Genomic DNA, 57,671 nt, shown 5'->3' with positions numbered 1-57,671 from the left:
CTGTTCGGCGTGGAAGTCACACTCACGGAGCGCGACGGTTATTGGCACTCCTGGTAGCGCCACTTGATTTCCTGCGCGCTGAAGCATAACTTCTCAAGTACACGGGAAAGGAGGTTGATCCAGCCAATGAAAAGTTCTGATGGTAGTAGTTGCACGATCCTACGTGAGGTGACTGAGGCTTAGAGCACCCTTTGCTCTAGACCTGGCGAACAGCAAACACACTCGCCGAGGCCCACTCACAGATCGAAGGGTGCCTCAGGTCAATCTCAACAGTCTACCGGTATCGAAGGCCCGCTCCGCCGAATCTGGCAGCGGGCCTTCGTGCGTTTGCCGATAATCTTCTGTACGAGGACCCGATGGAAGATCGCACAGACGACATTTTTGGCTGGTTTCGTGGAAAGGCAAAAATCATTGGCGATATCGTATCGCCCATTGTCCCTGAAGAAGAGTGGGAGTGCTTGAGAACCCATCCTCACGACCCGCTTTACAATAAACCCATGGAACCCCTCGTCATCGCAGGCAAAGCATTCCAATCGCGCCTCATCGTCGGCACAGGCAAGTACAAGGATGGCGCGGAAACGCAGGCCGCCATCGAAGCCTCCGGCTCCGAGATGGTCACCGTCGCCGTCCGGCGCGTCAATCTCGATCGCTCCAAGGAATCGCTGCTCGACTTCATCGATCCGCAGCGCTACTTCCTGCTGCCCAACACCGCTGGCTGCTATACCGCTGACGAAGCGATCCGCGCCGCGCGACTGGGACGCGAAGTCGGCCTGTCGGATTGGGTCAAAATCGAAGTCATTGGCGACCAGGCCACCCTCTATCCAGACGTTCAAGCGACGCTTGAAGCCACCCGAACGCTGGTAAAGGAAGGCTTTACAGTTCTCCCGTATACCTCTGATGACATTGTGTTTGCCAGGCGCCTGATTGATGTGGGGGCAGCCGCGGTGATGCCGCTCGCCGCACCCATCGGCAGCGGACTGGGAATTCAGAATCGCGCCACCCTCAAGATTCTCCGCGAGATGATCACGGAGGTTCCGCTCATCGTTGACGCTGGCGTCGGCACAGCCTCGGACGCAGCCCTGGCAATGGAGATGGGCGCTGACGGCGTGCTCATGAACACGGCCATCGCCGCCGCTGCGAACCCGATCCTCATGGCCGAAGCCATGCAGCATGCAGTCCTCGCCGGACGGCAGGCGTATTTGGCAGGTCGCATGCCGCGCAAGCTGTATGCCACCGCCAGTTCTCCACTGGAAGGCATTTCGCGATAAATTCATGCAATTCCCGATTGACAAAGCTCGGCCGCGGGTTCTCTAATGCCGCGTATCAAAGGGATGTCAAATTCCAGGGCCGAACTCAGGGTCTTGCGTCAATTCAGCTGGTACATCTCCCAGCGTTGCTTTCAAAACTAAGACAACCACCGCAGTTGAAGGTTTCCCACTCTGCTGTTTCACGGGTTTCCACGGTGGAAATAAAACTCTGGAGATTCCTATGGCCTTTGAACTCGAAGAGTTTCTGAAAATTCGTCCGGGGTACAACGGCGATCCTGGACCAGACATGTACAGTCTGATTGCTTCGCTGACGGAAGCGCAGCAACGCGAAGCCGCTGCGGTCATTAATAAGACTCTTGGCGAGATACACGTTCTCCGCGGCGCGGCGATTACTCAGATCGGAAACATTGCGGCCAAAACCGGCCCTCAATCACGCTGAACCGGACTGGCTACTCATGCCCGACCTTCTAAACGTGTGTTCTGACTTCGGGACCACGCTTGCGCGGCCTCGTGACGCTTCACGCGCGGTGGTGCTGATCGGCTTCAAGCGGCAGGGAAATCTCGGCCTCGGATACCTCGCCTCTACTCTTCGGGCACGGGGCTATCGCGTAGACATACTCGATTTCGAGGATCCCTACGAGGAAATCGAGGCAGCCGTTCTGAGCGCGCAGCCTGTGCTTGTCGGATTCTCTCTCATTTTTCAGTTCTACATTGTCCGCTTTGAGCGTCTGATGTGTCGTCTCCGCGCAGACGGCGTGAATGCACACTTCACCATGGGCGGGCATTTCCCCAGCCTCAGTTATGAGCACGCCCTCGAACTCGCTCCGCAACTGGATAGCGTTGTGCGCTTTGAAGGGGAACTGACTCTGCTCGAACTCGTCGATTGCCTCACTGTCGGTCGGGAGTGGCGCTCGATTCAGGGAATTGCTTATCGCCAGGACGAACGCGCGGTAGCGACGCAGCTTCGTCCACTCATTCACGATCTGGACGAGATTCCCTATCCCGACCGGGCGATTCAGCCCCGCGTCATCTTGGGGAGGCCTGTTATGCAGATGCTGGCCAGCCGCGGCTGCGCTCGCACCTGCTCCTTCTGTTCGATTCATATGTTCTATCGCAGCGCGCCGGGTAAGGTAGTGCGGACGCGAAAGCCCGCTGAGATCGCGCGCGAGATGCGGATGTTGCACGAAGAGCGTGGCATCAGCCTCTTTCTCTTTCAGGACGATGATTTTCCGGTCTTTGGTCCGGCATGGCATCGCTGGACGCGCGAATTCTTAGCCGAACTCTATCGTCAGGATCTGCCCAGCCATATTCTCTGGAAGATCAATGCGCGCGCCGACGCGGTCGATCCCGACCTCTTCGCGGAGATGCGCGATGCGGGCATGTATCTGGTCTATATGGGCCTTGAATCAGGGAGCGAAGAAGGCCTGGTTACGTTGAACAAATCAATTACCGTGCAGCAAAACATCCGCGCGGTCGACTGCCTGAAAGAACTCAACATCCTGTTTGACTTCGGTTTTATGCTGCTCGATCCCTCCAGCACCTTCCAATCCATCCTGGAGAATGTGGCTTTTCTGCGGCGCATTGTCGGTGACGGCTACATGGCCGCGGAGTTCTGCCGCATGATCCCCTACGACGGGACGCCCATCAAAGAGCAGCTGGCCCAGCAGGGACGCTTACGGGGAGACGTCTGCAACCCTGATTACGACTTCCTTGACCCGCGTTTGCACGACTTCTATGCGGCCGTGAGCGAATTGCTGAACATCACGGGCTGGATTCACGGCTTGCAGGCTCTGTCACCGCAACTGAAGAACCTCTGGTCGGAGTTTGCGGTGATCGAGCGCCTATTTCCATCGGTGCCGGACATTCAGGCGTATAAGAGCGAATTGCGGCAGATCACCAAAGCGAGCAACGAGGTGCTGTTCCAGGTTGTCGAAGACCTGGCCTATGCCTTTATCGAAGATCGGAGGCCGAATCATTCTCAATATGCACTCCGAGAAAAATGCAGCCGCTTCGTCGATGGCATGCTTATCGCCCGTAATGAGTTCGTCATGCGCAACCGGCTATACTTCCTGAAGGAATTGGGAATTGAGGAGCCACAGGCCGTTGCCTGAATGGCGGCGGGCACCTCGTCCAATACTGTTTTCCCCCGCCTTCATCAGCTAAACTCATCCTCGATGCGAGTTTTCGGCATTGACTGCGGAACCGAGTGCACCGGCTACGGCATCGTCGAGTGGAACGATGCCCAACGCGAGCCCCGTCTCGTCTCTCTCGGGTGCGGCGGCATCCGCCTTCCTAAGAAAGAGCCGCTGCCTTATCGCTTATCGCTGCTCTATGCGGAGTTGAGCGCACTGCTCGCCGCTCATCAGCCAGACGCTGTCGCCATCGAAGAAGTTTTTTACTCCGTCAACGCGAAATCCGCGCTCAAACTTGGCCAGGTGCGCGGAGTAGCCCTGTTGGCCGCGGCCAATGCAAATCTTTCTGTAGCCGAATACGCCCCTCTGACGATCAAATCAACCGTTGTTGGTTACGGCTTGGCGCAAAAGGAACAGGTGCAGTTCATGGTCACCCGTCTGTTGCAGTTGGACGAAACACCCGAACCGGCCGACGCAGCCGACGCGCTGGCAATCGCTATATGCCATGTGCACACGGCGCAAACACTCAATCTGCAAAGGGCTGGTCGCTAGGCGATGACGAGAGTTCTGTCGGGGTTGGTTTTTTTATGTTTTGCAGGATCGTTAGTGGCCGTGGCGCAGCAGCAGGCCACGACTGCGCACATTCGTTTCGTCTTTGAGAATCCCAAGCTGCAGCCGGGCAGCTACGTGCTCGACATCAACGAAGACGGCACCGGCCACTTCAAATCGGAGCCAGGGAGCGAAGCTTCACCCGATGCCGAGGGCATTGCGCCCCAGGGTGTGAATACTGACATCAAAATCGAAGAGCCTCTGCGCAACTCTCTCTTCAAAACCGCCCGCTCGCACAACCATTTTGATGTAGCTTGCGAGAGCACCAAATCGAAAGTGGCCTTCACGGGCAAAAAGGTTCTGCAATACAACGGCCCCGACGGTCAAGGCTCCTGTACCTTTAACTGGTCTCACGACCAGCAATTGATGAAAGTGGTCGACGACCTGATTGCTGTCGCCTTCACTCTGGAGGAAGGTCGCCGCCTCGCCGTCGAGCACGAGCATAATCGGCTTGGCCTCGATGCCGAACTGGCCGAGCTACAGGACGCCATGAAGGCAGGGCGCGCGCAGCAGATTCAGAACATCTCCCCGCAGTTGGAAGCCATTGCCGCCGACGAGAGCGTGATGCAGCGCGCCCGCCTCCGTGCTCGTCAATTACTTGCCGGCGACGTCAAGCCCAGCTGAAGAATTCCTGGAACTTTCTGATTTTCAGCCACGTCGAAGTTGAGTTACGGCAAGGTAAAGAATTGTAGAGACCTTACCGTCGCCGGAGTGTTTTAATAAGGCGGGGAAATGAAGGGCCCGGAAGGAGGTGTCGCATGCGGCACCCGGAGAATTCTCATCGCAGAGGATGGTTTTCAAGTCACCTTGTTTCTCAGTTGCTCCTCACCGCAGCATTAGCTTCCGTCGCTTATGCGCAGGAAACGAACAATGTGCGGTCTGTTCGCATCAGCCATGTGGAAGGCACGGTACAGATTCTCGATGACAATGGAGTCGTCTTCGATCAGGCACACGCGAATATGCCTGTCACCGAGCAGATGCACCTGAAAACCGGCGACGATGGACGCGCCGAGGTGCAGTTCGAGGACGGTAGCGTAGCCCGGATCACCCCCAACAGCGCCGTCAACTTCAATAAACTCGAGCGAACCAGTGAAGGCAGTACCATCACGCAGGTTGAGGCTACCGGTGGTCTCACCTACTACGAGTTCAACAATCGCGGTGGCACATATTCGGTCCGGGTCGGCCCCTATACGGTCTCAGCCACCAAGAGCAGCATCTTCCGGGTGGCGATGGATCAAAATCCCGCCCAGGTGGCCGTGATGCACGGATCGGTTCACATCGATACCGGAAATGATGGCGGTCTGGATGTGCAAACCAGCCAGACGGCCACACTCGACCGGAAGGATACCTCCAGCTACGATGTGGCCCAGAACATCACCGCGGACTCATGGGATCAGTGGAACTCGGATCGCGACCAGCAGTTAGCCCAAATGGGCGCTCGGGCAACGATGGCCCGCGCCATGGGTGGCAACCCGGATGAGCCTGCCTGGAGCGATCTCGATTACTACGGCAACTGGTACGACATGCCCGGATACGGCATGGGATGGATGCCGGCTGGCCTCGGCGGAGGTTTTGACCCGTTCGGCTCAGGCTATTGGGGATACTACCCCTCCTATGGCTATACCTGGATTTCGTCCTATCCGTGGGGCTGGCTGCCCTATCACTGCGGAGCCTGGAACTTCTTCAACAGTGCCGGCTGGATGTGGTTCCCCGGGAATTGCGGCTATGGAGCATTCGGAAACGGCTGGTACCCGGTAGCGACGGTGTGGAATTGCCCGCCAAATTATCTCCTTCCCAAACGTCCCATTACCCCCGTTCGTGGGCCGGTTCATATGCCGCCGCAACAAGCACTCGTAGCCGTCGGCCACAGTCCGGTTGAGGTTCATCCGCGCATCACGGAAGGCGGCAAGCCGATCGCGCCCCCGATTCGTTTTGAAGGCAAGACGCTTAGTCCGATGGAGGCCTCAGTCCAGCCGAAAGCGCCTGGGCCATTAGGTCAAAGCTTCAGCGTGGCATCGGGCTATGTTGCTCCTGTTCGCGGAGGTTCAGGCACGCTGCCCGGCGAAGGTGTCCGAGGCATGTATCCGAGCTCCGGAGCCATCCCATCTGGTGGCGCTCCGCGCAACACCGCGATGCCGATAGCCCCTCGAAGCACTGCTATGCCCGCATCTCCTCGAAGTGTAGCTGCGCCGCCCTCGTACCACACGGCTCCGAGCGCAGGAGGAGGCGGCTCGTCACACTACTCGGCTCCATCTTCATCTTCTTCATTTTCTTCGGGAGCTCACATGTCCGCTCCCGCGTCCTCCGGTGCTGCGTCGAGCGGCGCTTCTCACGCGCATTGAAATAGATCAAAATCAGGCTGCCACGTAACAAGTGGCAGCCTTTTCTATGCGTGACTCGAAGTCAAGCTCCGTGCAATGCCCGGTACAGCCTGGCCATCTCTTCCAGCGAAAGCGCTTCAGCGCGTGCCTGCAGTGAGATAGCTGCAACCTGTGCCGCCTGAGCAATGTTTGCAGACTCGAATCCAGCCACGCGCAGGTTATTCAGCAGGGTCTTGCGCTTCTGGGCAAAGCACTGTCGCAAGAAAGCAATAAATCCCTCTGCATCCACCGCCAGTTCAGCAAAGCGCGGAGCAAACGTAAGCCTCAGCACGCTCGAATGCACCTGAGGAGGCGGCGAGAACGCGCCCGGTGGCAGCGTCATCAGCTTTTCCACGTGCGCATAGAGTTGCGTAGTCGCCGAGAGCACCCCATAATCACGCGATCCTGGGGCCGCTGCCACGCGATCGGCAACCTCGCGTTGCATCATCACCACCGCTCGCAAAATCGCGTCGTGATAGCGGAACATGTGCAGCAGAATATCCGAGGTAATGTAGTAGGGAAGATTCCCCACCACGAACAGCTTTTCCTCGCCATCGCGAAATGAAGCCAGGTCGACAGTCAGAATGTCCTGCTCGACCACTTCGACATTGCTCTCCGCAAACCGATGCCTTAAACCGGCCGCCAATTCTCGATCCAGCTCGACGGCAATCAGCCTCTGCGCCTTCTGCGCTAGAAGCTCGGTAATCGCGGCCTTGCCCGGCCCGATCTCGACCACGGTCTTCTCGGAAATATCGCCCAGCGCCTCCACGATGCGCGTGCGGGCATTACGGTTGGCAAGAAAGTTTTGCCCTAATTTTGCTTTCTGCGGCATCTTATATAAGTTCTTAACTTGAGTAGGCTTACACTGTTCTGGGCAGCAATGAAAGCTCAACGATCTTCATCATCACACGAATAAGTCAATGGAGTGGTCGCTACATGCACATCGCCTTTGTCGCGCCAGAATGCGCGCCCTTTGTAAAAACCGGCGGACTCGCCGATGCCATCGAATCCCTTCCGAAAGAAATCGCCCGGCGCGGCCATCAGGTCACGGTCTATATCCCGTATTACCGCCAGGTGTCGAGTCATTTTCCTGAGAAGAAGGTCGTCATCTCCAGCATTACCATTCCATTCCAGTATTACAACCGCTTCGTCACAGTAATCGATGGCGGAAAGCACGACGGTGTCCAGTTCTACTTCATCGACAACCCCGAGCTCTTCGACCGCGAAACCCCTTACGGCACGCAAGCCGGCGAATACCTCGACAACTGGGAGCGCTTTGGACTCTTCTGCCGCGCCGTGCTCGAAGCCAGCAAGGATCTGGGCGTACCCGATATCTTCCACATGCACGACTGGCAGGCTTCGATGCTCTCCGTCTACCTGCGCACGGTCTACTATTTCGACCCCGCACTGCGCAACTCCGGCACCTTGCTCACCGTTCACAATGCCGGATATCAGGGTTGGTTCCCGCCGCAGACCACCGAACACCTGCTCCTGCCGTGGGATATCTTCACCATGGACCGCGTGGAGCAATACAACACCTTCAACTTCCTGAAGGGCGGCATCGTTTACTCCGACTCAATCACTACCGTCAGCCACAAATATGCGGAAGAGATTCAGACGCCGGAATTCGGCAACGGCCTCGACGGCGCATTCGCCAAGCGTGCCGCCGATCTGCACGGCATCCTGAACGGGGTTGACTACAACAAGTGGAACCCTGAGAACGATGGCAAAATCGCCGCCCACTATTCGCCCAAAGACCTCAGCGGCAAAGCCCAGTGCAGGCGCGACCTGCTTCACGCCTTCGGTGCATCCAATGTGAGAGACGACGCGGCAGTGCTTGGCATCGTCTCGCGCCTCGCGACTCAGAAGGGCTTCGACCTAACCGCACAGATCATCGAGCAGCTGAGCTTTGAAAATATCTTCCTCATTATCCTGGGCACGGGCGAGCCATATTACGAAAACCTCTTCCGCTCGCTCCATGAGCGCTTCCCGGATAAGCTCTCCGTGCGCATCACCTACGACGAAACGCTGGCTCACAAAATTCACGCCGGGTCCGACATCTACCTTATGCCGTCGCGTTATGAGCCCTGCGGCCTCAACCAGATCTACAGCCTCAAATACGGAAGCGTACCCGTCGTCCGCGCCACCGGCGGCCTCGACGACACCATAGAGGAATGGAACCCTGAAGCGAAGACCGGCACAGGGTTCAAATTCCATGGCTACTATGCCGACGATTATCTGCGAGCCGTGCAGCGTGCTCTCGCCGTCTTCGCCGACAAGGACGCATGGCAAACCCTGATGCGCAATGGCATGTTGCAGGATTACTCCTGGATCAAGCCAGGCGAAGCCTACGTCAAGGTGTACGAGGAAGTGGCGCGCAGAAGAAGTTAGCGCGCCTCGGCCGCATATCTGCGCCGGATTCCCAGAAACAGAGGAATGCCAGCCAGAATAATCGCCGTTCCCACCAGCGAGTTCTTCAGGTTCTCGGCGTAGGAGAAATAGAGCAGTACCGCTGAAGCGACAACGAACAGCGCCGGAAGCACTGGATATCCCCACACCCGGTAAGGCCTCGGCGCATCCGGCAATCGCTTCCGATACACAAAGATTGTCGTCGCCGTAATCATGTAGAAAAGCCATTCGGCAAAAATGGCCAGCTCAAAAAGCTGCTGGAAGCGCCCCACGACCAGCAGCAGCAGCGTACTGAGCAGAGCCTGCACAACCAGCGAAGTCGATGGGCTCTGAAATCGCGGATGAATATGCGCGATGCCATGAAAGAAAAGCCGGTCGCGTGCGGCGGCAAAAGGAACCCGCGCCCCCGACATAATTGTGCCGTTCAAAGTGACAAATATGCTCAGCCCCATCGCGGCCGAAACCAGAATCGCTCCCGCATGCCCCGACACGACCGCCATCGCCGCCACGGCGGGACGCGGTGACGAGGCAATCTGCGCCGCCGGCAGAATGTATTGGATCGCCGCATTCGTCGCCATGTAGAGTGCGCCGACAATGAACAGCCCGGCAATCAGCGCCAGCGGCAAACTGCGCTCCGGACGCTTCACCTCGCCTGCCACCATCGTCAGATCGTTCCAGCCATCGTAGGCCCAGAGCACGGCAATCATCGCCACCATAAAGCCGCCAAATCCGCCCTGCGCTCCCGTAAACGATGTCCTGAAGTTCGCCAGCGACCCGGTATGCGAGGTGAAACAGAAAACAGCGATCACAACAATGAGCACGCCCTTCAGCCACGTGAAGATGAGCTGAAAATCTCCTGCCTTTTTCATACCGAGATAGTTGAGCCCTGTAATCAGCCAAGTCGCAGCAATGGCAAAAAGCTGCGACCAGTAGAGGATCGTCGAGCCATGAAAGACCGGCTGCTCCAGCCATGCGAAGACGCCAAAGATCGCCAGCGTACGCGCCAGCCCGCTGGTCACGCTGGCGATCGAAGCAGGCTTGGCCACGGCAAACCACGTCCACATGTAGAGAAACGCCGGCATGTCGCCGTAGGCATTGCGAATGTAGACATACTCGCCGCCCGCATACGGCATCATCGCGCCCAGCTCCGCGTAGGTCATCGCGCCAAAGAGCGAGAGCAGGCCGCCTACAATCCACGCCAGATACACCAGGCCGGAATTCCCAACCGCGCCCATCATCTCATGCGGAACAAGAAAAATGCCGCTGCCGATGATCGTGCCTACAACGATGGCCGTCGCATGCGACGCGCCCAGAACGCGCGGTAGATCGTGAGTTTGTGTGGCTTGCTGCGTTGCTGGCAACGAACAGAACTCCTACAAAGGTGAGATAGCGTTCGGTAGGCGAGGGCTTTAGCCCTCGCCGAAAAAGTCATAGATGCGCCAGGGCTTTAGCCCCTGAGGTGTGCCAAACTCGCACGCCTCCTAGTGATAGAGCTTGAGTTCTTTCCAGTCTGCCTCATACGGCTTCTTTCTGCCACGGCATAAATAAATCGGCCTGCGCTCGTACGGCATGGAATACGGATTGTCCATTCGATCCGCAACCTCGCATGAAGCGTAGCGCTCCAGCATCTGCGGCATCGACGCATCGGAAATCACGATCATCTCCTGGCCCGTATAGCCGCGCGGCCCCCACATCCAATAGGTCTGGTGCGAGCTGATCGCCTCGGGCAATCCATACTGGCGCCCCAATACATCAATCGCGCCGGCCTCGCCATAGTTCTGCCCAAAGATGCCCGTCACAGCCCGCTCCTGCGGCGGAAGCGCGTTGTAGATGCGCCCGACCTTCTCCGCCAATTCCTGCCATCCAAAGCGGTCGGCATAGAACTGCGGCAGCAGCGGCTTGTCTTTCTCGACCTCCGAATCGTGCGATACATAGTGCAGCTTCTCCGCATAAGCGATCCACTGCTGGGGCGGAAGCACTGGGACAGAGAAGGGAAAAAAGAGAACCAGGCCGATCACCACAATGACCGCGTAAACGCTGATCAGCGCATTGCGCCATACGATATGCCGCGCCCACCGGAACCACGCCACCGCGCCCGCCGCAAAAAACACTGGATACGCCGGAGCAAGATAGTAGTCCTTCGCGTGCAGGGCCATCATCAGGGCGAGAAAAAGCATATAGAAGATGCCAAGAAAGCGAAGGTTCCGCTCCGCCTTTGTAAACAGCAGCCAGAGCACGCCCGTGCCCCACAACAGAACGCTGTGCGGCGTCAGCATGTTGATCTGCCCCCACAGAAACGGCAGCGGCGGCAGTTTCACATCTTTCCCCGTAGCCTGCACTCTTTGCAGCCACTCCAAAGTAGGGAAGTGGTAGTGCACCTGCCAGAGAAAATTCGGCAGTGCGACAACAACAATCAGCAGCACCGACACCGCAAACCAACGGTTCGCCAAGATGCGGCGCTGCGGCGTGAGGAGCAATGCCACCAGCATCGCAACCAGAAAGAAAACGACGGAATCCTTGTTTTCAAAAGCCAGCCCGGCGCTGACGCCGAGAACAATCCACCAGTTCCGAATCTCCGCGGATGACTCCGATTGCCCAATCCGGATGAGCGCCAACACGCAGAGCATCCACAAGACAGGATCGAACGAGTTCATCGATAAATAGCTGTCGATGCCGAGATACACGCCGCCGGCTATCACCGCAAGCATCGCCAGGGCTGCAGCCCTGCGTCCGCCGCCAATTGCCCAGACCAGAACGCCGGTAAGAAAGACTTTCGCCGCACCTGCAACTGCGGAAATCAGCCGCAGCGACCACATCGTCTGGTAGCCAAACAGCAATTCGCTCAAGCGTGCCTGCAGCGCGACCAGCGGCGGCTGGTCAACATAGCCGAACGCCGGATGCCGCCCGCAGACGAGGTAATACATCTCATCGCGAAAAATCCCATACCCCGCCCGCTGCGCCAGCACATTGCCAATGATCTGGATCAGCAGTTTGAGAGCAGCAAAGAGAAACGCAACCCAGAGAATGGAGCGCAGCCGCTCCTCGCGGCGCAGAGTCTGATGCGAAACACCGGAAGCGGCAGTTGTCATCGTGTCTGCCTTTTTACTACGGAACCCAAATGTGAAGTTCAAATATTCCCTGGCCTTCCGCTACAAATCTCCATGTTGTCATCCTGACCCTGAGCAAAGGCGGAAGAATCTCAACGATGCAGGACAAGCCCACGAAAACGTAGGGATTTTTGACGGTAGATAGACTGATATTGACAGACAGACTAAACAGACATATAAATACTTATCTATCCGTCTCTCTTAAGGAGGAGACATGGATTTACCGCTCGCAGACCAGGTCCGCGCGATGGCCTTGCTGAAATATGTGGGCCCCGCAAAAAAAGCCGGATCCGCCGAATTCTCGATCGCAGTCAAGGACCTGCTCAAAGACCTTCAAGCTCTCAACTTTCCGCTCAATTACACCCCGTTGGTGTGCAATTCCATCAAGACGAAGAGCTTTCAGCATGAGAACAATCTTGAGATAACACGCATCGAGGGGCCAAAATCGCAAACCGGAACGAGGGTGATCGTCCACTACCGAATCGTAGGAGCAGGCAATGCTGGCGGCAACGCCCCTCAGAATGAAAGCCCGAGCGACCGTGCCAGGAGACTGACGGAAGGGCTGCGTGGTCTGCTGAAGAAAGAATTAGCAGGCAAGGGCGGAGCCGAGGGCTTTATCCAGTGGGTGCGCTCAGAGGATGAGGATGCCGCGTGAGGCGCATTTGCTGGGATACTATGCTTTTCATTTACCTGCTTGAGGGAAATGCCGCGCATGTTTCGCGTGTGCGGCACATCCTGGAGCATTGTTATGAGCGAGGCGATGATCTCTGCTGCAGCTATCTGGCGCTTGCTGAAATCATCGCTGGAGCCGCTCTGTCTACCGATCCTAAGAAAGAGACCGTAATTCAGAATACGATTCGTGACATGGGTTTTCATTTTCTCGCTTTCGACCAAGGCGCCGTGCTTCCATTCAGCCGCCTGCGATCGAAGAACAAGTTGCGAGTAGCGGATTCCATTCACTTGGCGTGCGCGGCCTCTGCCAAGGTCGATCTCTTCCTGACCGGTGACAAACAACTGGTAAAGCTGCATGTTCCTGGTGTGCAGTTCATTGCCGATTTCAATACGCCGCTCATTTGACAAACAGTGCTGTCAAGCCCCCAAACTGCAAAATAATTCTCAAGCCAAAGAAAACAAGCCACATACAAACCGTCAAATTTGGCGTGTTATTTCGCGAAAACTGCTATTCTTGAAATAGGAAGAAAAAGCCCGCGATTGCGGGCTTTTCTATTTTGCATGACAAAGAGGACCCCCGCTAAGTTATTGAAAACACTAGAACCGCCCTAACCCCATTAGAATCATCGGCATAGAAGGGGATGATCCCCCGCTAAATCATTGAAAACAAATGAGCCTAATCCGATCGGAGAGGGGGAGGGGGATTCAGGCTGGCTGGTTCAGAATCGGAAAGTCCGCAGGGTGAAAGTGCGTGTAAATCTGCTCCGCCGTTTTGCGTGAAACAACCGCCGTCAACGACTGAAGATCTGCGCTCTGAACGCTGCGTAAACTGCCAAAATGTTCCAGCAAACGCGTCCTTGTTCGCGCTCCAACGCCAGGAATTTGCAGTAATTCGGAGTCGCGATCGCGCATTTCCCGCCGCTTCCGGTGATAGCTGACGGCAAAACGGTGCGACTCATCGCGAATCCGCTGCACCAGGTGCAGCACCGGCGAGCGCCGATCGAGCACAATCGGATCGTCTTCCTGCCCGTAGAGATAGATGATCTCCTCGCGCTTCGCAATCGAAGCCAGCGGCTGGCTGGTGAAGCCCAGATCTTCAAGAGCGGCGGCAGCAGCATGCAGTTGCCCCAGGCCGCCATCGATCAGGATCAGGCTGGGCATCGCCTTATTCTCTTCAGAGATGCGCTTGTATCGCCGGGTGACCACCTCGCGCATGGACGCGAAATCATCAACGCCTTCTACCGTCTTGATCTGGAACTTGCGATAGTCCGACTTTTTCATCGTGCCGTTTTCCCAGACGACGAGCGAAGCAACGGTCTCCGCACCCTGAATGTGCGAGATATCGAAGCACTCGATGCGCTTCGGCAACTCAGGCAGCACCATAATGTCCTGCAACGTTTCCTGAATTGCCTTTTGGCTTGGCTGCATCACACGGAAACGCTGGTCGAAGCTCTGCTTCGCATTCTGTCCGGCAAGATCGACGAGTGACCGCTTCTCCCCGCGCTGCGGAACGGCAAGTTCGATCCTGCGATCAGTCTGCTGGCTTAGAAGATCAGTCAGCGCGTCGCGGTCCGCGAAATCGACAGGCACATAAATGCTTCGCGGAACATACTGCTGATCGATGTAAAGCTGCTTCAGTAGAGCCGAGAAGAATGCGCCCGTTTCGAACGCAGCAGGCACATGTGATGGCGCGTCATCTTCCGCCTCCATCAACTCCGGCAATTCCTCCCAGAAGAATTCTCGCCGGTCCACGATCTTTCCGGCGCGCATGTGAAAGAGATTGACTGCGAGCATGCCACTCTCAAAGTGGTAACCGAATACATCAGCATCATCGTTCTCGGTTGACGCGATACGCTGCTTCTCCTGCAGATCGGAAACCGTGCGCAGCAGATCGCGATAGCGCGCAGCCAGTTCAAACTGCTCACTCGCAGCTGCTACCTGCATGCGCTCTTCGAGCGACTTCCCAAGCTCCGCGCTGCGGCTCTCGAGAAACATCTGGGTATCGCGCACCGCCTCGCGATACGCCTCTGGAGTCGTCAACCCTTCGACGCAAGGGCCCAAACAGCGCTTGATGTAGTACTGCAGACAAGGACGCGGATGATAGCGCGAGAGATCTACCTTGCAACTCGGAATCAGGAAGCTGCGATGGATCAGGTCGACGATGCGATGCGCCAGGTTCCCCGGAAAGTAAGGTCCGTAATAGACGCTGCCGTCCTTGCGCAGACGCCGCGTGACAAAGACTTTGGGATAGCGGTCTCCGAGCGTGAGTTTGACGTATGGATACGTCTTGTCATCGCGCAGCAGGATGTTGAAGCGCGGCTTGCGCTGCTTGATCAGGTTGTTCTCAAGCGCCAGCGCCTCGTGCTCGTTATCGACCAGGATGTAATCCAGATCGACAGCTTCGCGCATCAGCGTCCCGGTTTTGGCGTTGGCCTGCGAGGCCTCCATCAGGTACGAGCGCACGCGCGAGCGGAGGTTCTTGGCCTTGCCGACGTAGATCACTTCATCGTCGGCATTCTTGTACAGGTAGACGCCAGGCCTGGTAGGTAGCGTCCGAATTTTCTCCTGTAAATCCATTTTCTAGTGTCTGGTTCTAGTTTACCGATTCTTCGCCTATGGCTGCCGTCGCTGAGGCGACCTGATTTTCCTCAACAGCGTAAAAGCTACTCACTTTTCCTTTCATTGAAGGCAGCTTTGCTGTCAATGTGAAAGCCAGATAAATGGCTCAATTCAATGCATTTGGTGACCTACAAACAGTTTGGCAACGGGTTTGCACTCTACCTTCATCGTAAGAGGGGAATGGCGTGCCTTCCTGAGTCGTAGGAATGTGCCTATGCGGCCTTGGGACGCTAACAGAAATGGAGTGAACGATAATGACTCGTACTGTCAGAACATCTTTGCAAACAGTTTCGGCGCTTGGTGCGCTGTCGCTGCTCTTGGCAACCGGCTGCTCGACTAAGAATTACGTACGCAGCCAAACGACGCCTGTTATTGAGAAGACCAATGAACTGGACGACGCGACTGCAACCAACAATCGTAATTTGCACGATGTCGATCAGCGCGCGCAAGCAGGGATCACACAGGCGCAGAACAGCGCGAACCAGGCAAATCAGGCTGCACAGAATGCGGGAACCGCAGCCTCTCAGGCAAACCAGTCAGCACAGGAAGCAGTCAATCGCGCAGATTCTCTCGCCAGCGTAGTTGGCAATCTGGACAACTACAAACAGATCGCCGATGCGCAGGTTAATTTCGGCTTTGATAAGGCCGATCTTACCCGCGCCGAAAAACAGAAGCTGGACGATTTTGCCGCTCAGCTGAACTCTCAAAAGAGCTACATTCTCGCGATTACCGGCGGAACAGATTCCACCGGTGCAGCTGACTATAACTATGCCCTCAGCCAGCGCCGCGCAGAGGCTGTCGTTCAGTATCTGGCCTCAAAGTACAACGTACCGCCGCATCGTTTCTATCTAATCGGAATCGGCAAAGATCAGGCAGTAGCTTCGAACACTTCTGCGGCTGGCCGCGCGAAGAATCGCCGCGTCGAAATCCAAATGCTTACGAATATGAGTGGCCAGAGCGGTGCACAGACGACTGCTCAGGCATCCGGAACTGTCAAGCTTCCGCAGGAAGGACAGGTTAACACTCCGCAGTAGAGGGTTATGTGCAGATGGAAAAACCGCGGACGAGCGTCCGCGGTTTTTGCTTTTTAGAGAGCTAGCTGGCGCACATGCGCCGCGCGCACATCGTTGGCGGTGTAAAGAGCGAAGAAGGGAGCACCTTGCGCTGCAGCCTCGACCGCCGCGCGACCTTTCGCTTCTTCACGCTCCACGAGGCAGGCAACGGCGACCACCTTCATGCCTGACTCGCGCGCTGCCTCGATTGCCGCGATAGTAGACGCTCCGGTGGTGCAAACGTCGTCGACAATCAATACAGGCGCCCCCTTTTCAAGGAAGCCTTCAATCCGCCGTCCTGTTCCGTGCGTTTTTTCTGCTTTGCGGACGAGAAATCCGTGAATCAGCGGAGCGCCGTGGTGTTCCTGCGCATACCAGGCACTTGCCGTTGCCACATTCGAAACGATGGGATCGGCGCCTAGCGTAAGCCCGCCTACCGCAGCGGCTCTAATCTTCTGTTCGCGGAGCAATTCGAGAATTGCAAGCCCGGTTAACCGGCCGCCTTCTGCATGGAGAGTGGTGGTGCGGCAATCGATGTAGTAATCGCTGGTAGCGCCGGAAGACAGCGTGAATTCTCCCAGCTTGAACGATATGCGGGACAGGAGATGAAGCAGGGCATCGCGATAAGTTGTGGCCATAACGTTACTGCGATTTTAGCTGTTCAATCGTTCCAGATGTCTGAAGCCTTCGGTTTGCAGCAGCAGGCCAGCGAAGAGTGTGAAGTTATAGGCCGCGTGTACTACGGTGCTGGCCGCAACCGAATTGAGGCGCAGCCGAATCGTACATAACGCCACACTTACCAGCCCGATCAGCAACAGTGGAGCCCATGCATGAGAAACTTGCGTCGCATGTAGCAATGCAAACGGAATGGTAGTCAGCACCACCGACAAGGGAATTGTGACCCACGAGAGCGCGTCCGAGGACAGGATTTCGCGCTGGATCAGCCATCGAAATGCATGGATGAACCCAGGCAGCAGAAAGCCGCGAAACGCCATTTCTTCCAGCAAGGGAGCACATGTGATGCCAAATATCAGCATCATCCAGGCACCAAGTTGCGAGCCCATCATGTCCTGCATAATCGGCGGGTCTTTTGGCATGGGCAGGTAATTGCCCAGCAAGGTAATGCCGAATCCCAACCCGAGGCCCAACGCGAACAGCCAGAGAAAGCGTGTGCGCGCCACGTCCAGATTCCAGTGGATTCCTTGGACGAAGGGCCTCCGCCACAGAACCGGAAAAATGGCGACGGCGGCCAGCAGAGTCAGCAGGTAGGTGAGCGCCTGCGCGGGAATCGCAATCCGCGCATCGGAGGCCATGAGACTGAAAATGGCCTGGTAGCTCTTATCGCCGAACAAATGCGATTGCTTCACCAGAAACAAGCACAGAGCCTCACCGATGAAAAGCATCGGAATCGTCAGCACGAAGAAGAGAATTGCATGACTGAGGTAAGGCAGGTCTGACACCGGTGGCCGTGTCTCTACCGGATAGAAATATTCAGGGGCCTCAATCTGGGACGGAGTAGCATCTGTTTCCTGTGGCATCGGCGTCAGCGAAATAGGATCGAGTGTCATTGAATTGTGTCTTTCTTCGCTGTTTTGCGCCGTTTGGCAGCACCGCTGCCATTCGAATTCAGTTCGAGTACAACCGGATGCTCTGCGTAGTATCGCCGCAGGAACTCGCCTGTATGCGAGCCGCTTACCCGCGAGATCCGCTCGGGCGTTCCCTCGGCAACAATCTGTCCACCATCTTCGCCGCCTTCAGGTCCAAGGTCAATAATCCAGTCCGCATTGCGAATCACATCCAGATTGTGCTCGATGATCACAATGGTATTGCCGAGATCGGTGAGACGATGCAGCACCTCCAGCAGCTTGCGCACATCGTCAAAATGCAGGCCGGTGGTCGGTTCGTCGAGCAGGTAAAGCGTTCGCCCTGTTTGCCGTTTTGACAACTCCCGCGCCAGCTTTATCCGCTGCGCTTCGCCGCCGCTCAAAGTCGTGGCTGCCTGACCAAGATGTATGTAGCCAAGCCCCACATCGACCAGCGTCTGCAATTTCTGCCGTACCTGCGGAATGTCGGCCAGCACCGGCAGCGCATCCTCAATTGCAAGATCAAGCACATCGGCGATGGAATGGCCGTTGAATTTTACGGCCAGCGTTTCCTGATTGTAACGGCGTCCGTTACACACTTCGCATTGCACATAAACGTCGGGCAGGAAGTTCATCTCGATGCGGCGTTGACCTTCACCCTGACAGGCCTCGCAACGTCCGCCTGCGACATTAAAGGAGAACCGGCCAGCCTTGTATCCGCGCTCACGCGACTCCGGCAACATCGCATAAAGATCACGAATTCCAGAAAAGACGCCGGTGTACGTTGCCGGGTTTGAACGCGGCGTGCGCCCGATCGGAGACTGGTCGATCCGGATGACTTTGTCGATATTCTCAAAGCCCTTGATTCGGGCATGCTCACCGGGCTCTTCGCGTGATCCGTAAAGTTGTTTTGCCAGAGCGCGATAGAGGATGTCGTTCACCAGGGTGCTCTTGCCCGAGCCGGAAACCCCCGTCACCACCGTCATTACGCCCAAGGGGAACTTCGCTGTCACGTCACGCAGGTTATGACTGCGCGCGCCCTCTATAGTGATCCAATTGCCATTGACCGAGCGCGGTTCAAAGCGATGCAGAATCTTGACTTCACCAGCGAGATAACGTCCTGTCAACGAAGCAGGAGCGAGCATGATGTCCTGCGGTGTGCCTTCTGCAACGACGTGTCCGCCTAGCTTGCCGGCGCCGGGGCCAAGATCGAGCACATAATCCGCATGACGAATCGTGTCCTCGTCATGCTCGACAACGAGAATCGTATTGCCGAGATTTCGTAGTGATTCCAGAGCATTGATCAGACGCTGATTGTCGCGCTGATGCAGGCCGATCGAAGGCTCGTCCAGCACATAGAGCACGCCGCGCAGGCGCGACCCGATCTGCGTCGCCAGCCGGATGCGCTGTCCTTCGCCGCCGGAAAGCGTTGCGGCGCTGCGATTGAGCGAGAGATAGCCGAGCCCGACAGCGTTCAAAAACTCAAGCCGCTCAACCACCTCTCGGCGCAGCCGTTCAGCAATCAGTGCCTCACGTTGCGAAAACTCCAGGTTGCGTGCTGCGTCGACCGCCCGCTTGAGCGCCAGGGCGGTGAAATCCGCGATGGATAGCCCTCCAACTTTAACCGCCAGTGACTCCGGTCTGAGACGCCGTCCCTTGCAAACAGGGCATGTCGAAGCCGACATGTAGTTCAGCATCCATTCGCGATACGCGTCGGATTTTGATTCCTCCACGGCATCGCGTAAATAGGAAAGGATGCCGTGAAATCCAGTGCGAGGCGCCTCGCCCTTACCGGGACCATAAAGCAGAAGTTCCTGCTGCTTCTGTGGAAGCTGCTCAAAGGGCTTTTTCAAATCAATCTTGTACCGCTGTGCCGCAAGCTGAATCAGCTTGAGAAGATACTGCGAAGCTGAACCGGGTCCAAGCGCTCCGTCGAGTAACGGCTTTGACCAGTCTGTGATGACCTTTGCCGGATCGAAATCGTAAATGCTGCCCAGACCGTGGCATTCGGGACAAGCGCCGTAGGTACTGTTGAAAGAGAAGCTGCGCGGCTCAAGCTTCGGCACGTCAAGCCCGCAATCCGGGCACGCCATTGAGGATGAGTAGAGCTGTTCGCTTCCTCCCGACACACCGATCAGCACCAGCCCATTCGCCATCTGCAGAGCGCGGGCAACAGCCTCCTGCAGGCGCGTCTCAACCCCAGGTTTGAGAACAACGCGATCGATGACAGCTTCGATGGTATGGTTTTTGCGCTTTTCCAGACTGATCGATTCGGTCAGATCACGCAACTCGCCATCGATGCGCGCGCGAAAGCCCTGCTGATCCAACTCATCGAGCAAGTCTTTGAATTCGCCTTTGCGGCCACGAACCACGGGCGCGTAGATCGTTACGCGGTCTCCCGGAGCCAGTGACAGGATACGCTCGACAATTTGTTCGTGCGTCTGCCGCGAAATAGGCTGTCCGCAATTGGGACAGTGAGGAACCCCGACCGAAGCGTAGAGCAGTCGCATGTAGTCGTAGATTTCAGTGATCGTACCGACGGTGGACCGGGGGCTGCGGCTCGTCGTTTTCTGCTCGATAGAGATGGCCGGACTGAGTCCTTCGATCGAATCCACATCGGGACGCTCGATTTGATCTAAGAATTGTCGCGCGTATGCCGATAACGTCTCTACATAGCGGCGCTGGCCCTCGGCATAGATCGTGTCAAAAGCGAGCGAGGATTTACCGGAACCGGAAAGACCAGTGACGACCGTCAGGGTATTGCGGGGAATCTGAACGCTGATGTCGCGCAGATTGTGCTGGCGCGCACCGCGCACGGTAATGTGAGTAATCGACATGAAGGATGAATATTTAGAAAAACTTGCAGATGCGGAGAGCCTCCAGCCCTTGCAAATGCGCTATCGGCCGTTCAAAATTGGGACAAGAATCCTATAGGTATCTTAGTTGGCAACAGAAAACCAGGTCAATGTGTGGCTGTTTTCTGCGACAATCAGCATCGTAGTTAGAGGATACGCACGACTTTATGAGCGTGTATCGGGCGAACCGCAGCAACAAAGAAGCGGTTGCCAGGAAAGAAATAAGGAATGCAGGACGCAATCAATCTGGTCATGTTAATTTGCGCGGCGGTTGCTGCGCTCGCTTTCGGAGTGTTGGCGGCTTACGGAATTTGCCGCGTGGCATTCGCAGCTCTGAAGATGCACGCGCGCTCGTATGCGCTTAAAGCCCCTCAGACCAAGCCTGAAGTCGCCCACCCGTAATCCGAGCCTACTAGGGAACCAGACTAAAGAAGTGAAAAGGCCGCTTGCTGAAGCGGCCTTTCCTATTGCGGGTTCGCCTGCTGCTGTTGAAACTGTTGTTGCTGCTGGCGCATTTGCTGCAATTCCTGCAACATCTGCTGCGGCGTCCTTACTGGAGCTTGCTGGCCAGGGGCGCCGGGCTGTTGTTGGTCGGGCGACTGGTTTCCATCAGGCGGATACGCGGCCTCAGGCCGAGGCGGTATTGGGGCATCCTGTTGCTCTGGCGTTGACTCATCCTCATCGTCGTTGCTGGTGTTCGTGTTTTCCGTCCGAACTCTTGGTGCTTGAGCGTTGCCGGGGGCGCTACTGCCAGACGTCCTGGGAGTGAGCATCAACTCTCTGGGAGCGCCATTGTCGAGCGATCCCACCATCATTACGTTGTAGCCGAGTCCATCCAGAAGCGCGCTCAAAACTTCGCGCGGTGCAGCCGGTCCATAGCTACCGAAAATCCGCTGATCCCGTGAAATGCCATCCACGGACATGCCCGTCTGCGCGGAAATGTTGTGGAGGATCTCCGATAGTTCTGAGTTGTCCGCTTTCACCGAAAGTTTTCCGGCATCCATGCCCACCTGGGCGGGCTTAGCAGGCTGCTCTAACAGGGAAGAAGCAGCTATGGGTGTAGGGGGAGGGGCTACAGCCTGCTGAGACGCGGTTGCGGGCGTATCCGCAGGCGGCTGATGTCGATGCCGAGGCGTATTTTGCCCTTCAGCAAAGGTTGCCACCAGAACTGCAAAAAGAACGAAGCTGACTTGTGCACTGAACCGCATCTGAAACCTTATCGCTTGTATGCTGGAAGTTCCTGCGAACACACTTCCATATACTAGACTAGCAGTGGTTTAGATTCGCTCATCAAGAAAATTGTTCGTTGCGATCTTATGAATCTTCGGCGCTTGTCCCTCATTCTTATTTTATTACCTGGCGGAATGGCCAGCGCTGTCACCTGCACAACTCAATCGCAGATGACCGAAACCCAGCGGACAACATACATACAGGCAGTGCAGTCTCTGGCTTCCGAAATTCAGTCTGGAAATGTGTCTGCCGTCAAAGCCAACACGATCGCGAGCGTTGCAGCGCAATTTGATTCTATCGCCGGTACGATCCAATCTGTTGCACCACTCATTCAGGGAAGTGTCCTAACCATCGAATCCATTTACAGTCTGCAGGCCACCGACCTCAAATCACCTCTGGACACCCAGTTTTTCTGCAGCGTTCCCGGATCGCAACTGCTCATTAATATCTCCATTCCCCAGCTTCCTCCCGGCGACTACGCGTTTACGGTTGTACATGCGACCGGCGGAAAGCAGCCTCAACAGATGGCAATGATTTTGCAGAATGATCCAACCGGCAGTGCGCAGTGGAAGCTTGCTGGAGTCTTCGTCCGCCCGCTTACGTCTGGAGGACACGACGGTGTCTGGTATTGGACGCAGGCGCGTGCCTACGCGAGCAAAAAACAGCAGTGGAATGCGTTTTTCTATTATCAGAATGCGGCTTACCTCCTCAGTCCAGTGGACTTCATTTCGAGTCCTAATCTCGAAAAACTACAAAAAGAAATGAGCGCGGTGCGTCCGGATGGACTGCCTGACCAGGAACCGATGAAAATAGAGTCCAATGGACAGATTTTCGAGATTACAAATGTGCACACCGATGGATCGCTTGGCGGACTCGACCTTGTCGTGAACTATAAGGCGAGCGATGTTTCTGATCCCGTCGCTACACGCAGCCGCAATGTTGCTGTCATGAAGGCGCTGTTGACGCAGCATCCTGAGTTGCGGGAAGCATTCCACGGTCTCTGGGTATACGCCAATGCAGAAAACCAGAGACCTTTTGCGATTGAATTGCCGATGAATCAGATTCAGTAGTCCAGGTGCTGGCTGCCACGCGACATTAGAAAGAAAGCGGTTCACTACAGATGGCAAATGTGATGGAGAAGACGCTGTCTCAGGCGATTGCGCAGCGACGCGCCACGCCCAGCTTTGACGGTTTCCCTCTGCCGGAAAAAGATCTTAAAAGGATACTGGAAGCTGGGCTGCAGGCTCCGAGTGGTTACAACATGCAGCCGTGGCGCTTCCTCGTCGTACGGTCCGAGGAACAAAAGCGGCGTCTGCGGGCGGCCAGTTTTAATCAGGCCAAAGTTGAGGAGGCATCTGCCGTGATCGTCGCCTGCGGTGACGCAGACGGCTGGCGGAACGGCGACCTGGAGGAGATGCTGCGCCTCGGGCGTGAAGGTGGTATGCCGGAAAACTATTCGGAAATGGCGAAGATCAACATTCCCAATTATCTTTCGAATCATCCGAATTTTCCGATGTGGCTCAACCGGCACGTGATGATCGCTTTCACAACCATGATGCTTATGGCCGAAGTTCTCGGCTACGATACAGCGCCAATGGAGGGTTTCGAGCAGGAAAGAGTGAGCGAGGTTCTAAAATTGCCCCTCAGCTATCATGTGGTTGCCTTGCTGGCGATCGGTCGCCTGAAAGGCAGCGACAAGTTCTACGGCGGACGCTTCAACATGGCTCGTACCGTGTTTGCAGAAGAGTACGGCAAGCCAATCAAGCTCTAATCTTTTCCTGATGCGGCGCGAATATCCAGAGGCTCCGATCGTTGGTGTTGGAGCCATCATTATCCACGAAAATCAGGTGCTGCTCATTCAGCGTGGACAGGAGCCGCTCAAGGGCGAATGGTCACTTCCGGGAGGCGCGCTCGAATTGGGTGAGACGTTGGAACAGGGAATTCGACGCGAAGTCCTCGAAGAAACAGCTCTCGAAATTGAACCATTGCAGATCGTTGAGGTTTTCGATCGCATTGTTCGCGACGAATCAGGCGGGGTGCGATTCCATTATGTTCTCGTGGATTTCCTCTGCCGTATAACGTGCGGAACGCTGTGCTGCGCTACGGATGCCGCAGCGGCACATTGGCTGCATCGCGAGGAGTTGAACGCTCACAGCAAGTATCGCGTTGCACCTTTCACCGCTGCTGTCATCGAAAAAGCGTTTCGGCTGTAATTTAGAATCCTCAAAGAAAAACCGGAATAAAAGCGCGAAATAAGCTCTAGTCCTGCGCAATCTGCTACCGATAAAAGCGGAGACGGCAATGCCGCCGAAGGCAGGACTGAATGAAGCGTGTTCTGGTTGTGGATAGTGATCCCCGAGTTTGTGAGGCAATTCACAAAGAACTCTCAGTGATGTCTCACGCAGTCTATTTCGCGTTTGACGCCGTCCAGGCCATTTCACAGGCACACAAGTGCAAACCTGATCTGGTTATTGTCGATTTAAGCCTCCCCGCGGGCAACGGGCTCTCTGTGGTGGAACGTTTGCGCGCGATGACGCCCTTTGTGCGAACTCCAATCATCGTGATCGCCGAACGGGGTGCGCGGCTTCAGGCCGGCCGTGTTTTGGATGCCGGTGCCAACGCCTTCCTGTCAAAACCACTCGGTCGTCAGCGGTTGCTGGAACAGGTCGCAAATCTTCTGCCGAGGGAAAAGCCGCAGGACGCATGGATGGATACAATGCAGCTGCTGACTAAATAGGCCTAAACGTCGCCCTTCCAGATGTATGCGCCTGACTGTGGCAACCCTACGTGAGCCAGCACACGCGCTGCAAACTGCTTTGCCATCTCGGTCGAATCGGTTGGATGGTTATAGAACGCAGGGATCATCGGAAAGATGGTGGCTCCAGCATCTGCTGCCAATGTCATATTGCGCAGATGGATCTTGTTGAAGGGTGTCTCGCGAACGCAAAGCACTAACGAACGGCGCTCTTTCAGGCAGACATCAGCGGACCTTTCGATGAGAGTTTGCGCGAGACCATTGGCAATCGCGGCCAGCGTTCCCATACTGCAGGGCATTACGATCATCCCGTTCGATGGATAGCTTCCACTTGCAATCGCTGCGCCGATATCAGATTCCGCATGCTGGTGAATCTTTCCGGATGGGTGCCCGAGCAATTTTTCGATCAGATTATTGCGCCCACTGAATCGTAACTCCTCTGCCAGGACCCGTAGCGCGCCATCCGACGCAATGAAGTGTACATGTGAAACTCTCGGGTCCACATGCAGCGCCTGCAACAGATGCTGGCCAAAAACCGCCCCGCTGGCTCCTGTCATGGCTACAGTCAGATTCAATGGCTCGCGCGTCATTCTGCTCCAGTCAAATCATGAAAGCTACAGACAGCACGGAACGATTAAATCATCTTTGCGACTTCACTGCGCACTCGCCGGCCTGGGCTTGCTCCACATCTTGCGAATGAACTTTGCCAACCAGTGCACAGTAATCACGGCAACGAGAAGAAAGATGCATGCAATGCTTGCGGCAATCAGCGGGTGCTTGGTGGCCAGCCACGTTACCCCTACCGCCATTACATCCTCACTTGTGCTCAGGGCAATATTTGAGATGGGTTCGGGACTGGGCGTGACAGCGGCCCTCATCGCTGTCTTTGAGCCATGCGCAACCAAAGCGATGCCGGCGCCTGCTACGGCAGCAAGAACCTGCATCTCAGGCGAGAGCTGGGCGCTCGTGTGATAGGCGAGCAATGCGGCGACAGGAATGCGGATAAACGTATGCAGCCCGTTCCAGATCATGTCGAATGCGGGAATCTTGTCGGCCACAAATTCAATCGCGAACATGAATCCGCTCACGCCGATCACCCACCAATGCGTTAACATGTCCAGCCCCGCCGGCAGTTCGACCCAGTGAGCGCGGGCCAACAGCCCCAGCGTGAGCAGCGTGGCATATACGTTCAACCCCGCGGCAAAACTTGAGGCGATGATCAAAGCGGCAATCGTGGTTGGCGTGAATGCGTCCATGGACGCCTCCTAATGCCGAATTACCCTGGCCGAGTTCGAAGCTCAGGCCGTGAAAGGCATGGCATTGAAGGTACTACTCACGGAAAACGCGATCAAATATCGCATCCACGTTTCGTAGCTGCCGATTCAGGTCGAATGCATGCTCCAGTTTTTCTGCGCGGAGTTTCACCGTAATCTCTGTATCGGCTTTGATGAGGTCACGAAAGACCAGATCTTCCTTCCACGCGCGCATCGCATGGCTCTGGACGAGCCGATACGCATCTTCGCGCAGCATGCCCGCTTCAGCCAGATCGAGCAATAGTTGTCCGCTGAAAATCAGTCCGCCTGTGCTCTCGAGGTTCTTCAACATGCGTTTCGGGTAAACGAGCAGTTTCTCAATAAGGTTTGCGGTCTTAGCAAGCAGGTAGTCGGTCAGAATTGTCGAATCGGGAAAGATCACACGCTCAACCGACGAGTGAGAGATGTCTCGCTCATGCCAGAGCGCGACATTTTCATAGGCCGCCTGCGCGTTAGCACGAACGACGCGCGCCAGTCCGCTAATCTGTTCGGTGGTAATTGGATTGCGCTTGTGTGGCATCGCGGAAGACCCCTTCTGCTTTTCAGAAAAGAATTCCTCTGCCTCGCGCACCTCTGTCCGTTGCAGGTGTCGAATCTCGACCGCGATCTTATCCAGCGTCGCTGTGATGATCGCCAGCGTGGAAATGTAGTGTGCATGCCGGTCGCGCTGAATCACCTGGGTTGCTACCGGAGCGGGCTTCAGCCCCAGCTTTTCGCAGATACGTTCTTCATGTTTGGGGCTCAAGTGGCCGAACGTTCCCACCGCCCCGGACAACTTTCCGATGCGAATCTGCTCTGCAGCCGCGTCAAACCGTTCCAAGTTGCGGCGCATCTCCGCGTACCAGTTCAGGAGCTTCAATCCAAAGGTCGTGGGCTCGGCGTGAATGCCGTGTGTACGTCCAATGGTCGGCGTGTGCTTGAACTCCAGTGCACGTTTCTTAAGAACCTCGATTAACACGAGCAGATCCTCGCGAATCAATGCCGATGCGGTCTTGATCTGCAAAGCTTGTGCTGTATCTACGACGTCATTTGAGGTAAGCCCGTAGTGCAGCCAGCGCGACTCCGGCCCGACCTTCTCCGCCACTGCCGTCGTAAAGGCGATGACGTCATGCTTCACTTCCGCCTCAATCTCGTGAATACGCGCAACATCGAAGTCGCCGCGTTCGCGAATCGCCTTGGCAGCCTCCTTCGGAACAATCCCATCCTCGGCCAAGGTCTCGCTGGCAGCAGTCTCTACCGCCAGCCACATGCGGTACTTGTTCTCATCACACCAGATTTGGCCAATTTGCGGGCGTGTGTAGCGGGCAATCAACGAAGCACTCTCCTAAAGGAATAAGCTGTAATAGTGAACTTCTCATTCTACCGTTTATGCATCTAACTTCTAATTGCCTGACAAATGAATGGAACTCAGAAGGGAAATCCATGGAAGAAGTCGTGACAGTCGCCAACTTTACTGAACCGCTCGAAGCTGAGATGGCGAAATTGCGCCTGGAATCCGCAGGAATCGACACATTCCTCTCCGGTGAAAATGCCCGCATCCTCGAACCGGGCCTGGGACCATTGCAACTTCAGGTAAGAGCTTCCGATCAGTCAGATGCGCTGGCCATTCTTGCCGACCCAGGAGCAGGTTCGGCGCCGGAGCCGAACACATAGCCGGATATATCGTAAACGCGATCATATCGTGATACGATATATCCATGGACTCGTCCCCGGACCTGCTAACTCGCCTATCTGAAAACGCAAAAGCGGTCTCACTTGGAACTCTCAGTCAGAAGAGCCGCCCCACTCAGAACGCCGCTTCAGCATCGACAGTGGGCGTTGATCAATATCGCAAGCTCGCTGAGTTACGCTTTCAGTTGCGCAAGTTTTTGCAATTCAGCCATGTGGCCGCCGAAGGCCGAGGCATTCGCCCCCAGCAATATCAGCTTTTGCTGTGCGTCTGCGGCATGCCGCAGGAACTTGATCCGACCATTGCGAACGTTGCTGCACGCATGATGCTCAAGCACAACAGCGCTGTGGAACTTGTAGACCGCACCATAGAGCAGGGCCTTCTGCGCCGCTGCCCTGATCCAACGGATCATCGCCGCATTCTGCTCCGTGTCACAGCAGCGGGCGAGCGCATTCTTGCGTCTCTCGCCGACTATCACATGCAGGAGCTGGAGCAGGCTGGTCCAGAGCTGATTCGCGCGTTACGCCGGGTACTCAATATGAAGACGTCATCCAGTAAGCAGGGGACGGCTAAGCAATGAGCAAAGGCAAGAATAACGGACACATAAATCCGGGGCTGTACTCTCATTTGCGCGACTTTAACGCCGACCCGCGCATGCTGCTTCTAAGCGTTCTTGCGCTCGTGATCGGTGCCTCCGGAGCGATACTCGCATATTTTCTGCTACACCTAATCTACGCAGCTACCAACCTTTTCTATTTCCAACGTCTAAGCTGGCAATTTGTCTCTCCGGCGAAGAATACCCTTCATTGGTTGGCCCTCTTCGTTCCGATCGTTGGTGGTCTCATGATCGGTGTGATGGCGCGCTTTGGTACGGATAAGATACGCGGTCACGGTATTCCCGAAGCGCTTGAAGCCATCCTGATGAACGGCGCAAAGGTCGATGGAAAAGTGGCGATCTACAAACCGCTTTCCGCCGCCATCGCCATCGGCTCCGGCGGCCCATTCGGCGCTGAAGGACCTATCATCATGACAGCCGGATCGGTGGGCTCTCTTTTTGCACAGCTTTTCAAGCTCAGCGACGCCGAGCGCACCACGCTCCTTGTCGCTGGCGCAGCAGCGGGCATGACCGGCGTCTTCTCGACGCCGCTTGCCGCCGTTCTGCTCGCCGTTGAGCTTCTGCTCTTCGAGTGGCGACCGCGAAGTCTCGTTCCGGTAGCCATTGCAGCGACTACGGCAGGCGTGCTGCGCAGATTTCTGCTCGGTAACGGCCCGCTCTTTCCCATGCCACAGATTGCACCGGTGATCGAGCCGCGTACCGTGGTGGCTGCGCTATTTCTCGGAATCATCGCCGGAATCGCAGCCTTGGTGCTGAGCCGTGCAGTGTATGCCAGCGAGGACCTTTTCGAAGAGCGTCTGCCGATGCACTGGATGTGGTGGCCTGCAATCGGCGGTCTCGTCGTTGGCATTGGCGGATTGATTTTTCCTCGCGCCCTCGGCACAGGCTACGACGTCATCGCGTCGCTGATAGGCGGCAACACTACGTGGCAGCTCATCGCCGGAGTGCTGATCATCAAGAGCATCATCTGGGCGTTTTCACTGGGTTCAGGAACATCTGGCGGAATTCTCGCTCCGCTGCTCATGATCGGTGGCGCACTCGGCGCGCTCATAGGCTTCGGCCTCCCAGCCGTGGAAACCGGAGCGTGGCCGCTGATCGGCATGGCTGCGATTCTCTCAGGCGCCATTGGCTGCCCCCTCACCGCTGCGGTCCTCAGCATGGAGCTGACTCACAACTACGCGCTAATTTTGCCCCTCCTGGCAGCATCAGTAGCCGCCCATGCATTTACTGTCCTCTTTCAGAAGCGCTCGATTCTTACCGAGCGTCTCAGCCGTCGCGGTTACCATCTGAGCCGTGAATACGGTGTCGACCCGCTTGAAACCGTTACTGTCGCTGAGGTCATGCGAACAGACGAGGATGCACTTTCGGATTCAGACGCAGTCTTCGCCTATCCCGGCGACACGCTGCGCATGGTGGCCGAGCGTATGGCGTCCGCGCACGTAACGGAAATGCCCGTGAAGGACTTTAGTTCAGGGAAAGCGATAGCCGTGATTGGCCTGGAAGACATGCTACATGCCCGCGCCCGCTCATATATTCGCGAAACGAAACAAGAGCGCGTGCGTCGCCTGCCTGTGTTGTTTGCTCGATCACGCGCGAAAGAAGCCGAAGCGGATTACGAGTCTGTTTCTTAGGTCGTGACCCCGAACAACTCGCTCATTTCTGCGTAAAGAAAACCGCGTCCGGGACAGTACGGCTGTATCCATTTGCCATCAATCACAAATTGGGGAATCGCCCGCTTGCCTACGTGCCGAATCACATCTTCGGCGGCCCCCGGCGTCGTTTCAATATCGATCTCCGTGAAGGGAATATTGTGTTTTTCGAGAAAGCGCTTGGCTTCGCGGCAGTCGCGGCACCAGGTCGCGGTGTAGAGCAGGATCGGCATGCGCAACATAATACCGGGCTGCATATACGTTTGGCAGCCCGGCAATTCGTGCACAGCTAAATTTTTAGTTTCCGCCTCCTAACGTAAAGACAACACTGATTGTTGTTTCCACTGCGACGGGTTCGCCATTCAGCATAAAGGGTCGATAGCGCGCCCGCCGAATCGACTCGATTGCAGCTCCTTGCAGCATGGGCGGCCCACTGACTACGTGGAGTTGCTCAATCGTCCCGCTCGTCGAGATAACGGCTTGCACCACCACAGTTCCCTGGACGCGAGCCTGCCTCGCAATCGCAGGATAGATCGGCTGGATCGCTACGAGGAGTTGTCCGGCAGCCACTCCTGACGAGATGTGCACAGGCCCTTTTGCCGAAGGTGGCTTCACAACTGCAGGAGAAGACGATCCGAGCGTATCGAACAATCCGCTGTCTGTGCCTGTTGCTGCTTTGCCGAATCCGGTATCAGCGGCGGCAGGAGGTGGTCCGGTCTCCGCATCCATAACCACGTGCTGGGGAATTCGGCTCGGGATTGTGAGTGGATTGATAATCATTATCGGTTGCGAATGAGTAGAAGCCGCCGTTGTCCGCTGTGGCAGGTTCGCCGGAGCTAGCGGAACCGGGGACGCCGTTAGTAGTATCGTAAGAGCTTGCTTCGGCAACACGGCCGGGTGCAGAAACGGATACATCACCAGCGCCGCGAGCAGTAACGCCTGTACGCCAAATGAGCCGACAGCGAAATATCTGCTGCGCGTGCGAATGCGCCCAACCGACTCCACAAGACTGTCTTCAAACATAGTGCCTCCAGACCAATCGAGAGTTGGTAAGCGAGGCACCTGTTGCGATTAGACACCGCAGTAGTTCAAGAGTTCCCAGGTATCATGAGGCTGATGACTGCCGACGAACTGAAAAAACTGCTGCGGCTCGAGCCACACCCATGCGAAGGTGGATGGTTCATACAAACATGGCGTGCTGAAGAAACATTTCCTAAAGCTGCACTTCCAGCGCGCTATTCAGCCGATCGGGCTGCTGGAACCGCCATCTACTACCTGCTCGAACCGCATACATTTTCTGAATTGCACCGCTTGGCCTCTGACGAGATATTTCATTTCTACCTGGGTGATCCAGTCGAAATGCTGCAGCTCCTGCCGGACGGAAGCGCGCGTACCGTCATCCTCGGTCAGAACATCAGCTCAGACATGCACGTCCAACTCCACGTTCCGAAATATGTATGGCAGGGTTCACGCTTGCTCCCCGGCGGCAGCTTCGCACTGCTCGGGTGCACGGTAAGTCCGGGTTTTGACTATGCAGACTACGAATCAGGCAAGAGGGAATCGCTCACACAGAAATATCCGCAGGCTGCGGAAGCAATTCGCAGGCTGACCATGACTGATTGAAGTTAATCGCGGCGAGCACGAAAAAACTCTTTGAGAATTGCGCCGCATTCTTCGGACAGAACCCAAGCGGTCACTGGTGTCTTGTGATTTAGCCTCGGATGATTCAGCACGTCGAGCACAGAGCCCACAGCCCCGGCCTTTGGATCAGCAGCGCCATAGATCAGTCGTGCGAGCCGTGCGTGAATCATTGCTCCTGCGCACATCGCGCATGGCTCCAGTGTCACATAAAGTTCGCAATCGAGCAGGCGGTAATTGTCGAGAGCATACGCCGCTCCACGCATGGCAACGATCTCGGCGTGGGCCGTCGGATCGACATCTCGCAGCACGCGGTTCTGGCCGCGCGATATAACCTCGCCTCGTACAACGACGACTGCCCCGATCGGCACTTCGCCAGCGCCAGCCGCCAGTCGTGCCTCGTTAAGCGCTGCCTGCATGAACGTTTCATCCTGCATGTTGACTATCCTAACGTCATGAGGAAAACGCTACAGGTGTTATCTGAACTTGATCAGGAGTCCCTTGTTCCCATCGTTGCTGTTGTTCGCTTCAGCAGCAGGTATCCGAATACTCCCGCAAGCAGCGAAGCGCACAAGACAGCGGTCTTGGCTGCGTCGAGCGTGGCAGGATCATCAAAAGCGAGAGCGCCGATAAAGAGCGAAACGGTAAACCCAATCCCCGCAATCGCTCCCACCCCGGCAATCTGCCCCCAACTCACTCTATTTGGAAGCCGCGCAGCTTTAAGTCTGACAGCGATCCAGGAAGCACAAACGATGCCGATGGGTTTTCCTATAAGAAGTCCCAAGAGCACGCCCCACGAAACCGGACTGTGCAGGAGCGAGCGCCATGTCGATTGCGAAAATGTGACGCCGGCATTTGATAGAGCGAAGAGTGGCAGAACGAGAAAGGCGATCCAGTCATGCAGCTTTCGTGTCAGGCGATCGGCTGGTGATTCCGTATTCTCAATCAGGTACTCCATCGCGCCCAGCTGCCGGTTCGCCAGCGCCGTGTCACCAGAAGCAAGGGCTTTGCGAAATTCTTCCAGAGTCTCGTTGCACACTGTGACGAAAGTATCTGGGGAAACGCGTGAGCGTACAGGGACAAGCATTCCGAGAATCACTCCTGCGATCGTTGCATGAAGACCGGAGCGAAGAACCGCAAGCCAGAACGCGAAACCTAGAACTGCATAAATAATCTGTCGATCAATCCCGATGCGACGGCAAAGCAAAATCAATGCCAACAAAACTGCAGCGATGACTAGCTGACGAAAGTGCAACGTAGTGGTGTAAAAGAGTGCAATTACAACAATGGCGCCGATGTCGTCAGCAATCGCGAGAGATAGCAAAAAGACTTTCAGTTCAGCAGGAACGCCTTTCACCATGGTTAGCACCCCGAGAGAAAAGGCAATATCCGTTGCCATAGGAATGCCCCATCCATGTGCTCCCGCCGTCCCGTAATTCAGGATGACAAAAATGAGTGCCGGCACAACCATGCCGCCAGCGCCTGCGAAAACGGGCAGTGCAGCGCGTCGTATATCGGCGAGTTCGCCGTTAACAATTTCCTGTTTGACCTCCATGCCTACGAGAAAGAAGAACAGCGCCATCATGGCGTCGTTGATCCATGCATGCAAAGGCAAAATCAATTTCGAAACTTTAAGCTCGATGTGCCAGATGTGATAGTAAGACGCACTCCACGGTGAGTTAGCCCAAATGAGCGCAATTACAGCAGCTACGAGCAGAAAAGCACTGCTGACACCCTGTGTATGGATGAACTGCTGGACCGGAAGTTCGACCATGCGCGCGATCAGGGATTCGCGCACCTCCAGCTTAAGTGCCCCGAGCCTGCGTGCCGGTACTGTCATGGCAGACAGTTTATGGAAGCTCGCGTATTCAAACAATGAAAAGAGCTTTGTAGAGGAGCTAGCTGCCGGATCTTAGTCTGCGAATCAATGCGCCAGTAACCCAGTAATCTTCGCCTTGTATCCGCGACTCACTGGCACCTTCTGCCCATCCTGCATCAGGACAAAGGATTCTCCTTCGAGTGAATCTGTTCGGATTTCTTTCACGTATTGCAGATTGACGATTGCCGAGCGATGCACGCGGATGAATGACCGCGGATCGAGCCTGCCCTCGAAATTTGCCATCGTCTCCCGCAGTAGATGGTTCTCTCGATCCGTGCAGATCCGCACATAGTTCTCCTCCGCGCCGATCCAACGGATGTCAGAGATGGGGAGAAAAAGTATGCGGCCGCGAGACTTGAACACGATCCGTGTCGTGTAAGGTTCGTCAGCACGCTTCGGAACCTTCGTTCCCTCGTTCTGTAACGCAATTTGTTCGCGGACTCGCTGCATGGCTTGTTGCAGGCGTTCTCGCGTGAAAGGCTTTAACAGGTAGTCGACCGCATTGATCTCAAAGGCGCGCAGAGCATACTGGTCGAAGGCAGTCGTGAAGATAATCCGCGGAGACGTGGATGGCTTTCCCGCAGAAAGTGCCGATACCACATCGAAACCATCCATTCCCGGCATCTGAATGTCGAGAAGGATTACGTCAGGTTCGGTCAGTTGCGCCAGCTCAATCGTTTCCTGAGCGGTCGCGCCTTCGCCAACAATTTCTACGTCCTTTTCATCCTCCAGCAAATGGCGCAGCTTCTGCCGCGCGAGCACTTCGTCGTCAGCGATGATCGCCTGGATTGTCATAGGCATACTCCAGATTTTTGTCCGTTAGACGGGCAGGGTATTGAAGGGGCAGCAGGAGAATCGCTTGCACTTCCCCGTCTGCGTATTCCTTCAGCTCAAAGCATTGAGCATTGCCATAGTGCAGCTCCAGACGTGCCTTTACGTTGGCCACGCCCACCCGCTCTTTGGCGGTCTCTGCTGCGCTCCGTAGTGCCAGTCCCTTGCCAGAATTACGAACACAAATCCTTAGTTGCCCCTCGTGCGTTTGTGCTTCGATGCCTATGAACGCCTCTCCGGCCGTCTTGGCGACGCCGTGGACGTATGCATTCTCTACGATGGGTTGCAAAATCATAGTGGGAACCAAAGCATCCAGCGCCTCTGGTTCGATTGCGACATAGTGGTGCACGGTTCCGTGAAACCGCGTTCTTTGAATGCCCAGGTAAAGCTGTATAAAGTCCACCTCTTCAGTAAGCGGAACCAGTTGCTGGTCGCCTCTGTCGAGAGTGATACGTAGCATACTGCTCAGTTGTTCCAGCACCTGGTCAGCCGCCTCCATATCGGACCGCATCAGGCTGGAGACACTATTCATCGTGTTAAAGAGAAAATGTGGATTCAACTGCATGCGCAGAGCTCGCAATTGCGCCTGCGTCAGCTGCTGCGCGGCCACAAATTCGCGCTCTCGAAAACTTTGATAAGTGAGAATTACACGGAACAAGCAGAAAGTAACCCAAAAAATAATCAAGTTATCGAGTAATTCGGAATCTAGAAAGTACTGGAGACGGTGCCAGTAAGTCCACTTGTGCATCCCAAGAGGTATCTGCGGTTGACAGGCAACCCAGATGGCCTCTTCCAGAACGCTTACGAAAACGCTGAGCGGAGCAACCCACAGCAGAATAGACTTCGTTGTAGACCGTTTGATAAATGGTCGAAACTTCCACCACAAGATCAGGCAAAAGATACCCCATAACATGAAGTGGAGACACCACGGAACAAGCAGCGTCCGGTAGCTCATGCGGTAGCGAGTTCCTCGGTACGTCATGTACTCCTGAAAAGCGAAGAGTACTCCCAACATCATCCAGCCGGTAAGAAATACCACGGGATGCAGGAACCACGGACGCTCTGGCTTTGCCTTTTCTTCGGATTCGCTCAGTTTCTGGTAGCCCCCTTGTCTGGCTGCTGCGTGTCTTGTCCGGTAGCATACACCTCGCTCATCGGAAAGTACGCAAGGTTCAGCTCATTGCCATGAAGATATATATCCTCATGCGGATGCGCGGCCAGCCATGCCTCCGCACCTTTTTCTGCTTCACTCTGCTGGTCTACAGTTAAAACCTGGCGAGCTGCATTCAAATCATTTGCAAGAAGTTTCTGTGCTTTAGCCCCACCCTGCTTAGCTGCGATCGTGAACCACTGATAAGCTGCCGCCTCATCTTTAGGAACGCCTCTGCCATCACGTGCCAATATGCCGAGAATGACAGAGGAGCGATAGGCGCCGCCCTCGGCTGCAGTCTGAAGCCAGTGCAGCGCTTCACCCGGTTGCTGATTTACCTCAGGATGATTCACCAGCACCAGCCCGAGAGAATGCATCCCCGGCACATACCCTCTGTCGGCAGAACGACGCAGGTAGTCTACAGCTTTGGCAAAGTCGTGCGGATGTCCTGCTACAACAGAGTAGAGAGTTCCGATGGCGTATTCGCCCTCCGGGCTTTGATGGCTGGCCGCACGCTCGAACCATTTCTCCGCTTTTGCCGAATCCTTCTCCGTGCCCACTCCAAGCAAGTAGAGAATGCCAAGATAGTCTTCTGCTCTAGGAAACTTTTTGTCAGCTAGTTCCTGAATCAGTACCAAGCCCATATGCGGATCCTGGGCGATACCTGAACCGCGCAGATACATTACGGCCACGTTCAGCTTTCCCTCCTGCGATCCAGAAGCTGCAGCACGCTCAAACCACTTCGCGGCCTGCGCTTCATCGCGATCTACTCCCACGCCTGCGAGATAAAAATAGCCCAGTTGTACCTGCGCGGCCGGATATCCCTGGTCAGCCGCCTTGCGGTACCAATACGCCGATTGTGCAAGGTCGCGAGGAACTCCGCGTCCCATCATGTAGTCACCGGCGAGTTGCAATTCATGCTTGAGATTTCCTTCCGGACTCTTTCCGGATGCATCGCCGATGTCCGCCATCAATGCATTCGATTGCGACCGTACTGGATTAGCGATTAGGCAGCTGAGCATAGTGAGCGTGCACATGCTCATACGAAGGAAGGTTCTTTGAGTGATCATGAGGGCCTCCTCAGCTAGCCGTCGTAGACAGGCGAGCGAGAATATCGTCACCTATCTTTTTGCCAGCGTTTGTGGCACTCACCCCTGATCCATGAAGCGTGGCCGCAACCTCAAGGCCGCTCGTCCCTCCGCAATCCCATCCATCACAAATCCAGCTGAGGTCAACTTTTTTTGGATGAGATCAACTAATCACAAACAAGATAACTCTTCTTCACTTCAATGGACTCTCGATTCATCACGTAATTGTCGCCGTTCGTCACAGTTCCAATACCATCCGCGACTTCGTCCCCTTGCTCGGAGCGCTACAGTCGCAAACTGACTGACAAATCAAAAAAGCGCAAAGCAGCCGGGACAATTCTAGATGGCTGTCAAAAGGCGCTCGTGGTTGCTTCTTTTTGAAGCACGTTTTTCGGAGGCAGTATGCGTTTGTTGTGGAAGGCAGTTGCTATCGTCAGCACGCTGTGTGGAACCGTGTGGGCGCAGACTTCACTTACTTCGGTTCGCGGAACAGTTACGGATCAAAGTGGCGCTGTTGTCCCTGGCGCACAGATCGAGATCACAAATCAAGCAAACGGATCGAAGCAGACACAGATCGCTGGAAGTCAGGGAGAGTATCAATTCCAACAACTCGTCCCCGGAACATATCTGCTTGTTGCATCCGCGGGTGGATTCGGAGTTCAGATCAAGCGCGCAGAGCTTCTGGTCAATCAACCTGCGACGGTCGGTTTTCAACTCTCAGTGCAGGCAGAAACAACCACAGTGGACGTAAGCGCGCAAGCCGAGACCCTCAACAACGCCGATGCGACCATTGGCAACGCCCTGACGAATGCGACGATCGAGGCACTTCCAAGTGAGGGAAGAAATGTTCCCGATCTGCTCAGCGTTCAGCCCGGAGTCTTGTATCTGGGGCGAGGCGCCGACAAACAAAGCGACAGCCGCACAGGATCTGTCGCAGGAGCGCGCTCCGATCAGACCAACGTCACCCTCGACGGCCTTGACGACAACGATCAGACACAGGGCTACGCATTCACCGGCGTCCTGCGCTCCACGCTCGATTCCGTGCAGGAATTCCGCGTCACCACAACGAATGCCAATGCAGATGCCGGCCGTTCTTCCGGTGGCCAGGTCAGCATGGTCACCAAGTCCGGGACCAATGAGTTTCACGGCGCCGTATACGAGTACAACCGCAACACATTTACCGTGGCGAATGATTGGTTTAACAAAGAGGCGCAGGCTTCTCAGGGTTACGCCAACGTTCCCGGCAAGTTAATCCGTAACACTTTCGGTGGTGCCCTGGGCGGTCCGATCAAAAAGGATAAGTTCTTTTTCTTCGGAAATTATGAAGGTCAGCGAACGGCAGAGAACAAGCAGGTCACGCGCACAACGCCAACAGCCTCATTTCAAAGCGGCGCAGTAAAGTACCTGAGCAACGGTAACGTAGTCACGTTGTCGCCAACGCAGGTTGCGCTCATGGACCCGAATTGCACAGCGAATGGAACCTGCCCGTTAGGTCCTGGCGTGAATCCAAATGCGCTGGCATACTTCAACGAGTATCCCGCTGCCAACGGCTCCGCGCTCGGCGATGGCCTGAACCTCGGCTCCTATACCTTCTCGTCGCCATATCCCGGATCGCTCAATACGTCGATCCTGAAGCTCGATTACGTGCCCACGGAAAAACACCGCCTCTTCATCCGCGGCAACCTGCAAAAGGACACTCAGGAAAACGTTCTTCAATTTCCGGGACAGGCTCCGTCGTATTCGTACATCGATAACAGCAAGGGCCTCGCAGCTGGCGATACCTGGAGCATCTCGCCCTCCCTCGTCAATGATTTTCGCTATGGCTATGTCCGCCAAGGTTTTTCCAATCGCGGTACTGGACAGGGCTCATACGTAGTCTTCCGTTTCATGGACCAATCGACGCCTGAGTCGCGCAGTACGCTCGTGCATGTTCCAGTCAACAACTTCATCGATAACTTCACCGCGTCCAAAGGCAATCACACCCTTTCAGCCGGCGTGAACTGGCGCATCATCGACAACGTCCGCTCTTCCGATCAGCTCTCCTTCAGTGAAGGAAACACCAATGAATACTGGCTCGCAAACGGAGGCGCAATTGCCGGTCAAAGTGTGCCGGGAAGCCCGCAAAGCCTTGATCCCAACGGCTTCGGCTTACCTTCGGTCGACAGCGGTTTCGCGAATTCATACAACATTGCCATCGCGCTCATTACAGGATTAGTTCCGGAATCGATAGGCAGCTACAACTACTCCATTTCCAAAGACGGTAAAACCGGAGCACTCCTGCCCGACGGCACATTTCTTGATCGCCATTTCAAAGCCAATGAGCTTGAGTACTTCGTGCAGGATGCCTGGCGAGTTCGCCCGAACCTGACGCTGACGTTTGGCTTGCGGCACACACTCCTGCAAACGCCGTACGAGATCAACGGTCAGCAACTGTCGCCAACGATTAGCGTGCATGATTGGTTCATGAATCGCGCTGCGAACGCTGCGCAAGGAGTCACCGACCAACCAGACCTGAACTTCGCTCCATCCGGTCAGGCGAGGGGACTGAAACCGTACTGGCTAGCGCAGCACACCAACTTCGCTCCGCGATTCGCTTTTGCCTATGCGCCTGATAGCAAAACCTCTATACGCGCTGGCTTCGGTCTGTACTTCGACCACTTCGGGCAAGGCGTAGTCAATTCATTCGATCAACTCGGATCGTTCGGACTAACGACGAGCATCTCCAATCCGGCAAGCACCTTCAGTGTGGATACGAGTCCTCGATTTAGCGGATTAGATGTGCTGCCGCCGAATGCCTGCTCCCAGCCCGTAAGCATCACGTATCCCTATGTGGCTCCGAACACGGCGGACTGCGGCTTTGCGATTACCTGGGGAATCGATGACAAACTGAAGACTCCGTATTCCGACGTTGTTGACTTTTCCATTCAGCGCCAGCTTCCCGGTGGCTTTCTCTTTGAAGCTGATTACGTAGGCAGGTTTGGTCGCCATCTTTTGCAGCAATTGGATCTCGCTGAGCCTCTCGACCTGGTCGACAAGAAATCCGGCATGGATTATTTCGCTGCCGGAACCCTTATGTCGAAACTGGTCGATGCAAACGGCGGCAATTCGTTTGCCTCTGTGCCAGCGATCCCTTACTTCGAAAACATGTTCCCTGATGCGGCCGGCGGAGGCAAGAGTGCCACGCAAAATATCTACACCGATATATGGGTTGCGAACCGCGGAAACGAAACAACCGCGCTCTACTTGCTCGATGTAGCGTGCGATCCTGGTTGCGGCGGCCAACCCAACCGCTTCTACCAGGATCAATTCTCATCCCTCTACTCATGGTCTACCGTCGGCTCCAGCAGCTACAACGCCGGACAGTTCATTCTGCGCCACGCTATGACTCGGGGCCTTCAACTCGATTTCAGCTACACGTTCTCAAACTCCATCGACTTGGGCTCCGATACCGAGCGCACGAATGAGTTATTCAACACGACAGGCGTCTTTCAGCAGGGGAATAGCTTCAGCGAGATTCTCAACAGCTTCAGGCCACAACTGAATCGCGGCGTTTCCGATTTCGATACGCGACACCTCATCAGTGCTGATTGGGTTTACGAACTCCCCTTCGGTCAGGGCAAAGCGTTTGCCGGTAGCGCGGGCACAGTGCTGAATGCATTGATTGGTGGATGGCAATTCTCGGGCTTGTCGCGCTGGAGCAGCGGCCTTCCGTTTACTGTCGTAGAACCTGCATGGACGACTAACTATCAGGTAGAAAGCGGCATGGTGAAAACGGGTCCGGTAAAGCTCCGCAAGCACATTATCAACGGAGCGCCGAACGCATTTGACGATCCGACCACACTCAATAACGGCATCCAAACTGGATACCCATTGCGCTTGCCGTATCCGGGCGAAGCAGGAGAGCGCAACGCCTATCGCGGCGACGGCTTCTTCGACATCGACTCCGGACTAGCCAAATCATGGCGAATCACGGAACGCCAAAATCTGAAATTTGCATGGGAGGTCTTCAACGTAACAAACTCCGTGCGCTTCGATACCAGCGTCTCGTCCAGCACGGGCGTAGCCCTCAACAACGTAGCCACCAGCAATACATTGGGCGCCTATGCATCAACGCTTACGTTACCGCGAGTGCAACAGTTCTCCCTGCGCTATGCCTTTTAGTTACGCATAGCAAGCAAGATAAGTTTGCAACACAGATTCCCCAGGGTCGGCAGCAATGTCGACCCCCTTTTTTTGTTTCACTACAACACTTCACAATCTACAAGTATTGGAAGGTGCTACCTAGCTTTGTAAGTATCCATGACTTACAACCTATCCACCCAGCCTTGCTAATAACAACCTCATCCCTGTTAGTGATCCATTCGTCCCTCTTCCAATTATCTGTAGATCTAACAGGAACATATTCCACAAATCGAAGAAATCAGAAGGGATGGTGAGAGTACTCGCAAGGTTAGTAAATATCCGAACATTCCGCCCACCACTTCCACGTCACCTGTCAAAGCACGATCCTACATCTCGTCACAAATAGGCACACAGCTTCAGCCGCAGGAAAGCCAAATGCATATTGCGTTGCAGCAGGCCGGTGACGAAGCCATGCAGGTTAGCGGAAACCGCATAGGAGTACAGGGAGGCCAGTTGAACACAACCAGCGCAACGAAGAAGATTGCGCCCGCGGTTTCCGCTTCCACATCGCATTACTTCGCACTACATCGACACGGAACTTTCTGGAGGGCGTCATGCTGTTTTCCAAAGTGGTGCGTCGTCTCATTCCTCTTTGCTTTGGGCTCGTTGTGCTTCTGCCGTCAAATCCTGATCTCCTCGGGCAAGGCATCACAACCGGAACCGTCTCCGGTTCTGTAGCCGACAGTTCGGGGGCTGTCGTCGAACACGCGCATATCACCGCAACCGAGGTTTCGAAAGGCATCAGGCTCATCGCTGATACAGAGCCCGACGGCGCCTTCTCTCTGCGCGCTGTTCCCATTGGGAAGTATGAACTGGTCATCTCCGCAAGCGGATTTAGCAACGCCAATGTGGAGAATGTCTTCGTCAACGCAGGTGCGACAACGGACATCGGCCGGATCGCGCTTTCCGTAACGAGTGCGGCCGAGCAGGTACAGGTGAACGCGTCGACATCCGCTTTGCTCGAAACCAGCGATTCCCAAGTCACTACGGTTTTCGACTCACAGCAGATGTCACGTCTTCCCTTTAACAACGGCTTCGACACCGCGACCGAACTCATCCCCGGTGTTGTGAGCGCGCATGCAGATAACTTCTCCAACACAAATGGCGACACATTCTCCGTCAATGGACAAAGCAGCCGCTTCAACAACTTTGAACTGGATGGGCAGTCGAATAATGACAATACCATCGGCGGTCCGCAGGTCTTCTTCGGCAATCAGGACGCGATCGGGCAGCTGCAGGTCATCACCAACAACTACAGTGCTCAGTACGGTCGCAACGCAGGCGCGGTCGTCAACTACATCACGAAATCAGGAACGAACCAGTTTCATGGCAGCGGCTTTGAATACTATCAGGGGCAGTTCCTGTCTTCATTCACGAATCAAGCAAAGAATCCTCTCTTTGGATACTGCTTGCCTGGCCAAGACCCGACAACCACAGGATGCATGCCGACACAGCTGACTCGTTACGTTGAGAACCGCTACGGCGGCACACTCGGTGGACCAATTCTGAAAGATAAGCTCTGGTTCTTTGGGAGCACTTACTGGAACACGATTCACACCGGTGCTGCGCCTGCTGTATCAAACAATCCAACCGATGGCACTCTTACGCCCACCCCGGCTGGGCTCCAGCAGCTCGCATCCGTGTTTCCAAACAATCCATCCGTTGCCATTCTGCAGAACTATGGTCCATATGGCGTGAAGACTGGCAATCCTCAGCCCGTCGGCGCAATCACCATGCAGACCGTTACCGGCCCCGGAGGCGTCACCACTACGATTCCATTCTCACTCGTGCAGCGCCTCATCACCACGCCGTACAGGGATCAGGAACATCTCGGCCGGCTCGACTGGCAACCGACCGGAGCCGACCATCTGTTTCTGCGCTACTTCTATCAGGATCTCGATCTGGCCGCTGCGGCTGGCGATATTGCGGCCGGCGGTTGGGGCGATTCACTAGGTGGCGCACACTCGATTGGAGCCGATTGGACGCATACCTTCAATACACACTGGGTCGATCAGCTTCGCTATAGCTTCCAGCAGACCAGAGCCTATCTGGAAGGAGGCGCATATCCCAGTTGCAGCGCCTCTGATGTAGTCGACTGTCCATCCGATGTCGTATTTACCGGAAGCAGCGATCTCAGCTTCGGCTACACGCAGAACCCGCAAATCCCCCAGGGCCGCATCGTAAAGGTTACACAGGTACAGAACAACGCCACTTGGAGTCACGGCAACCACACGCTTCTGCTCGGCGGCGAAATCGACTATCAGAATTCTCCAAGCGCCTATCTTCCCAGCTACGGCGGAACATTCGTTTTCAACACTCTTAGTAACTTCCTGGCGAATGGACCTCTCGCAGGACAAACCGCGCAAAACGCTTCTACTCTTAGTCTTGCCGACGGTAACTACACGACTAAATTCACAGAACTGGATGCAGCCGGGTATATACAGGATGACTGGAGAGTAACTCCGAGCTTCACCGCGCACATTGGCATGCGCTGGGAGTACTTCAGCCAGCCGTACAACACGCTTCATAATGAAACAGTTGCACGCGAGTCAAACCCCTCCACAGCATTCTGGGATCCGACACTGCCTCTGGCGGACCGCACAGTGGCAGCAGTCAACGACTTCTATAAGAACTTTCAGCCACGCCTTGGATTTGCCTGGAACCCCACCTTCGACAAGCAGATGGTTGTACGCGGCGGCTATGCCATCAACTCCAATCCATCGTTTTACAACATCTTCAGTAATGATGCCGTTCTCGCGCCTACATCCAATACCGGACAGATCGTATGCAATGGCGCAAACTGCCTTCCTTCAAACGGAAGCTTCACCGTTGGAGGGGTGCGCACTGCTAATCTGCCTGCGCTGCCACGCGGGGCCGATCCGCGTATGCGCGACCAGGGTGGAGTTCCTCTGACATTTCGCCCGCCGTACACGCAGATCTACACGCTTGCAATCCAGCATCAACTCGGAAGCGCAGCGGTCGGAGAACTTCGTTACACCGGCAGCGTTACACATAAGAATTTCCAGAGTAGTGATGCGAACCCATTCTTGCTCCCAGTTCAGATGGACTTTCCGAACTATGTTCCTGTCACGCTCTGCCAGGATCCGAACGCAGTCGGCTATGGACGTCCCGACTGTTCCTTGGGCAACAACAGCGTAGTTAACAATACAGCGTGGGCAAATTACAACGGCCTTCAGCTCAACATCACCACCCGCAATTTCCACGGTCTTACCGGAACCTTTGCGTTCACGCAGAGTCGGGCAATCGACAACGCAACCGACGCGTTTCGCAGCACGGGAGTTGGTGGTTCATCAATCGCATTTCCGCAAAATCCGCTGAACCCCGATGCTCCCGAGCGCGGTGTCAGCGGTAACGATTTCCCAAATGTAGTTGGCCTTGGATTCATGTATGACTTTCCCCGCACGCAACGCAAGAGCGGTCTGTTGTCGCGACTCATCAACGGCTACGCATTTGATTCCATATATCGCTACGACTCAGGACAGCCCTATACTTTCTATCAACCGGTTGGCCTCGATGCCTTCACACCGGACATAAGCTACGGTGACGCGGCTTTCAACGGCAACTTTAATGTCGGCGTTGGAGTCGACACCAGCCGCCTCGTTCTTTCCAATAAGAAAGCTCCGCTGAACGCCGTGGCATACTACAACCCGTACACCGGTCCGACCGTGAATGGCAGCCCGACGCTTGGGCCGCCGCAATTTGTTACCTATCAGAGCGACTTCATTGACGGCAATGGCAACTACAACCCCGGTACACCTATGAACCCGACGACGGCGCACTGGATTATCAACAATCAGGCTTACGCGAAACTTGTTGGCAATCCTTACCCCGGTTCTGGACGTGGCATCAATCGTGGCGTAACTTTCAGTGAACTTGATACGACCATCCTCAAGAGCACTCCGATTACCGAACGCATCAACGTCGAGCTTTCGATGGCCGCCTACAACGTACTGAACCAGGCCTACCGCGGTACGCCCGGAGCTTTCGTGGCGGAGTCGAACAACCTTGGCACTGTTGACCTTAACAACACCGGAACGGTTCCAACTCCAACCGGTCTCACCTCGGGCAATCGATTCGTGATCCTGGGAGCGAAAGTTATTTTCTAAATAGCCGAAAGAGTGATACATGAGCGCATATCTTCAGTCCCCGGTCATCATCACATCTTCACAGCCTCGACGCGAAGCCATCTTTGAGACGGCAGCTGAAAGTGATTCGATCCAGCCTCTGTCTGTTCGATCCAGCGCCGCTTTCAGTGTTGCCCCCGCGCGGCTTTTCTATGCGCTGACAATACCCGAATACATTGAGACGTGGCTCACCCCGCCTGACTCGGATGAAATCCGCTGCACTGGGAATCCCACGACCGGAGAAGCGCTATCGATTGAACTGCGCAGCAACCATCGGGTAACGGCCAGCATTCTTGCCGAGTACAAAAGCATCTCGCCGCAGGACCTGAACATACGCTGGTACGTAAGATCGCGTACGCGCACCTGTGTCAGTCAGCTTCGCGTGGCCATACGAACTGTGCGTGCCGATGCGCTCCTGCGCATACGTCATTCTGGATTTGCCAATCCGAGCGATTGGCATTGGCATCAGGAGCTCTGGGGCTTATCCCTGACCAAGATGCAAATGTTGATCCGTTAAGGAAGGGAAGCGAGCGTACGGACCGCTTCCCCTGAAGATCAGGCGGCTAGATACGAGGCTCCCAGCCTTTCTCGTATTCGCGGTTCCAGCCCTTCATCGCTTCCGCGTCGCCAAGAATTTTCCCGTTCTTGGTATCCAGTTTCAGCTCGCGATTCACCTTCCACGCAATGTTCGAAAGCTGAAGCATCGTCACCGCAACATTTCCTTCTGCTACTGGAGCGTTCAACTTCGCCCCAGTGCGAATGCCGGCAATGAAGTTTGCGAAGTGATCATCCGTCATCGAATCGCGCCCGGTCAGATCAGAAGAGCTGGTCTCGCTGCCGGTCTTGAACTCATCGGTCTTCTTGCCGTGCAGGTCGTAGATCTCGTAGCCGTCACGATCGACCAGCACCGATCCTGTCGTGCCCATGATCGTCGATCCGCGGTCGCGCCCGTAATATCGCATTCCGTTGCAGCACTTGCCCTCCCAGCTGATCGCCTTATCGTCATACTCAAAGCTGGTGACAAGCGTGTCATAGAACTGCCAGTCGTCTTTGAATTGATATCTCCCGCCGGAAGCCGTAACGCGATTGGGTAAGTCCACACCCAAAGCCCAGCGGCATACATCCACTTCGTGCGTCCCGTTATTCAACGTCTCGCCCGTTCCATAGATCCAGAACCAGTGCCAGTTATAAGGATGGAGATTGTCCTTATACGGTCTTCTCGGCGCAGGTCCCTGCCACAGATCCCAATTAAGAGTAGCGGGAACCGCGATCTCTTTTCCCGTCCCAATGGACTTGCGCGTATTGCTGTACCAGGCTTTCGCAAAATAAGCCCGGCCAATCAGCCCATCATGAATCTTGTTAACAATCTCAATCGTGTGCTTGGACGAGCGCTGCTGGTTGCCCATCTGCACGAGCTTGCCGTATTTCTTTTGCGCCTCGACAAGCAACGCCCCTTCAGCAGGATTGTGGCTGCACGGCTTCTCTACATACACATGTTTGCCCGCCTGCAGCCCCGCAATCGCTAACGGTGTATGCCAGTGGTCAGGAGTCGCAATCGTAATCGCGTCCACATCCTTCGAGGCAAGCACCTTGCGATAATCCTGGTCTGTGGCAGGCTCATATCCGAGCTCTTTCTGCACACTGCCGCAGAATTTCCCCAGAATCGTGGTGTCGACATCGCACACGTGAGACAGGCGTGCAGCATCCTTGTTAGCCCCCAACGCAGACAGATGCGCATAGGCGCGGCTATTCAAACCAAATGTGGCAAAGTTAATACGATCGTTCGAGCCCAGAATCTGAGCGTAACTTTTGGCCGTTGCTCCAATCGCCATGCCTGCCGCTCCAACTGCAAGCGTGTCGAGAAATTCCCGGCGAGTAACCATGTCTGCTCCTTTTGGTCTTCCCTGCAAATGTTCGCCATCCGGCATAACCCGTACTTCTACGAGTACCGATACGCGGGACGGCAAAACGAGAAAAGCGTTTGACCTAAATGTACATGAGCGTGATAACGCCGCGCATTTTGCCGAGCTATACTCCCGGAAGAGCGACACACTCACATGACTAATCGATTTGACGCCATCATCGTCGGGGCCGGTCAGGCCGGTCCTTCGTTAGCGGGACGCCTCACCGCAGCTGGCCGCAAGGTTGCCATGATTGAACGCAAGCTCTTTGGCGGAACCTGCGTTAACACCGGCTGCATTCCCACCAAGACGCTTGTTGCGAGCGCGTACGTCGCGCACAAGGCGCGCACTGCGGCAGAATACGGGGTCGCTGCGGGCCCGGTCACCGTAGACATGAAGGCAGTCAAGGCTCGCAAGGATCAGATCTCCGGCAAATCCCGTACTGGAGTCGAAGGGTGGCTGCGCGGCTTGGAAAATTGCACCGTCTACACCGGTCACGCGCGCTTCGAGTCTGCACACGAAATCCGGGTAGGCGATGATCTACTCTCCGCCGATCAAATCTTCCTCAACGTCGGCGGACGCGCCCACATCCCGGACATGCCGGGCGTCGACACCGTCCCGTTCCTGACAAACGTCGGTATTCTGCAGTTAGATACACTCCCGCGCCATCTCGTCGTCGTCGGCGGCAGCTACATTGGCCTCGAATTCGCGCAGATGTATCGCCGCTTTGGAAGCGAAGTCGCCGTCGTCGAAATGGGTCCGCGACTGGTGCAGCACGAGGACGAAGATGTCTCCGAAGCCATCAAGGGCTTCCTCGAAAAAGAAGGCATCAAGATCCGGCTCAACGCCAAGTGTATTCACCTCGAACAGCGGGGCAGTGACGTAGCCGTCGGCGTCGAATGCGAAGCCGATGCATCGGTGAGCGTCGGATCCCACATCCTGCTTGCAGTAGGGCGCCGCCCTAATACCGACGATCTCGGCCTTGATCGCGCCGGCGTCGAATCTGATGAGCGCGGCTACATCAAGGTCGACGACCAGCTCCGGACCAACGTCCCCGGCATCTGGGCCATGGGCGATTGCAACGGCAAGGGCGCTTTTACCCACACCTCATACAACGACTTCGAAATCGTCGCCGCCAACCTGCTCGACAACGATCCTCGCCGCGTCAGCGATCGCATCCCGGCTCACTGCCTGTATACCGATCCGCCGCTCGGACGCGCCGGTATGACGGAAAGGGAAGTGCGTCAATCCGGAAGACCGGCTCTCATCGGCACACGCGCCATGACCAGGGTAGGCCGTGCCTACGAAAAGGGTGAGACGGAGGGTTTCCTCAAAATTCTTGTCGATGCCGAGACGAAAGCAATTCTCGGCGCTTCACTTCTCGGCACTGGATGCGATGAAGTCATCCACTGCATTCTCGACGTAATGTACGCCAAAAAGCCTTACACAACGATCTCGCGCGCCATGCACATCCATCCGACCGTCTCGGAACTGATCCCGACCGTCCTGCAGGATCTCAAGCCGCTCAAGTGAGTCGGAGGCCTAAGGGGGAGGGTGGTTAAATTATTGAAAACAATACTCTTATTGTTACATTCCGCAAATATTTGCAACTACAGTCAGTTATGGGCAAGAATCTGATTCTAAAAGGCTCAGGCCCGCTTGAGAGCGGGCCTGAAATGCACTTCTTTCTGTTTCTATTTTACGCGAGGTGTCAATAGGTACGTTGGAGCGGGGCAGCTAATCGTGGGCCTCGCCGGTCTCCGCCCGATGCGCGTACTTAATGATGTCTACGTCGGAAAGCACAACCAACCCCTCCTGCACCATCTGGTCCACTACCGGCAGGAAAGACTTGAGCTTTTCTTCCGTATCCACAACCGTCAGCATCATCGAGTTGTCACGCGACAGGTGAAACGGCTTTTCCTTATGCACCCGGCGGTGCGCCCCGTAGCCGGAGATGCCGCGATAGACCGTCACCCCGGCAAGATCGTGAGCGCGCATCGCCGTGACCAGCGCTTCGTGCAGCGGCTTATCCTGCCAGCGGTCGCTCTCGCCAACATAGATTCGCATCAGCTTCGCTTTGCCTTCGATCTTCACGTGCGGCGCAGGAGGCTTCTTCGCTTTTGCCGCTTGTGGTGGCTTGGCGATCATTGTCTCCTGTATTTCGATCATGCCCGTCCCAGCCATCTCCTGTAGCTGCGGCAACAGTTCGTCCACTTTCTCCTGAGTTTCAATGAACTCAATCTTCATCGGCATTTTGTCTGAGATATCCACCATGCTCGCGGAATGCAGATGATGATCCGCGCCAAACCCGGCCACTCCCTTCAACACGGTCGCGCCGGTAACGCCACGAAAGAACAAGAAATCGAGAATGCTCGCATAGGCTGCCGCACCCTTGTGGGTCGATCCTTCGCTCAGATAGATCGAAATTTTGGCCGCTTTTCCCGGATTCAACATAGCTTCTCCACTTCGGCAATCATCATCCGCTCACGAGCAGAGCCGCGCAAGCAGCACACCGCACCAAACCGCGGCGAGTCCAAGAACACAGCTCAGAATCACATAGAGCCCTGCGATGAAAAATGCGCCCGTCTGCAGGTTCGCAAATGTCTCCCACTCAAATGTCGAGAAGGTGCTGTAGGCGCCGACAAACCCAATCGGAATCAGAAAACGCAGAGCTGGACTAATCTCCGGCCGTTTGCCCATCAGAGTGAGTGCGAACCCTAGAATGAGGCAGGCAGTGATGTTCACGATGAAAGTGCCGTAGGGAAACCTCGTGCCCATGCGGTTTGCAACCGTGGCTCCAACCCAATAACGAGTAAGGGATCCAAGCGCGCCGCCCAAAGCAATGTAGACGTAGTTCTGCAAACAGTCTCCTTCCTCCACGTTCAACGGGAAGTCCAAACCATTCAATATCTATTCGGGAAGCGCGCCGGGGGAATACGACTCCACGACAGGCTTCCCTGTCAGGAGTCATCATCTGTCCGGCTAAAGAAGGGGACAGCGGTTAAAGGTGAACTCCTTCACCCTTAAATTCTGAAGTTATTTTAGCGCCACAGGCACAAAGCGCAAAATCAATTCAAATGCCGGTAGTGGGTCAATTTAAGTTTCAGCCAGGTTGTAGTTACCGATAACCCCATTTTTGAGGAGTGCCGCTCATTCACTTGTGAAATTCCATGCCCTTAAGCGACGATCTAGAGAATGAACGCTTACAACAGCAAGTTCCACGATGGGTTCGTAGATGGCTTACTGATTCGTGAGGCGCAGGTGATTATCTTCATCAGGACCGAAGGCAACGAGGCATTTGCCTTGGTCGCGGACGATGTGACAAGAATGCGGATGGACAGCCTCCTGCAGGGCAACATCATCTTTGACATTGTTATGCGTCAAGGACAGGAGCTGACCAGAAGCGACATGGACATCTACGGATTCGCTGCAAGCCCCGACGGAGAGAAGCTGGCAAATGACAAGCTTGAGCGGCTAAGAATAGAGAATCGGGTGGCGCTCGAAATCAATCCTTCGTACGGGTGCGAGTGCTTCTTGATCGCTCAGGCTGTCACACTGATTCCTCGATCTGAGCTGAAAAGTCTCAATCTCTGGTAAGAGTTCCCGAAAGTCTCGTTATCGGTAACTTCGCGCCCAGATCAAATTGACCTACTACCCAAATGCCATCTCATTCGGAACGCAGCTGCGAACCAATTGAGATGGCAATTTTCAATCGGTGGCGGTGTTAAGCCACGCGCTCAATCACCAGCGAGTCAATCGTGACCGGAGTCTTCGGCTTATCCTGCGCTCCGCGAGCGACGGTCGAAATCTTGTCGGCCACATCCTGCCCTTCAACCACTTCGCCAAAGATCGTATGCTTGCCCGTCAGCCACGTCGTCGGAGCGACTGTGATAAAGAACTGTGAGCCGTTCGTATTCGGCCCCGCATTCGCCATTGCCAGCTTGCCTTTTTTGTCGAAGGAGTGCGGAGACCCCTTCGTCTCGTCTTCGAACTTGTACCCAGGACCGCCCATGCCCGTCCCCGCCGGGTCGCCGCCCTGAATCATGAACTCCGGAATGACGCGATGAAAAATCGTGCCGTCATAGAGCTTGTCGCTACTCTTCTTGCCCCCTACAGGATGCGTCCACTCACGCTTGCCCTCGGCAAGCTCGACAAAATTGGCAACCGTCTTCGGTGCTTCTTTCTCAAAAAGACGGCAGACGACCGTCCCTTCGCTCGTTTTGAAAATCGCGTAGGTACCAGTGGAACGAGGCATGTGTACTCCTTAAGTTGAAAGTTTGTTGCAAAAGCCAACATCCCAAATAACAGATCCTTCCCCTTCACTGCGTTCAGGGTCAGGATGACAAGTTATTTATTGAGATGATGATGCCGATGGAGTGCTTGGAAGTGGCTGTCCCTCGGGCACGATCGTCACTTTTTTCAGAATCACCGGATCGACCGGCTTATCGTTGCCATCGCGCTCTACACGAGCAATCGTCTTGACCACCAGAATGCTCGAATCGTCGCACTGCCCGAAGATGGTGTGCTTCTGGTTTAGGTGCTCCGTCGGAACCTCGGTGATGAAGAACTGCGACCCATTCGTGTTTGGTCCGGAGTTCGCCATCGCCAGCCGTCCTGGCACGTCGAAGTTCAAGTTCGGGTCGAACTCATCCTGAAACATGTACCCCGGATCGCCCATACCCGTTGCTGTGGGATCGCCGCCCTGAATCATGAACTCAGGAATCACGCGATGAAACTGCGTACCGTCGTACAGAGGCTTGTTGTGCATCTTTTTGTGTGTCGTTCGATCGGTCCAGTCCTTCGTGCCCTGCGCCAACCCGGTAAAGTTGGCAACCGTCTCCGGAGCTTCCTTTGAAAAGAGCTTGCAAGTGATACGGCCCATGCTTGTATCCAGAACCGCCGTTGGTCCCGTCGGCTGCGGGCTGACATGCGCCTGTGTCCCCGGCGAATCCGGCAATTCCTGACTCGATGCCGGAGGCGTTGCTGGAGGGGTGGTCTGCTGTGGAGTGGATTGCTGTGCGAAAAGAAGTGAGGACGAAAGAAAAGCAAGCGAGGCTAGGCGAGCGAATGCGTTCATGCAATATCCCAATGGTTAGGGTATCGCATCGCCACAAGAACTGAAAACCCGGCCCGTCCGAAGAGCCATCATCCTGAGCGGAGCGAAGGATCTGTTTTTCAATAACGTTCCCTGGAGCACTTCTGCAAATTTGTGAAAATAATCTTTCGCGCAAAGTGACGCGAAAAGCAGATCCTTCACGTTGCTCAGGATGACAGCATTTATTACCCGGACGCAACTGTACAAGACAACGAAAGAAGACTACGAATTCACTGTTTCTTAAACGGCTGCTGCTCCCCAATCTTGGGCCGAGTCCCCGACTCCGCCTGCAACTCCTTCGCAGTAGCCTCCACCTCTCGAAATACGCGCAGCAAATTCCCGCCAAGAATCTTGTCGCAGTCCGCAGCCGAGTACCCGCGATCCATCAGTGCCTGCGTAATCTTCGGCAGATCGGCAGCCGAGTCGATCCCCTCGGGTAGCTGTCCTGAGACGCCATCGAAATCCGACCCTAACCCTACGTGGTCCACGCCTGCGACTTTCGCGATGTGGTCAATGTGATCAATCAGCGCGCTCAACGGAGGGCGTGGAATCTTGTCGGCATAGGATTTTTGCGGCTTCTCGAGATCGCCATACGTTACCTGCTTGCCTTCCTTGGCGAACTGCGCCTTCAGGTCTTCCGTAGCCGTCCTGACCTCCGGCTCCTGCTTCAGCATGGCGTCGCGGTACTCCTGGCTGATAAACGCCGAGTAGTAATTCACCATCACCACGCCACCCTTGCTGTTCGGCCCTCCGCTGCGAGCCACCGCGCGTAGCATGTCATCGGTCATGTTGCGCGGAGCATTGCACAGCGCCCGCGCCGACGAATGCGACGCAATGACCGGAGCCCGCGACGTAATCACGGCGCGATAAAACGTCTTGTCCGAGACGTGCGAGATGTCTACCATCATTCCCAGACGGTTCATCTCGTACACCACGTCCTTGCCGAAGTCCGTCAGCCCGTCTTCGGTGTGGTGGACCTTCGGATCGTCGGCGTCGCCCGACGAATCCGCCCAGTCATTCGAGTTCGACCAGGTCAGGGTCATGTAGCGCACACCCAGCCGGTAATAGTCGCGCAGCAGAGCCAGCGAGTTCTCAATCGAGTGACCACCCTCGATGCCCATCAGCGCGGCCAGCTTGTGCTCGCGGTGCGCCGTCACAATGTCCGCAGGCGAATACGCCATCATCATCTGGTTCGGGTGCTTTGCCGCCTGCTGATAGACCGCGTCAATCAACTCCAGCGTTCGCCGCGCATAGTGGTCTTTGTACAGATCCGGCTCGACCCAGATGGAGAAAAACTCCGCGCCCAGGTTGCCCTTCTTCGCCGCATCAAAATTCAACTGCCCGCCATTCAGCGGATCGGTGAGGTCATAGTTTTCATCCACCAGCCGCTGCGTCGTGTCTGCGTGCGTGTCAATCACAATGGCATTGCGGTGGACCGTGAGCGGATCGGTTGGAGCTTTTTTCACAGGAACGTTCTTGGTAGTTTGGGCAGCGATTGGCAGTGTGACAGCAAGTAAAAGTGCAGCGACGGGTCTAGTCTTCATATTTTTTGCGATGGCCGGATTGTAGCAGACAGCTTCCGAACTCCCCGTGGTCAAGATGAAAGACTATACACAAAAAACTGCAGTCCAATGCGCCGATCCGCTTTCCACAAGGCTTCCAATGCATGATTATGCTGATTCCTGGGCATGATCATTCATATTGACGCGTCATCGGAACCAAGGCACACTCTGGCATGGGAACCATAACGAACCCGGCTAACAACCAGCCAACCTTCCTCATGTGTCCCCCAAAACTCTATGACGTGAACTACGTCATCAATCCCTGGATGGAGGGCAACGTCCACCGCTCTTCGCGCGAGCAGGCCGCCATGCAGTGGGAGCACCTATACTGCGCCTTGTCTGCCATCGCGCACATCCACCTCGTCGAACCGCAGCCCGGCTCACCCGACATGGTTTTCACCGCCAACGCCGGTCTCGTTCACGACGGCATCGTCGCCCTGAGCAGCTTCCATCATCCTGAACGGCAGGGCGAAGAACCGCACTTCCGCCGCTGGTTTCACGAGTCTGGCTTTGCTGTATGCGAGCTTCCCCGTGCCACGCCGTTTGAGGGGGAAGGCGACGCGCTCTTCGAAGCCGACGGTTCGCGCCTGTGGGCGGGTCATGGTCTGCGCACGCGCGAATCGAGCCACCGCCATCTCACCGACCTGTGGAACATTGAGGTGGTCTCATTGCGATTGGTAGACCCGCGCTTCTATCACCTCGACACCTGCTTCTGCCCGCTCTCGAACGGCGACGTCATGTACTATCCCGCAGCCTTCGACGCCGATTCGCAGCTCCGCATCGAAACGCGCTACAGTCCGGCGAAGCGGATCGCCGTCTCCGAAGCTGACGCGCTGCGTTTCGCCTGCAATGCAGTCAATGCAGGGCGAAGCATTGTGCTGAACAGAATCAGCCCGGAGCTACGCGCGCAGTTGGAGTCGCGCGGCTTTTGCGTCATCGAAGTGGAGCTGACTGAATTCCTGAAAGCCGGCGGGGCTGCCAAGTGCCTCGTCCTGCGCCTCAGCGAAATGGACGTAACCCACGTGGTATAAGGTTCGGGACAGACCGAACCTGAAACGCCAGTCCCACCCGCAACACGATTCCACAGAAACTTGTTGGCAATCAGACGACATCTGTTATCGTCAAAACCCACGCCATGTTTCGGAGCGCCTGATGCCCGCAAACATCGAACACCGGCAGGTCGCAGCCAACGGCATCACCTTCCACGTCGCCGTTTCGGGTCCAGCAGACGCGAGGCCTATCCTCTGCATCCACGGCTTTCCCGAGGGCTGGATGAGCTGGCGACACGTCATGGAGTTGATGCCCGAGAACCGCATCTACGCGCCGGATCTGCGCGGCTACCCCGGCACCACTTATTCAAACGGGGGCTACGATGTCTTTACTCTCACCGATGACATCCGTGCGCTCATCGAAACGCTCGGCATTCAGGGTTGCTTGCTTGTTACCCACGACTGGGGAGGCGCGCTGGGATGGCTCTTCTCGCATCGCTATGCGTCGCTCATTCGCAAGCTGGTCGTCGTCAACTGCACGCATACAAAAACGCTTGTCCGCGCCGCGCTCACCTGTGAGGACTGGCAGCCATTTCGCATTCCCTGGGTGCCGTTCTTCCAGATTCCATGGTTCCCGGAGTGGTTTATGACCACGAATCTCGGCCGCAAGCTGCTGAAGTGGTCGTTCACCGTGAGACAAGGCCAGACGGGCACCATGGACATCGCACTCGTCGACGAAATCGTAGGCCGCTTCCAAACCGCCGCCGATATGCACGGACCCATCCAGTACTACCGCGCCTTCGTGCGCACCCTGCTTTTGCCGTCGCAGCACAAGCGTCTCTATGCGCTCTACCAGACGCCGATCAGCATCCCGGTCACGATGGTTTGGGGAATGAAAGACGGAGCACTGCCATCCGCAGTCGCCATCAAGAGCTTCAACGACGCGGGCTGCGAAGGTGATTGGCGACCGCTCCCCGGCGTAGGCCACTTCGTCGACCTCGAAGCATGGACAAAGCTGGCTGATGAAATTCAACGTGTGCTGTAGATTGCTCATGAAAGGTAAGTGACATGATCGTCGAGCGCGATCCCACTTTCAACAAAGGCTCCTTTCTTTCTGGGTCAGCGGATTTCTTGCCGTGGCGGTTTTCTTAAGACTTCGGCACAACCGTAATCGTCATTGTGCTTGGATACTTCTCTGAGTGATGAATCGACGTATGCGCTACGACCGAGGTCGTTTCATCGTAGTTATTCCCGCCGGTATTCAGGTTGCGATCGAAGCGAGGAAAATTCGAGCCAGCTACTTCCAGACGGATTCGATGTCCAGCCGCGAAGAGATTCGACGTATTCATCGGAGTCAACGTGACCTTGTAGACCTTGTCTTTTTCAAGCCATACGGTGTGATCGTCGCCATCGCGGTAGCGCAGCCGTTGGATCGTTTCGTCGAGGTTGTAGGCAGTCCCGTCGGGCAGCACGTCAATCAGCTTTGCCGTCACATCCGTGTCCTTCACGTCGGATGAAACATACAGCGTCACCGTGATCGGCCCGGAGACCTCGACATCCTGCGCCAAAGGCTCAGACGTATAGACAAGAATGTCATCACGCTCTTCCATCTTGCGCTGATCGAGCGCTCCGCCTGTGCCGGGAATCGAATTCCCCGCGCAGCACACGTTCCCGCCATAGCTCGGTGTCGGATGCATCGGATCGTAAGTAAAAGAGTCCGGAGCGTCGGCCTTCGCCGCGTTCGCAGGCGTGCCTGTAAGCGGCAGCAGGGAAGATGCGCCCTGAACTCCTGTCAGCGTCAGAACGCCATCTCCATGCAGCGTATTTGCGTGGCCCTCGCTCGTCAGCGCCAGCGTGACCGGCTTCGCACCCTCGGGCGGCCACGTATCCGAGTGCTGCCACTTATTCAGTCCCATGGTGTAGTACTGCACCTTGGGCGTCTTCTGCAGCACGCCGTTTTCCTCGCCTTTCAGAAAGTGATCGAACCACGCATAGGTGATTGCGTCATAGTCCAGCCGGGCATCGCCCATGTCGCGCTCGCCCACAACGGTGTGCTCTGTCGCGCGCTTGTACTGGCAATGCAGCGTCGGCGCAATGACCGCGTATTGCTCATTCGCGACCTCGCCTTTTGCGTGTTCGCGAACAAAGTTATACGCCGCGAGATTCGGTCCGGTCGAAACGTCATACCAGGTCATCATCCACAGCGCAGGAACGTTGATCGGCATCGTATCGGACTGCCAAATGCCGCCTTTGCGCCATGCCGGATCGTTTGGCGTACGCTCGATCATCGCTCCGCCCGTGGTGTTCGGCATCTTGTCGCTGTAAATCCCCTTGGGCCCATCCACCGCGGCAATAAAGTCTTTTTCCGGCAGATGCTCAAACGCCTTCGCCCAGTCCACCGGAGGCATCTGCGGCGCCAGATCGAACATCTTCGAAGCCTTGATCAGATCAGCTTGCGAGGTGTTCGGCGGAAACATCGGGCGCACCTGGTTCTGCTCTCCATAGAGCCAGTCGATAAACAACATCTGCACTGCGCCGCCGCGATACCAGTTACCCTGCTCGTTATACGGACCCACCTTGCCCACGCCCGCGCCAAAGCTCTCCGGAATAATCGTCGTCAGCGCTTTGTTGCCCAGCGAGGCCGCCGCCAGCTGCCACTCTGCGGTCGACGAGCACCCAATCAGCCCGACCTTTCCGTTCGACCACGGCTGCGAAGACATCCAGTTGAATTGATCATTCGCATCCGAGAGCGGCGCGCCCAGAATGTCGTAGTTTCCTTCTGAGAAGAAATGGCCGCGCTCATTCATCTCGACCAGCACGTAGCCGCGCTTCACGGCGTCCAACTCGGTGGACATGTCGCGGTATGTCCCGAGCCGCACATCCCAGAAATTGAAGTTGTACGGAGTGCGGCTGAAGATGATCGGATACTTCTTCGATGTGTCCTTGGGGCGATAAATATCCGCAGCCATGCGCTTGCCGTCGCGCATCGGAACCATCACCTTGCGATCGATGATGGCAACGTCTTCAAGCTGTTTCTCGATACTCTCGCGTTTTTCGATGAGAGCCTTGCGCTCTTCCGGAGTAAGGTTCGGTTGTGGGCGTTGTGCGAGGACGACCGGAGAAATGGCAAAAAGAACAGCTACTGCGGCACAGAAATGACGCATGCTTGGAGAAAAGCTCCTCAAGAAGATATCTTGCACAATATCAGATTCAAACGAAAAACTACTCTCAGGTGAAAAATGTGCTCTTATACTGCTTAGCCATGTTAAGACTTATCAACCACTGTGCCGAGTTTTTAGACAGAAAGAGCATT

General features: G+C 55.7%; 52 protein-coding genes and 1 riboswitch (1 of these 53 running past the window's edge). Of the genes, 27 read left to right on the top strand and 25 right to left on the bottom strand.

The window, feature by feature from the left end:
• From H7849_RS09580 to H7849_RS09550, 7 genes are all read left to right on the top strand, one after another.
• On the top strand, window positions 1-57 hold the 3' portion of the coding sequence (locus tag H7849_RS09580) for an ABC transporter ATP-binding protein (RefSeq protein ID WP_251106713.1). The gene continues 735 nt to the left of window position 1, outside the view; 57 of the gene's 792 nt are visible here — the last part of the coding sequence; its start codon lies off the left edge, out of view; its stop codon occupies window positions 55-57.
• 440 nt (window positions 58-497) lie between these two features.
• Window positions 498-1,268, top strand: coding sequence for a thiazole synthase (locus H7849_RS09575; RefSeq protein WP_186747357.1), 771 nt, complete (start codon window positions 498-500; stop codon window positions 1,266-1,268).
• Between the two features lie 220 nt (window positions 1,269-1,488).
• Window positions 1,489-1,707: a hypothetical protein gene (locus H7849_RS09570; protein ID WP_186746025.1), complete on the top strand. Its 219-nt coding sequence runs from the start codon at window positions 1,489-1,491 to the stop codon at window positions 1,705-1,707.
• Window positions 1,708-1,723: 16 nt separating this feature from the next.
• The gene (locus H7849_RS09565; protein ID WP_186746023.1) at window positions 1,724-3,379 is read left to right on the top strand and encodes a B12-binding domain-containing radical SAM protein; all 1,656 of its coding nucleotides are present in this window, start codon (window positions 1,724-1,726) and stop codon (window positions 3,377-3,379) included.
• Between the two features lie 63 nt (window positions 3,380-3,442).
• Window positions 3,443-3,952, top strand: a complete 510-nt coding sequence (ruvC, locus tag H7849_RS09560) for a crossover junction endodeoxyribonuclease RuvC (RefSeq protein WP_186746021.1) — start codon at window positions 3,443-3,445, stop codon at window positions 3,950-3,952.
• A gap of 54 nt (window positions 3,953-4,006) precedes the next feature.
• The gene (locus H7849_RS09555; RefSeq protein WP_186746019.1) at window positions 4,007-4,633 is read left to right on the top strand and encodes a hypothetical protein; all 627 of its coding nucleotides are present in this window, start codon (window positions 4,007-4,009) and stop codon (window positions 4,631-4,633) included.
• A gap of 134 nt (window positions 4,634-4,767) precedes the next feature.
• A complete protein-coding gene (locus H7849_RS09550; RefSeq protein WP_186746017.1) occupies window positions 4,768-6,351 on the top strand; it encodes a FecR family protein in 1,584 nt (527 codons plus the stop codon).
• 61 nt (window positions 6,352-6,412) lie between these two features.
• Here H7849_RS09550 and rsmA read toward each other — a convergent pair whose 3' ends face one another.
• Window positions 6,413-7,201, bottom strand: coding sequence for a 16S rRNA (adenine(1518)-N(6)/adenine(1519)-N(6))-dimethyltransferase RsmA (rsmA, locus tag H7849_RS09545; protein WP_186746015.1), 789 nt, complete (start codon window positions 7,199-7,201; stop codon window positions 6,413-6,415).
• 104 nt (window positions 7,202-7,305) lie between these two features.
• Here rsmA and glgA point away from each other — a divergent pair, with 104 nt between their 5' ends.
• Window positions 7,306-8,760, top strand: coding sequence for a glycogen synthase GlgA (glgA, locus tag H7849_RS09540; RefSeq protein ID WP_186746014.1), 1,455 nt, complete (start codon window positions 7,306-7,308; stop codon window positions 8,758-8,760).
• Here glgA and H7849_RS09535 read toward each other — a convergent pair.
• Together H7849_RS09535 and H7849_RS09530 are read right to left on the bottom strand one after the other, a co-directional pair.
• Complete coding sequence (locus H7849_RS09535; protein WP_186746012.1) at window positions 8,757-10,139, bottom strand: APC family permease; 1,383 nt, start codon at window positions 10,137-10,139, stop codon at window positions 8,757-8,759. The genes glgA and H7849_RS09535 overlap by 4 nt on opposite strands.
• Window positions 10,140-10,259: 120 nt before the next feature.
• Entirely contained in the window at window positions 10,260-11,867 is a 1,608-nt protein-coding gene (locus H7849_RS09530) for an ArnT family glycosyltransferase (protein WP_186746011.1), read from the bottom strand.
• Window positions 11,868-12,099: 232 nt separating this feature from the next.
• Between H7849_RS09530 and H7849_RS09525 the strand changes: the two genes are divergently transcribed.
• The gene (locus H7849_RS09525) at window positions 12,100-12,540 is read left to right on the top strand and encodes a hypothetical protein (RefSeq protein ID WP_186746009.1); all 441 of its coding nucleotides are present in this window, start codon (window positions 12,100-12,102) and stop codon (window positions 12,538-12,540) included.
• Window positions 12,537-12,962 (top strand): type II toxin-antitoxin system VapC family toxin, encoded by a 426-nt coding sequence (locus H7849_RS09520; protein ID WP_186746007.1) that lies wholly within the window; start codon window positions 12,537-12,539, stop codon window positions 12,960-12,962. Before H7849_RS09525 ends, H7849_RS09520 begins: the two co-directional genes overlap by 4 nt.
• Window positions 12,963-13,262: 300 nt before the next feature.
• Here the strand turns inward: H7849_RS09520 and uvrC are convergent, their stop codons facing one another.
• Window positions 13,263-15,134 (bottom strand): excinuclease ABC subunit UvrC, encoded by a 1,872-nt coding sequence (gene uvrC, locus H7849_RS09515; RefSeq protein WP_186746005.1) that lies wholly within the window; start codon window positions 15,132-15,134, stop codon window positions 13,263-13,265.
• Window positions 15,135-15,430: 296 nt separating this feature from the next.
• Here uvrC and H7849_RS09510 point away from each other — a divergent pair, with 296 nt between their 5' ends.
• Window positions 15,431-16,210 carry an OmpA family protein gene (locus H7849_RS09510; protein WP_186746003.1) on the top strand — a complete coding sequence of 260 codons (780 nt, stop codon included), beginning with the start codon at window positions 15,431-15,433 and terminating at the stop codon, window positions 16,208-16,210.
• A gap of 53 nt (window positions 16,211-16,263) precedes the next feature.
• Here H7849_RS09510 and pyrE read toward each other — a convergent pair whose 3' ends face one another.
• The 3 genes from pyrE to uvrA are packed head-to-tail and all read right to left on the bottom strand — an operon-like array spanning window position 16,264 to window position 20,648.
• Window positions 16,264-16,866 carry an orotate phosphoribosyltransferase gene (gene pyrE, locus H7849_RS09505; protein WP_186746002.1) on the bottom strand — a complete coding sequence of 201 codons (603 nt, stop codon included), beginning with the start codon at window positions 16,864-16,866 and terminating at the stop codon, window positions 16,264-16,266.
• Window positions 16,867-16,881: 15 nt separating this feature from the next.
• Window positions 16,882-17,796 (bottom strand): CPBP family intramembrane glutamic endopeptidase, encoded by a 915-nt coding sequence (locus tag H7849_RS09500; RefSeq protein ID WP_186746000.1) that lies wholly within the window; start codon window positions 17,794-17,796, stop codon window positions 16,882-16,884.
• Complete coding sequence (gene uvrA, locus H7849_RS09495; RefSeq protein ID WP_186745998.1) at window positions 17,793-20,648, bottom strand: excinuclease ABC subunit UvrA; 2,856 nt, start codon at window positions 20,646-20,648, stop codon at window positions 17,793-17,795. Before uvrA ends, H7849_RS09500 begins: the two co-directional genes overlap by 4 nt.
• A 246-nt stretch (window positions 20,649-20,894) precedes the next feature.
• Here uvrA and H7849_RS09490 point away from each other — a divergent pair, with 246 nt between their 5' ends.
• Complete coding sequence (locus H7849_RS09490; protein ID WP_186747939.1) at window positions 20,895-21,068, top strand: hypothetical protein; 174 nt, start codon at window positions 20,895-20,897, stop codon at window positions 21,066-21,068.
• A gap of 62 nt (window positions 21,069-21,130) precedes the next feature.
• Here H7849_RS09490 and H7849_RS09485 read toward each other — a convergent pair whose 3' ends face one another.
• A complete protein-coding gene (locus H7849_RS09485) occupies window positions 21,131-21,874 on the bottom strand; it encodes a hypothetical protein (protein ID WP_186745996.1) in 744 nt (247 codons plus the stop codon).
• Window positions 21,875-22,030: 156 nt separating this feature from the next.
• On the opposite strand from H7849_RS09485, the gene H7849_RS09480 reads away from it, so the two are divergent.
• From H7849_RS09480 to H7849_RS09465, 4 genes are all read left to right on the top strand, one after another.
• Window positions 22,031-22,966, top strand: coding sequence for a hypothetical protein (locus H7849_RS09480; RefSeq protein ID WP_186745995.1), 936 nt, complete (start codon window positions 22,031-22,033; stop codon window positions 22,964-22,966).
• 50 nt (window positions 22,967-23,016) lie between these two features.
• On the top strand, window positions 23,017-23,667 hold the full coding sequence (locus H7849_RS09475; RefSeq protein ID WP_186745993.1) for a nitroreductase family protein: 651 nt from the start codon (window positions 23,017-23,019) through the stop codon (window positions 23,665-23,667).
• A gap of 10 nt (window positions 23,668-23,677) precedes the next feature.
• On the top strand, window positions 23,678-24,109 hold the full coding sequence (locus tag H7849_RS09470) for an NUDIX hydrolase (RefSeq protein WP_186745991.1): 432 nt from the start codon (window positions 23,678-23,680) through the stop codon (window positions 24,107-24,109).
• A gap of 110 nt (window positions 24,110-24,219) precedes the next feature.
• Window positions 24,220-24,633 (top strand): response regulator transcription factor, encoded by a 414-nt coding sequence (locus H7849_RS09465; protein ID WP_186745989.1) that lies wholly within the window; start codon window positions 24,220-24,222, stop codon window positions 24,631-24,633.
• A 2-nt stretch (window positions 24,634-24,635) separates the two neighbouring features.
• Here H7849_RS09465 and H7849_RS09460 read toward each other — a convergent pair whose 3' ends face one another.
• From H7849_RS09460 to purB, 3 genes are all read right to left on the bottom strand, one after another.
• Window positions 24,636-25,241, bottom strand: coding sequence for a UbiX family flavin prenyltransferase (locus H7849_RS09460; protein WP_186745987.1), 606 nt, complete (start codon window positions 25,239-25,241; stop codon window positions 24,636-24,638).
• Window positions 25,242-25,304: 63 nt separating this feature from the next.
• A complete protein-coding gene (locus H7849_RS09455; protein ID WP_186745985.1) occupies window positions 25,305-25,907 on the bottom strand; it encodes a DUF4126 domain-containing protein in 603 nt (200 codons plus the stop codon).
• A 73-nt stretch (window positions 25,908-25,980) separates the two neighbouring features.
• Window positions 25,981-27,276, bottom strand: a complete 1,296-nt coding sequence (gene purB / locus H7849_RS09450) for an adenylosuccinate lyase (RefSeq protein WP_186745983.1) — start codon at window positions 27,274-27,276, stop codon at window positions 25,981-25,983.
• Between the two features lie 110 nt (window positions 27,277-27,386).
• Between purB and H7849_RS09445 the strand changes: the two genes are divergently transcribed.
• From H7849_RS09445 to H7849_RS09435, 3 genes are all read left to right on the top strand, one after another.
• Window positions 27,387-27,617, top strand: coding sequence for a putative signal transducing protein (locus tag H7849_RS09445; RefSeq protein WP_186745981.1), 231 nt, complete (start codon window positions 27,387-27,389; stop codon window positions 27,615-27,617).
• 158 nt (window positions 27,618-27,775) lie between these two features.
• Complete coding sequence (locus H7849_RS09440) at window positions 27,776-28,213, top strand: MarR family winged helix-turn-helix transcriptional regulator (protein WP_186745980.1); 438 nt, start codon at window positions 27,776-27,778, stop codon at window positions 28,211-28,213.
• Window positions 28,210-29,880: a chloride channel protein gene (locus H7849_RS09435; protein ID WP_186745978.1), complete on the top strand. Its 1,671-nt coding sequence runs from the start codon at window positions 28,210-28,212 to the stop codon at window positions 29,878-29,880. Before H7849_RS09440 ends, H7849_RS09435 begins: the two co-directional genes overlap by 4 nt.
• Here the strand turns inward: H7849_RS09435 and H7849_RS09430 are convergent.
• Together H7849_RS09430 and H7849_RS09425 are read right to left on the bottom strand one after the other, a co-directional pair.
• Window positions 29,877-30,131, bottom strand: a complete 255-nt coding sequence (locus H7849_RS09430) for a glutaredoxin family protein (protein ID WP_186747355.1) — start codon at window positions 30,129-30,131, stop codon at window positions 29,877-29,879. The two genes, H7849_RS09435 and H7849_RS09430, sit on opposite strands and share 4 nt — an antisense overlap.
• Before the next feature lie 64 nt (window positions 30,132-30,195).
• On the bottom strand, window positions 30,196-30,921 hold the full coding sequence (locus H7849_RS09425; protein WP_186745976.1) for an energy transducer TonB: 726 nt from the start codon (window positions 30,919-30,921) through the stop codon (window positions 30,196-30,198).
• A gap of 84 nt (window positions 30,922-31,005) precedes the next feature.
• Here H7849_RS09425 and H7849_RS09420 point away from each other — a divergent pair, with 84 nt between their 5' ends.
• The gene (locus H7849_RS09420) at window positions 31,006-31,521 is read left to right on the top strand and encodes a cupin domain-containing protein (protein WP_251106711.1); all 516 of its coding nucleotides are present in this window, start codon (window positions 31,006-31,008) and stop codon (window positions 31,519-31,521) included.
• 2 nt (window positions 31,522-31,523) lie between these two features.
• On the opposite strand, the gene tadA is transcribed toward H7849_RS09420, so the two are convergent.
• The 5 genes from tadA to H7849_RS09395 form a co-directional block, all read right to left on the bottom strand.
• A complete protein-coding gene (tadA, locus tag H7849_RS09415; protein WP_186745974.1) occupies window positions 31,524-31,973 on the bottom strand; it encodes a tRNA adenosine(34) deaminase TadA in 450 nt (149 codons plus the stop codon).
• Window positions 31,974-32,026: 53 nt separating this feature from the next.
• Window positions 32,027-33,376, bottom strand: coding sequence for a Na+/H+ antiporter NhaA (gene nhaA, locus H7849_RS09410; protein WP_186745972.1), 1,350 nt, complete (start codon window positions 33,374-33,376; stop codon window positions 32,027-32,029).
• Window positions 33,377-33,460: 84 nt separating this feature from the next.
• Window positions 33,461-34,210 (bottom strand): LytR/AlgR family response regulator transcription factor, encoded by a 750-nt coding sequence (locus H7849_RS09405; protein ID WP_186745970.1) that lies wholly within the window; start codon window positions 34,208-34,210, stop codon window positions 33,461-33,463.
• Window positions 34,185-35,228, bottom strand: coding sequence for a sensor histidine kinase (locus tag H7849_RS09400; protein ID WP_186745968.1), 1,044 nt, complete (start codon window positions 35,226-35,228; stop codon window positions 34,185-34,187). The genes H7849_RS09405 and H7849_RS09400 overlap by 26 nt, the downstream gene beginning before the upstream one ends.
• A 107-nt stretch (window positions 35,229-35,335) precedes the next feature.
• Window positions 35,336-36,466 carry an SEL1-like repeat protein gene (locus H7849_RS09395; protein ID WP_186745966.1) on the bottom strand — a complete coding sequence of 377 codons (1,131 nt, stop codon included), beginning with the start codon at window positions 36,464-36,466 and terminating at the stop codon, window positions 35,336-35,338.
• Between the two features lie 420 nt (window positions 36,467-36,886).
• On the opposite strand from H7849_RS09395, the gene H7849_RS09390 reads away from it, so the two are divergent.
• The 3 genes from H7849_RS09390 to H7849_RS09380 all read left to right on the top strand — a co-directional run bounded on the left by H7849_RS09390 (window position 36,887) and on the right by H7849_RS09380 (window position 45,328).
• Entirely contained in the window at window positions 36,887-40,645 is a 3,759-nt protein-coding gene (locus tag H7849_RS09390; protein WP_186745964.1) for a TonB-dependent receptor, read from the top strand.
• A gap of 575 nt (window positions 40,646-41,220) precedes the next feature.
• Complete coding sequence (locus tag H7849_RS09385) at window positions 41,221-44,793, top strand: TonB-dependent receptor (protein ID WP_186745962.1); 3,573 nt, start codon at window positions 41,221-41,223, stop codon at window positions 44,791-44,793.
• A 19-nt stretch (window positions 44,794-44,812) separates the two neighbouring features.
• Window positions 44,813-45,328: an SRPBCC domain-containing protein gene (locus H7849_RS09380; protein WP_186745960.1), complete on the top strand. Its 516-nt coding sequence runs from the start codon at window positions 44,813-44,815 to the stop codon at window positions 45,326-45,328.
• 46 nt (window positions 45,329-45,374) lie between these two features.
• Here the strand turns inward: H7849_RS09380 and H7849_RS09375 are convergent, their stop codons facing one another.
• Window positions 45,375-46,694, bottom strand: a complete 1,320-nt coding sequence (locus tag H7849_RS09375) for a Gfo/Idh/MocA family protein (protein WP_186745958.1) — start codon at window positions 46,692-46,694, stop codon at window positions 45,375-45,377.
• Window positions 46,695-46,868: 174 nt separating this feature from the next.
• On the opposite strand from H7849_RS09375, the gene H7849_RS09370 reads away from it, so the two are divergent.
• Window positions 46,869-48,245: an FAD-containing oxidoreductase gene (locus tag H7849_RS09370; protein ID WP_186745957.1), complete on the top strand. Its 1,377-nt coding sequence runs from the start codon at window positions 46,869-46,871 to the stop codon at window positions 48,243-48,245.
• Between the two features lie 204 nt (window positions 48,246-48,449).
• Here H7849_RS09370 and H7849_RS09365 read toward each other — a convergent pair whose 3' ends face one another.
• Window positions 48,450-49,166: a DUF190 domain-containing protein gene (locus H7849_RS09365; RefSeq protein WP_186745955.1), complete on the bottom strand. Its 717-nt coding sequence runs from the start codon at window positions 49,164-49,166 to the stop codon at window positions 48,450-48,452.
• 30 nt (window positions 49,167-49,196) lie between these two features.
• Window positions 49,197-49,574: a fluoride efflux transporter CrcB gene (gene crcB, locus H7849_RS09360; RefSeq protein ID WP_186745953.1), complete on the bottom strand. Its 378-nt coding sequence runs from the start codon at window positions 49,572-49,574 to the stop codon at window positions 49,197-49,199.
• A gap of 92 nt (window positions 49,575-49,666) precedes the next feature.
• A riboswitch (Fluoride riboswitch) is annotated at window positions 49,667-49,743 on the bottom strand.
• Window positions 49,744-49,907: 164 nt separating this feature from the next.
• On the opposite strand from crcB, the gene H7849_RS09355 reads away from it, so the two are divergent.
• Entirely contained in the window at window positions 49,908-50,309 is a 402-nt protein-coding gene (locus tag H7849_RS09355) for a hypothetical protein (RefSeq protein ID WP_186745952.1), read from the top strand.
• A gap of 127 nt (window positions 50,310-50,436) precedes the next feature.
• On the opposite strand, the gene H7849_RS09350 is transcribed toward H7849_RS09355, so the two are convergent.
• From H7849_RS09350 to H7849_RS09340, 3 genes are all read right to left on the bottom strand, one after another.
• Window positions 50,437-50,967, bottom strand: coding sequence for a peptidylprolyl isomerase (locus H7849_RS09350; protein ID WP_186745950.1), 531 nt, complete (start codon window positions 50,965-50,967; stop codon window positions 50,437-50,439).
• A 96-nt stretch (window positions 50,968-51,063) separates the two neighbouring features.
• Complete coding sequence (locus tag H7849_RS09345; RefSeq protein ID WP_186745948.1) at window positions 51,064-51,789, bottom strand: peptidylprolyl isomerase; 726 nt, start codon at window positions 51,787-51,789, stop codon at window positions 51,064-51,066.
• Between the two features lie 248 nt (window positions 51,790-52,037).
• A complete protein-coding gene (locus H7849_RS09340; protein WP_186745946.1) occupies window positions 52,038-53,351 on the bottom strand; it encodes a dipeptidase in 1,314 nt (437 codons plus the stop codon).
• A 191-nt stretch (window positions 53,352-53,542) separates the two neighbouring features.
• On the opposite strand from H7849_RS09340, the gene H7849_RS09335 reads away from it, so the two are divergent.
• Window positions 53,543-54,400: a dimethylarginine dimethylaminohydrolase family protein gene (locus H7849_RS09335; protein WP_186745945.1), complete on the top strand. Its 858-nt coding sequence runs from the start codon at window positions 53,543-53,545 to the stop codon at window positions 54,398-54,400.
• A 121-nt stretch (window positions 54,401-54,521) separates the two neighbouring features.
• Complete coding sequence (locus tag H7849_RS09330) at window positions 54,522-55,403, top strand: alpha/beta fold hydrolase (protein WP_186745943.1); 882 nt, start codon at window positions 54,522-54,524, stop codon at window positions 55,401-55,403.
• Between the two features lie 103 nt (window positions 55,404-55,506).
• On the opposite strand, the gene H7849_RS09325 is transcribed toward H7849_RS09330, so the two are convergent.
• Window positions 55,507-57,522, bottom strand: a complete 2,016-nt coding sequence (locus H7849_RS09325; protein ID WP_186745941.1) for a CocE/NonD family hydrolase — start codon at window positions 57,520-57,522, stop codon at window positions 55,507-55,509.
• Window positions 57,523-57,671 lie beyond the last annotated feature (149 nt).

The organism is Alloacidobacterium dinghuense, assembly GCF_014274465.1.
GTDB classification, from domain to species: domain Bacteria; phylum Acidobacteriota; class Terriglobia; order Terriglobales; family Acidobacteriaceae; genus Alloacidobacterium; species Alloacidobacterium dinghuense.
The sequence above is the reverse complement of the archived record's forward strand: the minus strand, read 5'-3'. Positions and strand labels throughout refer to the sequence as shown.

Excerpts from the sequence above, each read along its gene's own strand:
- H7849_RS09370 (WP_186745957.1), top strand. The coding sequence starts at position 46,869 with ATGACTAATCGATTTGACGCCATCATCGTCGGGGCCGGTCAGGCCGGT.
- H7849_RS09355 (WP_186745952.1), top strand. The coding sequence starts at position 49,908 with ATGAACGCTTACAACAGCAAGTTCCACGATGGGTTCGTAGATGGCTTA.
- H7849_RS09470 (WP_186745991.1), top strand. The coding sequence starts at position 23,678 with ATGCGGCGCGAATATCCAGAGGCTCCGATCGTTGGTGTTGGAGCCATC.
- H7849_RS09465 (WP_186745989.1), top strand. The coding sequence starts at position 24,220 with ATGAAGCGTGTTCTGGTTGTGGATAGTGATCCCCGAGTTTGTGAGGCA.
- H7849_RS09475 (WP_186745993.1), top strand. The coding sequence starts at position 23,017 with ATGGCAAATGTGATGGAGAAGACGCTGTCTCAGGCGATTGCGCAGCGA.
- H7849_RS09385 (WP_186745962.1), top strand. The coding sequence starts at position 41,221 with ATGCTGTTTTCCAAAGTGGTGCGTCGTCTCATTCCTCTTTGCTTTGGG.
- H7849_RS09390 (WP_186745964.1), top strand. The coding sequence starts at position 36,887 with ATGCGTTTGTTGTGGAAGGCAGTTGCTATCGTCAGCACGCTGTGTGGA.
- H7849_RS09405 (WP_186745970.1), bottom strand. The coding sequence starts at position 34,210 with ATGACAATCCAGGCGATCATCGCTGACGACGAAGTGCTCGCGCGGCAG.
- H7849_RS09400 (WP_186745968.1), bottom strand. The coding sequence starts at position 35,228 with ATGACGTACCGAGGAACTCGCTACCGCATGAGCTACCGGACGCTGCTT.
- H7849_RS09500 (WP_186746000.1), bottom strand. The coding sequence starts at position 17,796 with ATGACACTCGATCCTATTTCGCTGACGCCGATGCCACAGGAAACAGAT.
- H7849_RS09350 (WP_186745950.1), bottom strand. The coding sequence starts at position 50,967 with ATGCCTCGTTCCACTGGTACCTACGCGATTTTCAAAACGAGCGAAGGG.
- H7849_RS09325 (WP_186745941.1), bottom strand. The coding sequence starts at position 57,522 with ATGCGTCATTTCTGTGCCGCAGTAGCTGTTCTTTTTGCCATTTCTCCG.
- uvrC (WP_186746005.1), bottom strand. The coding sequence starts at position 15,134 with ATGGATTTACAGGAGAAAATTCGGACGCTACCTACCAGGCCTGGCGTC.
- H7849_RS09420 (WP_251106711.1), top strand. The coding sequence starts at position 31,006 with ATGAGGCTGATGACTGCCGACGAACTGAAAAAACTGCTGCGGCTCGAG.
- glgA (WP_186746014.1), top strand. The coding sequence starts at position 7,306 with ATGCACATCGCCTTTGTCGCGCCAGAATGCGCGCCCTTTGTAAAAACC.
- H7849_RS09480 (WP_186745995.1), top strand. The coding sequence starts at position 22,031 with ATGGCCAGCGCTGTCACCTGCACAACTCAATCGCAGATGACCGAAACC.
- pyrE (WP_186746002.1), bottom strand. The coding sequence starts at position 16,866 with ATGGCCACAACTTATCGCGATGCCCTGCTTCATCTCCTGTCCCGCATA.
- H7849_RS09425 (WP_186745976.1), bottom strand. The coding sequence starts at position 30,921 with ATGTTTGAAGACAGTCTTGTGGAGTCGGTTGGGCGCATTCGCACGCGC.
- H7849_RS09485 (WP_186745996.1), bottom strand. The coding sequence starts at position 21,874 with ATGCGGTTCAGTGCACAAGTCAGCTTCGTTCTTTTTGCAGTTCTGGTG.
- H7849_RS09380 (WP_186745960.1), top strand. The coding sequence starts at position 44,813 with ATGAGCGCATATCTTCAGTCCCCGGTCATCATCACATCTTCACAGCCT.
- H7849_RS09565 (WP_186746023.1), top strand. The coding sequence starts at position 1,724 with ATGCCCGACCTTCTAAACGTGTGTTCTGACTTCGGGACCACGCTTGCG.
- H7849_RS09455 (WP_186745985.1), bottom strand. The coding sequence starts at position 25,907 with ATGGACGCATTCACGCCAACCACGATTGCCGCTTTGATCATCGCCTCA.
- H7849_RS09330 (WP_186745943.1), top strand. The coding sequence starts at position 54,522 with ATGCCCGCAAACATCGAACACCGGCAGGTCGCAGCCAACGGCATCACC.
- tadA (WP_186745974.1), bottom strand. The coding sequence starts at position 31,973 with ATGCAGGATGAAACGTTCATGCAGGCAGCGCTTAACGAGGCACGACTG.
- rsmA (WP_186746015.1), bottom strand. The coding sequence starts at position 7,201 with ATGCCGCAGAAAGCAAAATTAGGGCAAAACTTTCTTGCCAACCGTAAT.
- H7849_RS09375 (WP_186745958.1), bottom strand. The coding sequence starts at position 46,694 with ATGGTTACTCGCCGGGAATTTCTCGACACGCTTGCAGTTGGAGCGGCA.
- H7849_RS09340 (WP_186745946.1), bottom strand. The coding sequence starts at position 53,351 with ATGAAGACTAGACCCGTCGCTGCACTTTTACTTGCTGTCACACTGCCA.
- H7849_RS09530 (WP_186746011.1), bottom strand. The coding sequence starts at position 11,867 with ATGACAACTGCCGCTTCCGGTGTTTCGCATCAGACTCTGCGCCGCGAG.
- H7849_RS09335 (WP_186745945.1), top strand. The coding sequence starts at position 53,543 with ATGGGAACCATAACGAACCCGGCTAACAACCAGCCAACCTTCCTCATG.
- H7849_RS09510 (WP_186746003.1), top strand. The coding sequence starts at position 15,431 with ATGACTCGTACTGTCAGAACATCTTTGCAAACAGTTTCGGCGCTTGGT.
- H7849_RS09395 (WP_186745966.1), bottom strand. The coding sequence starts at position 36,466 with ATGATCACTCAAAGAACCTTCCTTCGTATGAGCATGTGCACGCTCACT.
- H7849_RS09490 (WP_186747939.1), top strand. The coding sequence starts at position 20,895 with ATGCAGGACGCAATCAATCTGGTCATGTTAATTTGCGCGGCGGTTGCT.
- H7849_RS09460 (WP_186745987.1), bottom strand. The coding sequence starts at position 25,241 with ATGACGCGCGAGCCATTGAATCTGACTGTAGCCATGACAGGAGCCAGC.
- H7849_RS09345 (WP_186745948.1), bottom strand. The coding sequence starts at position 51,789 with ATGAACGCATTCGCTCGCCTAGCCTCGCTTGCTTTTCTTTCGTCCTCA.
- H7849_RS09430 (WP_186747355.1), bottom strand. The coding sequence starts at position 30,131 with ATGCCGATCCTGCTCTACACCGCGACCTGGTGCCGCGACTGCCGCGAA.
- uvrA (WP_186745998.1), bottom strand. The coding sequence starts at position 20,648 with ATGTCGATTACTCACATTACCGTGCGCGGTGCGCGCCAGCACAATCTG.
- H7849_RS09365 (WP_186745955.1), bottom strand. The coding sequence starts at position 49,166 with ATGTTGAATCCGGGAAAAGCGGCCAAAATTTCGATCTATCTGAGCGAA.
- H7849_RS09445 (WP_186745981.1), top strand. The coding sequence starts at position 27,387 with ATGGAAGAAGTCGTGACAGTCGCCAACTTTACTGAACCGCTCGAAGCT.
- H7849_RS09570 (WP_186746025.1), top strand. The coding sequence starts at position 1,489 with ATGGCCTTTGAACTCGAAGAGTTTCTGAAAATTCGTCCGGGGTACAAC.
- H7849_RS09525 (WP_186746009.1), top strand. The coding sequence starts at position 12,100 with ATGGATTTACCGCTCGCAGACCAGGTCCGCGCGATGGCCTTGCTGAAA.
- ruvC (WP_186746021.1), top strand. The coding sequence starts at position 3,443 with ATGCGAGTTTTCGGCATTGACTGCGGAACCGAGTGCACCGGCTACGGC.
- H7849_RS09435 (WP_186745978.1), top strand. The coding sequence starts at position 28,210 with ATGAGCAAAGGCAAGAATAACGGACACATAAATCCGGGGCTGTACTCT.
- H7849_RS09550 (WP_186746017.1), top strand. The coding sequence starts at position 4,768 with ATGCGGCACCCGGAGAATTCTCATCGCAGAGGATGGTTTTCAAGTCAC.
- H7849_RS09575 (WP_186747357.1), top strand. The coding sequence starts at position 498 with ATGGAACCCCTCGTCATCGCAGGCAAAGCATTCCAATCGCGCCTCATC.
- nhaA (WP_186745972.1), bottom strand. The coding sequence starts at position 33,376 with ATGACAGTACCGGCACGCAGGCTCGGGGCACTTAAGCTGGAGGTGCGC.